The sequence below is a fragment of the Streptomyces sp. NPDC051907 genome, assembly GCF_040681075.1.
In the GTDB taxonomy this organism is placed as follows: Bacteria; Actinomycetota; Actinomycetes; order Streptomycetales; family Streptomycetaceae; genus Streptomyces.
Map to the genome: position 1 here is coordinate 1 of NZ_JBFAYB010000039.1, position 57671 is coordinate 57671.

At 72.0% G+C, this 57671-nt stretch carries 44 protein-coding genes, 1 tRNA gene and 3 pseudogenes (1 of these 48 running past the window's edge); 33 read left to right on the forward strand and 15 right to left on the reverse strand.

All coding sequences use genetic code 11. The features are described 5' to 3' along the window. Positions 1-208: 208 nt before the first annotated feature. Entirely contained in the window at positions 209-472 is a 264-nt protein-coding gene (locus AB0M39_RS20965) for a GntR family transcriptional regulator (protein ID WP_365366444.1), read from the reverse strand. 790 nt (positions 473-1262) lie between these two features. On the opposite strand from AB0M39_RS20965, the pseudogene AB0M39_RS20970 reads away from it, so the two are divergent. From AB0M39_RS20970 to AB0M39_RS20995, 6 genes and pseudogenes are all read left to right on the forward strand, one after another. After that, positions 1263-1589: pseudogene (locus AB0M39_RS20970) on the forward strand (ATPase, T2SS/T4P/T4SS family); the annotation flags it as partial. Continuing rightward, the gene (locus tag AB0M39_RS20975; protein WP_365366446.1) at positions 1586-2446 is read left to right on the forward strand and encodes a type II secretion system F family protein; all 861 of its coding nucleotides are present in this window, start codon (positions 1586-1588) and stop codon (positions 2444-2446) included. The pseudogene AB0M39_RS20970 and the gene AB0M39_RS20975, both read left to right, overlap by 4 nt. Beyond that, positions 2443-3237: a type II secretion system F family protein gene (locus AB0M39_RS20980; protein ID WP_365366448.1), complete on the forward strand. Its 795-nt coding sequence runs from the start codon at positions 2443-2445 to the stop codon at positions 3235-3237. Before AB0M39_RS20975 ends, AB0M39_RS20980 begins: the two co-directional genes overlap by 4 nt. 106 nt (positions 3238-3343) lie before the next feature. After that, positions 3344-3544, forward strand: a complete 201-nt coding sequence (locus tag AB0M39_RS20985) for a DUF4244 domain-containing protein (protein WP_365366451.1) — start codon at positions 3344-3346, stop codon at positions 3542-3544. Further along, a complete protein-coding gene (locus tag AB0M39_RS20990; RefSeq protein ID WP_365366453.1) occupies positions 3531-3905 on the forward strand; it encodes a TadE family type IV pilus minor pilin in 375 nt (124 codons plus the stop codon). The genes AB0M39_RS20985 and AB0M39_RS20990 overlap by 14 nt, the downstream gene beginning before the upstream one ends. Positions 3906-3925: 20 nt before the next feature. Then, a pseudogene (locus tag AB0M39_RS20995) lies at positions 3926-4258 on the forward strand (Rv3654c family TadE-like protein); the annotation flags it as partial. Here the strand turns inward: AB0M39_RS20995 and AB0M39_RS21000 are convergent. Next, positions 4258-6984, reverse strand: a complete 2727-nt coding sequence (locus AB0M39_RS21000; RefSeq protein WP_365366455.1) for a DEAD/DEAH box helicase — start codon at positions 6982-6984, stop codon at positions 4258-4260. The pseudogene AB0M39_RS20995 and the gene AB0M39_RS21000 sit on opposite strands and share 1 nt — an antisense overlap. A gap of 79 nt (positions 6985-7063) precedes the next feature. Between AB0M39_RS21000 and AB0M39_RS21005 the strand changes: the two genes are divergently transcribed. From AB0M39_RS21005 to AB0M39_RS21055, 11 genes are all read left to right on the forward strand, one after another. Beyond that, complete coding sequence (locus AB0M39_RS21005) at positions 7064-7417, forward strand: STAS domain-containing protein (protein WP_126885862.1); 354 nt, start codon at positions 7064-7066, stop codon at positions 7415-7417. A 91-nt stretch (positions 7418-7508) separates the two neighbouring features. Continuing rightward, a complete protein-coding gene (locus tag AB0M39_RS21010; protein WP_365366458.1) occupies positions 7509-7955 on the forward strand; it encodes an ATP-binding protein in 447 nt (148 codons plus the stop codon). 865 nt (positions 7956-8820) lie between these two features. Continuing rightward, positions 8821-11226 carry a sodium-translocating pyrophosphatase gene (locus tag AB0M39_RS21015; RefSeq protein WP_365366460.1) on the forward strand — a complete coding sequence of 802 codons (2406 nt, stop codon included), beginning with the start codon at positions 8821-8823 and terminating at the stop codon, positions 11224-11226. A gap of 438 nt (positions 11227-11664) precedes the next feature. Further along, positions 11665-12381: a small secreted protein gene (locus AB0M39_RS21020; RefSeq protein WP_365366462.1), complete on the forward strand. Its 717-nt coding sequence runs from the start codon at positions 11665-11667 to the stop codon at positions 12379-12381. Positions 12382-12505: 124 nt separating this feature from the next. Then, positions 12506-14020 (forward strand): methyltransferase, encoded by a 1515-nt coding sequence (locus tag AB0M39_RS21025; RefSeq protein ID WP_365366464.1) that lies wholly within the window; start codon positions 12506-12508, stop codon positions 14018-14020. 397 nt (positions 14021-14417) lie between these two features. Next, on the forward strand, positions 14418-14615 hold the full coding sequence (locus tag AB0M39_RS21030; protein ID WP_365366466.1) for a hypothetical protein: 198 nt from the start codon (positions 14418-14420) through the stop codon (positions 14613-14615). Between the two features lie 213 nt (positions 14616-14828). Then, positions 14829-17678, forward strand: coding sequence for a type I DNA topoisomerase (gene topA, locus AB0M39_RS21035; protein ID WP_365366468.1), 2850 nt, complete (start codon positions 14829-14831; stop codon positions 17676-17678). A gap of 205 nt (positions 17679-17883) precedes the next feature. Continuing rightward, positions 17884-21009 carry a dTMP kinase gene (gene tmk / locus AB0M39_RS21040; protein ID WP_365366470.1) on the forward strand — a complete coding sequence of 1042 codons (3126 nt, stop codon included), beginning with the start codon at positions 17884-17886 and terminating at the stop codon, positions 21007-21009. 178 nt (positions 21010-21187) lie between these two features. Then, the gene (locus AB0M39_RS21045; RefSeq protein WP_365366472.1) at positions 21188-22393 is read left to right on the forward strand and encodes a DNA polymerase III subunit delta'; all 1206 of its coding nucleotides are present in this window, start codon (positions 21188-21190) and stop codon (positions 22391-22393) included. A gap of 136 nt (positions 22394-22529) precedes the next feature. Next, positions 22530-24077, forward strand: a complete 1548-nt coding sequence (locus AB0M39_RS21050; RefSeq protein ID WP_365366474.1) for an alpha/beta hydrolase — start codon at positions 22530-22532, stop codon at positions 24075-24077. A gap of 250 nt (positions 24078-24327) precedes the next feature. After that, positions 24328-24401: transfer RNA gene (locus tag AB0M39_RS21055), tRNA-Thr, on the forward strand. A 245-nt stretch (positions 24402-24646) separates the two neighbouring features. On the opposite strand, the gene AB0M39_RS21060 is transcribed toward AB0M39_RS21055, so the two are convergent. Beyond that, a complete protein-coding gene (locus tag AB0M39_RS21060) occupies positions 24647-26086 on the reverse strand; it encodes a cellulose binding domain-containing protein (RefSeq protein WP_365366476.1) in 1440 nt (479 codons plus the stop codon). Positions 26087-26623: 537 nt separating this feature from the next. Between AB0M39_RS21060 and AB0M39_RS21065 the strand changes: the two genes are divergently transcribed. Further along, positions 26624-27718: a glycosyltransferase family 2 protein gene (locus AB0M39_RS21065; RefSeq protein ID WP_365366478.1), complete on the forward strand. Its 1095-nt coding sequence runs from the start codon at positions 26624-26626 to the stop codon at positions 27716-27718. Positions 27719-27731: 13 nt separating this feature from the next. Then, positions 27732-27923, forward strand: coding sequence for a hypothetical protein (locus tag AB0M39_RS21070; RefSeq protein ID WP_365366481.1), 192 nt, complete (start codon positions 27732-27734; stop codon positions 27921-27923). A gap of 260 nt (positions 27924-28183) precedes the next feature. On the opposite strand, the gene AB0M39_RS21075 is transcribed toward AB0M39_RS21070, so the two are convergent. From AB0M39_RS21075 to AB0M39_RS21085, 3 genes are all read right to left on the reverse strand, one after another. Beyond that, on the reverse strand, positions 28184-28600 hold the full coding sequence (locus AB0M39_RS21075) for a cupin domain-containing protein (RefSeq protein WP_365366483.1): 417 nt from the start codon (positions 28598-28600) through the stop codon (positions 28184-28186). Between the two features lie 167 nt (positions 28601-28767). After that, positions 28768-29901, reverse strand: coding sequence for a hypothetical protein (locus AB0M39_RS21080; RefSeq protein ID WP_365366486.1), 1134 nt, complete (start codon positions 29899-29901; stop codon positions 28768-28770). Next, on the reverse strand, positions 29889-31178 hold the full coding sequence (locus AB0M39_RS21085; protein ID WP_365366488.1) for a hypothetical protein: 1290 nt from the start codon (positions 31176-31178) through the stop codon (positions 29889-29891). Before AB0M39_RS21085 ends, AB0M39_RS21080 begins: the two co-directional genes overlap by 13 nt. Before the next feature lie 569 nt (positions 31179-31747). Here AB0M39_RS21085 and AB0M39_RS21090 point away from each other — a divergent pair. The 3 genes from AB0M39_RS21090 to AB0M39_RS21100 all read left to right on the forward strand — a co-directional run bounded on the left by AB0M39_RS21090 (position 31748) and on the right by AB0M39_RS21100 (position 36655). Continuing rightward, positions 31748-34705 (forward strand): BTAD domain-containing putative transcriptional regulator, encoded by a 2958-nt coding sequence (locus AB0M39_RS21090; RefSeq protein ID WP_365366490.1) that lies wholly within the window; start codon positions 31748-31750, stop codon positions 34703-34705. A 63-nt stretch (positions 34706-34768) separates the two neighbouring features. Next, the gene (locus AB0M39_RS21095) at positions 34769-35278 is read left to right on the forward strand and encodes a SigE family RNA polymerase sigma factor (protein WP_365366492.1); all 510 of its coding nucleotides are present in this window, start codon (positions 34769-34771) and stop codon (positions 35276-35278) included. 42 nt (positions 35279-35320) lie between these two features. After that, positions 35321-36655 carry a hypothetical protein gene (locus AB0M39_RS21100; protein ID WP_365366494.1) on the forward strand — a complete coding sequence of 445 codons (1335 nt, stop codon included), beginning with the start codon at positions 35321-35323 and terminating at the stop codon, positions 36653-36655. 158 nt (positions 36656-36813) lie between these two features. Here AB0M39_RS21100 and AB0M39_RS21105 read toward each other — a convergent pair whose 3' ends face one another. Further along, complete coding sequence (locus tag AB0M39_RS21105) at positions 36814-38502, reverse strand: bifunctional 3'-5' exonuclease/DNA polymerase (RefSeq protein ID WP_365366496.1); 1689 nt, start codon at positions 38500-38502, stop codon at positions 36814-36816. Positions 38503-38687: 185 nt separating this feature from the next. On the opposite strand from AB0M39_RS21105, the gene AB0M39_RS21110 reads away from it, so the two are divergent. Next, positions 38688-39344, forward strand: coding sequence for a lipoprotein (locus AB0M39_RS21110; protein WP_365366498.1), 657 nt, complete (start codon positions 38688-38690; stop codon positions 39342-39344). A 99-nt stretch (positions 39345-39443) separates the two neighbouring features. Here the strand turns inward: AB0M39_RS21110 and AB0M39_RS21115 are convergent, their stop codons facing one another. Both AB0M39_RS21115 and AB0M39_RS21120 read right to left on the reverse strand, forming a co-directional pair. Continuing rightward, positions 39444-41633 (reverse strand): FtsX-like permease family protein, encoded by a 2190-nt coding sequence (locus AB0M39_RS21115; RefSeq protein ID WP_365366500.1) that lies wholly within the window; start codon positions 41631-41633, stop codon positions 39444-39446. A gap of 431 nt (positions 41634-42064) precedes the next feature. Next, a pseudogene (locus AB0M39_RS21120) lies at positions 42065-42775 on the reverse strand (ABC transporter ATP-binding protein); the annotation flags it as partial. 95 nt (positions 42776-42870) lie between these two features. On the opposite strand from AB0M39_RS21120, the gene AB0M39_RS21125 reads away from it, so the two are divergent. After that, positions 42871-44046, forward strand: a complete 1176-nt coding sequence (locus AB0M39_RS21125) for a DUF2786 domain-containing protein (RefSeq protein ID WP_365366502.1) — start codon at positions 42871-42873, stop codon at positions 44044-44046. Here AB0M39_RS21125 and AB0M39_RS21130 read toward each other — a convergent pair. Then, complete coding sequence (locus AB0M39_RS21130) at positions 44036-44209, reverse strand: hypothetical protein (RefSeq protein ID WP_365366504.1); 174 nt, start codon at positions 44207-44209, stop codon at positions 44036-44038. The two genes, AB0M39_RS21125 and AB0M39_RS21130, sit on opposite strands and share 11 nt — an antisense overlap. 374 nt (positions 44210-44583) lie before the next feature. On the opposite strand from AB0M39_RS21130, the gene AB0M39_RS21135 reads away from it, so the two are divergent. Continuing rightward, complete coding sequence (locus tag AB0M39_RS21135) at positions 44584-44823, forward strand: DUF397 domain-containing protein (protein ID WP_031077420.1); 240 nt, start codon at positions 44584-44586, stop codon at positions 44821-44823. A 78-nt stretch (positions 44824-44901) separates the two neighbouring features. On the opposite strand, the gene AB0M39_RS21140 is transcribed toward AB0M39_RS21135, so the two are convergent. Further along, positions 44902-45405, reverse strand: coding sequence for an ATP-binding protein (locus AB0M39_RS21140; RefSeq protein ID WP_365366506.1), 504 nt, complete (start codon positions 45403-45405; stop codon positions 44902-44904). Positions 45406-45802: 397 nt separating this feature from the next. Between AB0M39_RS21140 and AB0M39_RS21145 the strand changes: the two genes are divergently transcribed. The 3 genes from AB0M39_RS21145 (at position 45803) to AB0M39_RS21155 (ending at position 48884) form a co-directional block, all read left to right on the forward strand. Continuing rightward, positions 45803-46666 (forward strand): helix-turn-helix transcriptional regulator, encoded by an 864-nt coding sequence (locus tag AB0M39_RS21145; protein WP_365366508.1) that lies wholly within the window; start codon positions 45803-45805, stop codon positions 46664-46666. A gap of 105 nt (positions 46667-46771) precedes the next feature. Next, positions 46772-48229 (forward strand): aldehyde dehydrogenase family protein, encoded by a 1458-nt coding sequence (locus tag AB0M39_RS21150; RefSeq protein ID WP_365366510.1) that lies wholly within the window; start codon positions 46772-46774, stop codon positions 48227-48229. 106 nt (positions 48230-48335) lie between these two features. Beyond that, entirely contained in the window at positions 48336-48884 is a 549-nt protein-coding gene (locus tag AB0M39_RS21155) for a DinB family protein (RefSeq protein ID WP_365366512.1), read from the forward strand. A gap of 102 nt (positions 48885-48986) precedes the next feature. On the opposite strand, the gene AB0M39_RS21160 is transcribed toward AB0M39_RS21155, so the two are convergent. Then, positions 48987-49640, reverse strand: coding sequence for a VOC family protein (locus AB0M39_RS21160; RefSeq protein WP_365366514.1), 654 nt, complete (start codon positions 49638-49640; stop codon positions 48987-48989). A 109-nt stretch (positions 49641-49749) separates the two neighbouring features. Here AB0M39_RS21160 and AB0M39_RS21165 point away from each other — a divergent pair, with 109 nt between their 5' ends. The 3 genes from AB0M39_RS21165 to AB0M39_RS21175 all read left to right on the forward strand — a co-directional run bounded on the left by AB0M39_RS21165 (position 49750) and on the right by AB0M39_RS21175 (position 52282). Beyond that, positions 49750-50391: a PadR family transcriptional regulator gene (locus tag AB0M39_RS21165; protein ID WP_365366516.1), complete on the forward strand. Its 642-nt coding sequence runs from the start codon at positions 49750-49752 to the stop codon at positions 50389-50391. Positions 50392-50540: 149 nt separating this feature from the next. Next, on the forward strand, positions 50541-51512 hold the full coding sequence (locus tag AB0M39_RS21170; protein WP_365366518.1) for an ATP-binding cassette domain-containing protein: 972 nt from the start codon (positions 50541-50543) through the stop codon (positions 51510-51512). Next, positions 51509-52282 carry an ABC transporter permease gene (locus AB0M39_RS21175; protein WP_365366520.1) on the forward strand — a complete coding sequence of 258 codons (774 nt, stop codon included), beginning with the start codon at positions 51509-51511 and terminating at the stop codon, positions 52280-52282. Before AB0M39_RS21170 ends, AB0M39_RS21175 begins: the two co-directional genes overlap by 4 nt. A 46-nt stretch (positions 52283-52328) precedes the next feature. Here the strand turns inward: AB0M39_RS21175 and AB0M39_RS21180 are convergent, their stop codons facing one another. After that, on the reverse strand, positions 52329-53753 hold the full coding sequence (locus tag AB0M39_RS21180; protein ID WP_365366522.1) for a glutamate decarboxylase: 1425 nt from the start codon (positions 53751-53753) through the stop codon (positions 52329-52331). Between the two features lie 183 nt (positions 53754-53936). On the opposite strand from AB0M39_RS21180, the gene AB0M39_RS21185 reads away from it, so the two are divergent. Continuing rightward, complete coding sequence (locus AB0M39_RS21185; RefSeq protein ID WP_365366524.1) at positions 53937-54695, forward strand: MerR family transcriptional regulator; 759 nt, start codon at positions 53937-53939, stop codon at positions 54693-54695. 189 nt (positions 54696-54884) lie between these two features. Here AB0M39_RS21185 and AB0M39_RS21190 read toward each other — a convergent pair whose 3' ends face one another. After that, a complete protein-coding gene (locus AB0M39_RS21190) occupies positions 54885-55256 on the reverse strand; it encodes a YbjQ family protein (RefSeq protein WP_365366526.1) in 372 nt (123 codons plus the stop codon). Between the two features lie 209 nt (positions 55257-55465). Between AB0M39_RS21190 and AB0M39_RS21195 the strand changes: the two genes are divergently transcribed. Further along, positions 55466-56161, forward strand: coding sequence for a DedA family protein (locus AB0M39_RS21195; RefSeq protein ID WP_365366528.1), 696 nt, complete (start codon positions 55466-55468; stop codon positions 56159-56161). A 360-nt stretch (positions 56162-56521) separates the two neighbouring features. Here AB0M39_RS21195 and AB0M39_RS21200 read toward each other — a convergent pair whose 3' ends face one another. After that, positions 56522-57671 carry the 3' portion of a threonine/serine exporter family protein gene (locus tag AB0M39_RS21200; protein WP_365366530.1) on the reverse strand. It continues 497 nt past the right edge of the window, so 1150 of the gene's 1647 nt are visible here — the last part of the coding sequence; its start codon lies beyond the right edge, outside the window — the gene reads right to left on this strand; it ends in the stop codon at positions 56522-56524.

The window sequence follows — 57671 nt, forward strand, 5'->3', positions numbered from 1 at the left end:
CCCCGCCGGCTCTGGGACGACCTAGAGCGCGTGCGGCGGAAGTGGGAAGAGGGCAACCGATTCTCGCTGCACTCCCTGAGCGTGGCGTTGAGCCCCGAAGGCAGCACGCTCACGGCCCCGGACGGTGAGTGGTCGTTCTCCGTCTGATCCCCGAAGACCGCCCCGTCTGTCTGCTCCCCCCGTGGCGGATGGGCGGGGCTCTTCCGTCTTAGCTGTTCGTCTCGCCCGGCTTCCGCTCAGATACGTACGTCCCGCGCTGGGGGACCGTGAACACGTAGCCCTCTTCCCGCAAGAAGCGAACAGCGTTGCGGGCGGTTTCCCGCGCGACCCCGAAGCGCTGGGTCAATGCCGACTCAGATGGAATCTTGCGGTTGACCACCAAAGCGCCACGCTCAATGTCGGCAATGATCAGCGCCGCAATCTGCCGGTACACCGGGGTGGGCGACCCGTGGTCAATCTCGCTTTCGGACATGCGGCCAGAGTAGACAACCGGCCACGTCCGGGCCCACCTCTGTACGTCCACAGACTGACATAGACGAAGGTAGACAAGTTTCGTTAGGCTGCACAGCAGACCCCGGCGACGGAGACGGCTGGTACCCGTCTTGATCCGCCCCGGGGCGTGGCCAACAGCTATGAAGGAGCTGTGACATGCGTGACCTTATCGCCTCTTTCTTCGAATGCCTTCGGGCGCTTCTCGCTCCGCGCCGACCCGGACGGCACTCCGCGCGCTACCTCTGCCCACCGGCCTTTCAGCCTGCCCCTGCCCGCACTACGGACCCGTGGTCTCGTCCGTGGAGGGGGCCCAGTAGTGCCCAGGTCCGCGCAATCTTCCGCCCCGAAGAGGAGGAGGAAACAACCCTCCCCCTGTCACCAATCCAGCGTGAACGCCGGTACGCCGCTGCCTTCGCCGCAATCGGTGTGGACTACGACTACCCCGGAGCACCGTTTCCGGCACGGGCGTTTCCGACCATGGCGGTCTCGGCATGACCAGTGACACGCTCACTCTTCGGCCCACGTTCGGACGCGTCGCCCTGTGCGTGAAGTGCCACACGGTCGGGAAGGACCCCGTCCCCGTCCGGTGGATACAGAGCACCAGCGGCCCAGGAACTACCCTCTACGCCTGCCCTGAGCACGCGAAGGCGCTGCCCCCCGGCCCGATGTCGGGAGAGCCTGAGAAGCCCCTCTAGCGGCTCCCCGCTGGGTCCAGCCCCGTTCGGCTACTGGCCGGACGGGGCTCTTCGCGTCTTGACGTGCGGGTTTGCGTGCACGGTTTGACAAGACACCCGGGCGGGTGCGGGACCGTTCACGCCAACACCGCCGCGGACGTTCCGGCCCGTCTCGAGGCGCTGGGCATGACGGCTGGCCTCGACCGGGCGGCGCTGCACAGCCAGTTGGCGGCGGCCCTGTCGGTGGTGATCCATCTCGTACGGGACCGGGGCGGACGGCGGCGCGTCGCCGAGGTGCACGTGCTGGAGCGGGACGCGGCGGGACTGGTGGTGACCGTGCCGGCGCTGCGGTGGGGCGCCGAGGGGTTCGTGCACGAGCGGGGCTGGGCGCGGCTGCGGACGTTGATCGGGGGTGCGCTGTGACGGGGGCTGAGCCGCTGTACGCGGCCGCGGTGTGCGCGGGGGCGCTCGCATGGCTGGCGGCGGACCAGGAACGGGGGCTGCGGCGGGGGCGGCTGCTGCTGGCGGGCGGCGGTGCGGTGCAGACGCCCGCGGGGGGCTCATGGCGGTCGTCCCGCCTGTGGGAGCGGGTGCGACGGCTCGGGAGGGAGTGGCTGTGCCTGCCGGCGGCGCTGGTCCTCGCCGTGCTGGGGCAGTCCGTGCTCCCGCTGCTCGCGGGGGCGGCGGCAGTGCCGTTGGTCAGACGGCGGCTGCGGGCCCGAGAGCGCAGGCGGGAGGAGGACCGGCGGGCCGAGGGGGTCATCGCGCTGTGCGGCGAGGTCGCCGGCGAGCTGAGGGCGGGGCTCCAGCCGGGGCAGGCGCTGCTGTTCGCCGCGCGGTCCACAGGAGTGCTGGGCGGCGCGGAGGTCGCGGTGCTGGCGGCTGCGCGGTTCGGGGGCGATGTGCCGCGGGCGCTGCGGGAGGCGGCGCGGGCGCCGGGGGCGGACGGGCTCGCCGGAGTCGCGGCCTGCTGGCGGGTGTCGGTGGACAGCGGGGCGGGGCTGGCCGCCGGGCTGGACCGGCTGGAGGCGGCTCTGCGGGCCGAGCGGGACCAACGAGAGGAGTTGCGCGCTCAGTTGGCGGGTGCCTGGTCGACGGTGGTCTTGCTGGCGCTGCTCCCGGTGGTCGGCCTGGCGATGGGCTGGGCGCTGGGGGCCGATCCGCTGCACGTGCTCCTGCACACCCCGGCGGGCGCGGTCTGTCTGACAGTCGGCGGGCTGCTGGAGGCAGCCGGGCTCTGGTGGGCCGCGCGGATCGTTCGGAGAGGGGAGAAGGGGTGAACGGGGAAGTTGTCCACAGGCTGGGGGCAGCGGCGGCGATTCTCGGCGTCGTCTCCTGCGCTGGCTTCACCGTCGCGGCGCGACGGCAGGAACGCAGGGTGCGCCAGCGGATCGCGGCACTGCTGGCTGTGGAGCGCGGACGGCGGCGGCTGTGGCGGCCGGAGTACGGGCGGCGGGCGAAGCCCTGGGCGGCGCCGCTGGGCGCGCTGATCGCCGCGTGTGTCCTGATCGGCGGGGCGACCGGGACAGTCGTCGGGCTGGCCGCGGCGTTCGGAGCACGGCGCTGGCAGCGCGGTCGCGAGCGCGCCGTGAGCGGCGACCAGGACCCGGGTCTGCTGACGGACCCGGCCGTCGAACGCCAACTGCCGCTCGCAGCAGACCTTCTGGCTGCGTGCATCTCGGCCGGGGCGGGCCCGCGCGAGGCGGCGCAGGCGGTCGGGGAGTCCCTGGGCGGACCCGTCGGCGAGCGGCTCGCCAGGGCGGCGGCCGAACTGCGACTCGGCGGCGAACCAGCCCGGGCGTGGGGGTGGTTCGGCCGGATACCGGGCGCGGCGGCGCTCGCCCGGTGCCTGGAGCGGGCCGACTCCACCGGCGCTCCGGCTGCCCAGGCGGTGTCCCGGCTCGCCGAGCGCTGCCGCGCCGACCGGGCCAGGGCGGCCGCGGCCCGCGGGCGCCGGGCGCAGGTCCTGATCACCGCCCCGGTGGGGCTGTGCTTCCTGCCGGCGTTCCTCGCGGTCGGGGTGGCCCCCGTGGTGATCGGCCTGGCAGGCGGACTGCTGAAAGGCAGCTGAGGAGTTGCGCCGACCAGTCGGCTGCGGCGATCGAGAAGCGAGGCGGCCGAAGAAGCGAGGCCGCCGACGAGCTACGGCAACTGAACTATTTCTTGCGGGGGTTGAGATGTGGAAGTCGATGCGGCAATGGCTGTGCGGCCTGTCGCGCAGGGTCCGTGCGGACGAGGGGATGACGACGTCCGAGTACGCGATGGGAACGATCGCGGCCTGTGCTTTCGCGGCCGTTCTGTACAAGGTCGTCACCAGCGGCGCGGTGTCGGGAGCGCTGGAGTCGGTCATCGGGAAGGCGCTCGATGCGCAGTTCTGAGGCCTGGGCGCGCGACAGGGGGTCGGTGACGGCGGAGGCGGCTGTCGCGGTGCCGGCGCTGGTCGTGTTCGCCATGGCGCTGGTCTGGGCGCTTATGGCGGCCTCGGCGCAGATCCAGTGTGTGGACGCGGCTAGAGCCGGGGCGAGGGCGGCCGCGAGATCGGAGCCGAGGGACGCCGCGCTGGCCGCGGCCCGCTCAGCGGCTCCAGGCGGCGCACGCATCACGCTCGGGCGTGCGGGTGAGCTCTGGCGGGTGCGGGTCGAGGCGGACGCCCCGGGGCCGGGTGCGCTGGCGCTGACCCTGAGCGCGGACGCGGTGGCTCTCGCGGAGGACGCCGTGGGACAGGAGGCGGCTCGGTGAGCGGCCCGCTGGGAGGCTCGGTGAGCGGCTCGGCGAACCGGGAGCGCGGGTCGGCCACCGTGTGGGTCGCCATGGCCGCGACGGTGCTGTGCGCGGTCTTCGCGGCGGTCCTCGCCCTGGGGCAGGCAGTGGTCGCCCGGCACCGGGCGGGCGCGGCAGCCGACCTCGCCGCGCTGGCCGCCGCCGACCATGCGCTCTCCGGGACGGCGGCGGCCTGCGCCAAGGCGGGCGAGGTGGCCGGGGCGCAGGGCGCGGCGGTGGTGCGGTGCGCCGTGCGCGGCGAGATCGCCGATGTGACGGCACAGGCGAGCTTCGGCCCGTACGCCCCGACGGTCAGATCCCGCGCGGGCCCTCAGACGCCTGTGGAGCAGCCCCCTGAGCCCCCGCCACGCCCGGACCGGGGAGACGACCGGCCGAGCGGGGTCCCCGGCCCTGAGGGAGCCTCCTCAGGCCCGGGTGGGGGCGCCTGGCTGGCGGGAGCCTCCCCAGGCCCTGGTGCGGGCGTCTGGCCGGCGGGAGCCTCCCCAGGCCCGGATGCGGGCCCCCGCCCGGCGGAAGTCTCCTCATCGTCCGCAGCGGTCGCCTGGTCCGCGGGTGCCTGTGCTCCGTTCGGAGCAGCCGTTGGGCTCGCCTGGGGGGCTTCCCGGAGCAGTTCCGTGAGGAGGCGGACCGCGCCGCGCTTGTGGAGAGGGTCGTTCCCGTTGCCGCATTTGGGGGATTGGATGCACGACGGGCAGCCCGCCTCGCACTCGCACGACGCGATGGCCTCACGCGTCGCGGTCAGCCACTCGCGGGCCGTGTGGAAGGCCCGCTCGGCGAAGCCCGCGCCACCCGGATGGCCGTCGTACACGAAGACCGTCGGCAGCAGCGTGTCCGGGTGGAGGGGGACCGAGACCCCGCCGATGTCCCAGCGGTCGCAGGTGGCGAAGAGCGGCAGCATGCCGATGGAGGCGTGCTCGGCGGCGTGCAGAGCCCCGCCCAGCTGCTCCGGATTCACCCGGGCGGCGTCCAGCTGGTCCTCGGTGACCGTCCACCACACGGCCCGCGTCCGCAGGGTGCGCGGCGGCAGATCGAGCTTGCTCTCGCCGAGCACCTCGCCGGTGATCAGCTTGCGGCGCAGGAAGGAGACGACCTGGTTGGTGACCTCGACGGACCCGTAGCAGAGCCGCCCCGAACCCCAGGGAATCTCGGTGTCGGTCTCCAGGACGGCGATGGAGGTGGTGTCGCGGGCGGTGGTGGAGTACGGCGGGTTGGCCTCCTCGACCAGGGCCGCCGAGTCCTCCAGGTCCAGGTGCTTCACCAGGTACGTACGGCCCTGGTGGAGGTGGACGGCGCCGTCGTGGACGGCGGTGTGGGCTGCCGAGGCGTCGACCGTGCCCAGCAGCCGGCCGGTGGCGGCCTCGACGATCTGGACCGGCCGGCCGCCCTCGCCCCGGATGTCGGTGAGGTCGGCGGCGCGCTCACGCCGGGTCCAGTGCCAGCCCGAGGTCCGGCGGCGGAGCAGCCTGGCGGTCTCCAGCTGGGGCATGAGGTCGGCGGTGGCCGGGCCGAAGAGGTCGAGGTCGGCTTCCGTCAGGGGCATCTCGGCGGCCGCGGCGCACAGATGGGGGGCGAGGACGTACGGGTTGTCGGGGTCCAGGACCGTGGACTCCACGGGCTGCTGGAACAGGGCCTCGGGGTGGTGGACGAGGAAGGTGTCCAGCGGGTCGTCGCGGGCGACCAGGACGGCCAGGGCGCCCTGGCCGGAGCGGCCCGCCCGGCCGGCCTGCTGCCACAGGGACGCCCGGGTCCCGGGGTAGCCGGCGATCACGACGGCGTCGAGGCCCGAGACGTCGACGCCGAGCTCCAGGGCGGTGGTGGCGGCCAGGCCGAGGAGTTCTCCGGAGTGCAGGGCTCGCTCCAGCGCGCGGCGCTCCTCGGGCAGGTAGCCGCCCCGGTAGGCCGCGACACGCGCGGGCAGTGAGCGGTCTACCTCGGCCAGTCGCTCCTTGGCGATCACGGAGATGAGCTCCGCGCCGCGCCGGGAGCGCACGAAGGCGACTGTCCGCACCCCCTGCACGGTCAGATCCGTCAGGAGGTCGGCTGTCTCGGCGGTGGCGGTGCGGCGCACCGGAGCGCCCTTCTCGCCGTGGAGCTCGGTGAGCGGGGGCTCCCAGAGGGCGAAGACCAGCTCGCCGCGGGGCGAGGCGTCGTCGGAGACCTCCTGGACGGGCAGGCCGGTGAGGCGGCCGGCGGCCACGGAGGGTTCCGCGGCGGTGGCGGAGGCGAGGAGGAAGACGGGGTTCGCTCCGTAGCGGGCGCACAGCCGGCGGAGGCGGCGCAGCACCTGGGCGACGTGGGAGCCGAATACTCCCCGGTAGGTGTGGCACTCGTCGATCACGACATAGCGCAGGCTGCGCAGGAAGGAGGACCAGCGGGGGTGGGACGGGAGTATCCCGCGGTGGAGCATGTCGGGATTGGTGAGGACGTAGTTCGCGTACTGGCGGACCCACTCGCGTTCCTCGACCGGGGTGTCGCCGTCGTAGACGGCGGGCCGGATCCGGTTGCCCAGCGGGGCGGCGAGTTCCTTGACGGCGCGCCGCTGGTCGGCGGCAAGGGCCTTGGTGGGGGCCAGGTACAGGGCCGTGGCGCCGCGTCCGTTGGGGGCCTCCGCGCCGTCCAGGAGGGCGGTGAGCACGGGCGCGAGGTAGGCCAGGGACTTGCCCGACGCGGTGCCGGTGGCGATGACGACGGATTCGCCGTCCAGGGCGTGCTCGGCGGCCGCTGCCTGGTGGGCCCAGGGGTGCTCGATGCCCGCCTGCTGAATGGCTTTGATCACTTCTGATCGAATGCGGTCGGGCCAGACTGCATGCCGACCGGGCTTGGGGGGCAAGTGCTCCGTATGAGTGATGCGCGCAGCCCGACTCGCCCCTGCGGTGAGCCGGTCGAGGACCGTACCGGGGGAGGGGCGGGTTTCCCCGCTCTCGGGAGGTCGACTGGGACGGTGATTCTTGGCCATCGGCACCGAGTGTGTCACCGGCGTGACGGACAATGGTCCCAAGGCGTCGTGCATGGCTGCTGGTAAGTGATTGAATGCCATCGCGGCTGGCGACCGTCCCCCGGCTCCGCCGGGGAGACCTCAGGGGGCGGCCGCTCGATAGCAAGGTGCTGGAGGATCCGTGGACCTGTCCCTGTCGACTCGCAATGTGTCCGGCCCGAGTGGCGACCGTACGGTCGTCGAGGTCGGTGGCGAGATTGATGTGTATACCGCGCCCAAGCTGCGCGAGCAGTTGGTCGAGTTGGTGAACGACGGCAGCTACCACCTGGTTGTCGACATGGAAGGCGTGGACTTCCTGGACTCCACCGGCCTCGGCGTGCTCGTCGGCGGTCTGAAGCGTGTGCGTGCGCATGAAGGCTCGCTGCGCCTCGTCTGCAACCAGGAGCGCATTCTCAAGATCTTCCGGATCACTGGTCTGACCAAGGTGTTCCCCATCCACACCACGGTCGACGAAGCCGTCGCGGCCACTGACTGACGGTCGGCTTCAGACTGCCGGAGGAAAGAGGGGCACCGGGCATCCAGCCCGGGCCCCTGAGATGCACGCCCGTACGTCCGAGGGGGATCGCATGGCCACCGTTGAACTCCGCTTCAGCGCCCAGCCCGAACACGTCAGGACGGCCCGTCTGGTGGCGGCTGCCGTGGCGCGCCGGGCCGGGGTCGACGAGGCGGTGCTTGACGAGGTCCGCCTAGCGGTCGGCGAGGCATGCAGCCGTGCGGTCGGGCTGCATCGCGTCAATGGCATCACCGCCCCCGTGCGCGTCGTCCTGACCGACGAGGAGAAGGCTTTCTCCATCGAGGTCGGGGACGAAGTACCGAGCGCGGGCGGCACAGACTCCTCCTCCGCTCGGGGCGCGCGCAACGGCGCAGACCAGGACGGCGACTCCGAGGGCGAGGACGAGATGGGGCTGGCGGTCATCAGCGGCCTCGTCGACGACGTGGAGGTCTCCTCGACCGACGACGGCGGCGTGATCCGCATGAGCTGGCCCACGACGCCAGTCACCCTCGAGCCCTGACCCCTCGAAGCCCTGCCCGTCTCGAGCCCTGACCCCGTCCGGGCTCGGAGATCCCGTGTGTCGGAGCCCCCGACCACTCCAACGGAGCAGTCGACGGTTATTCATTGTCATGGGTTGATCGCTCGACGTGGTGCCTCATCGCCCCTGCCGTCCGCCGCCACCCACTGTCACCCGTGATAGGCGTCCCGCGACGCGGTCGACGTCTTCCGTGTCTTCCGTCAGGCCGCCTGACCGGGCTTGAAGGCTGACCGGCCTGACCGTCTGGCGAGCAGCCGGCCTCGTCGCTCCCGCTCGGTTCCGTCGCCACGCGACGCGGACCGCATGGCGCGGGCCGTATCCGTACGTCCCCCGCCTCCACGGACCTGCCCCGGCCCCATGGCCCACCACTGCCGCCACCGGCCCCTGACAGAGCCCAGCCCTGCCCAGCCCACCCCCGCGGTGCTCGTCGCACGCCGGGCCGTGATCGGTGGCCCGCGAAGCCTCCCGCCGTGTCCTCAGCGGCCCCTCGGCAGCCCCCGTGGCCCCTTCGGCGCCGTCGGAGTCCAGCCGACTCCAGCCGACTCCAGTCCTGCGCCTCGGCCGGTTCTGCGCCGGCCGCACGGACAATGCATTGATCTTTTTTCTGATCGTCCAGTAATGGTTTGAACTTAAAAGCCATGCCTGATCAGGGGCTTTTTCCATTTCCAAGGTCAATGATCAAGCGTCAATGCCTTTGCCCCATTACCTCTTTCGGGGGTCTTTTCTGGAGGCGATCATTTGCTGAGTAGCAAGCGAAGGTCAATTCCATTTGTCGCGCACTGTTTTGATCAGGTTCCGCTCCCTACAATCCGTCCACATCTTGAGCTCTGAGCGTCAAGGAGGACGAATGGCGGGGCTCGTCAACTCAGAACTGTCCGACCAACCTACTTCTCTCGCAGCCGCGGTACTCACCGCCGACAACCGGCTGATCGTGATCGTCATCGCCGTCGTGGCCGTGGCGGCACTGTTCGTCGCCCAGCTGCTGGTGCGCCAGGTGCTGGCCGCCGGCGAGGGCACCGATTCCATGAAGAAGATCGCGGGCGCGGTGCAGGAAGGCGCGAATGCCTATCTGGCACGGCAGTTGCGCACTCTCGGCGTCTTCGCCGTCGTGGTGTTCTTCCTACTTCTGCTGCTGCCGGCCGACGACTGGTCGCAACGGGCCGGACGCTCGGTGTTCTTCCTGGTGGGCGCGGTCTTCTCGGCGGCCACCGGATACATCGGCATGCGTCTTGCCGTACGAGCGAATGTGCGCGTGGCCGCGGCCGCGCGTGAAGCCACTCCGGCCGAAGGCGAGCCGGAAAAGGATCTGACGGCTGTCTCGCACAAGGCCATGAAGATCGCTTTCCGTACGGGAGGCGTGGTCGGCATGTTCACGGTGGGCCTCGGCCTGCTCGGCGCCTCCTGCGTGGTTCTCGTCTACGCGGCCGACGCCCCCAAGGTGCTCGAGGGCTTCGGTCTCGGCGCCGCGCTGATCGCGATGTTCATGCGTGTCGGCGGAGGCATCTTCACCAAGGCCGCCGACGTCGGCGCCGACCTCGTGGGCAAGGTCGAGCAGGGCATCCCCGAGGACGACCCGCGCAACGCCGCCACCATCGCCGACAACGTGGGCGACAACGTCGGCGACTGCGCGGGCATGGCGGCCGACCTCTTCGAGTCGTACGCCGTCACGCTCGTCGCGGCGCTCATCCTCGGCAAGGCCGCGTTCGGCGACGCCGGACTGGCCTTTCCGCTGATCGTCCCGGCGATCGGCGTGGTCACCGCGATGATCGGCATCTTCGCGGTCGCCCCGCGGCGCGCCGACCGCAGCGGGATGACCGCCATCAACCGCGGATTCTTCATCTCCGCGGCCATCTCGCTCGTCCTGGTGGCGGTAGCCGTCTACGTCTACCTGCCGTCCTCCTACGCCAAGTTGGAAGGCGTCTCCGAGGCGGCCATCCTCGCGCACGAGGGCGACCCGCGGGTCCTCGCGGTCGTCGCGGTCGCCATCGGCATCGTGCTGGCCGCCCTGATCCAGCAGCTGACCGGCTACTTCACCGAGACGAACCGGCGCCCCGTGCGCGACATCGGCAAGTCGTCGCTGACCGGTCCCGCCACCGTCGTGCTCGCCGGCATCTCCATCGGCCTGGAATCCGCCGTCTACACCGCGCTGTTGATCGGCCTCGGCGTGTACGGAGCGTTCCTGCTCGGCGGTACGTCGATCATGCTGGCGCTCTTCGCCGTGGCGCTCGCCGGCACCGGCCTGCTCACCACCGTCGGCGTCATCGTCGCCATGGACACCTTCGGTCCCGTCTCCGACAACGCCCAGGGCATCGCCGAGATGTCCGGCGACGTGCAGGGCGCGGGCGCGCAGGTGCTCACCGACCTGGACGCCGTCGGCAACACCACCAAGGCCATCACCAAGGGAATCGCGATCGCCACGGCCGTGCTCGCCGCGGCGGCGCTCTTCGGCTCGTACCGCGACGCCATCGCGACCGCGGCCCAGGACGTCGGCGAGAAGCTCGGCGACGGCGCCCCGATGAACCTCGTCATGGACATCTCCCAGCCCAACAACCTGGTGGGCCTGATCCTCGGCGCGGCGGTCGTCTTCCTGTTCTCGGGGCTGGCGATCAACGCGGTGTCCCGTTCGGCCGGCGCCGTGGTCTACGAGGTGCGGCGGCAGTTCCGCGAGCACCCCGGGATCATGGACTACACGGAGAAGCCGGAGTACGGGCGCGTCGTCGACATCTGCACCAAGGACGCCCTGCGCGAGCTGGCCACTCCCGGTCTGCTCGCCGTGCTCACCCCCATCGCCGTCGGCTTCTCGCTCGGCGTGGGCGCCCTCGGCGCCTTCCTCGCCGGCGCGATCGGCACCGGCACCCTGATGGCCGTCTTCCTCGCCAACTCCGGTGGCGCGTGGGACAACGCCAAGAAGCTCGTCGAGGACGGCCACCACGGCGGCAAGGGCAGCGAGGCCCACTCCGCGACCGTCATCGGCGACACGGTCGGCGACCCGTTCAAGGACACGGCGGGCCCCGCGATCAACCCGTTGCTGAAGGTGATGAACCTGGTGGCGCTGCTGATCGCGCCCGCGGTCGTCCAGTTCAGCTATGGAGACGACGCGAACGCCGGGGTACGGGCGGTGGTCGCCGTCCTCGCCATTCTGATCATCGTCGGCGCCGTGTACATCTCCAAGCGCCGCGGCATCGCCGTGGGCGACGAAGGCAACTCCGCCGAGCGCAGTGCGAAGTCACCCGACCCAGCGGTGGTCTCGTAGCACCCGCTCACACAACGGCTCCACCGAGCACCTGCTCCAGCACGGGCTCAAAGGACGGGCGGACGGCGCGCATTGACGCGTCGTCCGCCCGTTGTGCGTACGCCCGTCGTGCGTACGCCGCCTCTGCGTCCGCCCGTCGTGCGTCCGGTCGTCGTTCAGTCGCCAGCCCGTCCTCAGCCCGTCCCCGGCCTGTCTCCACTCGACCTTCCCTCGGGCCCCTCGGGCCTTCACTCGGCCGTCCGTCCCACCGGAGTCCCCCCTGTACGTCCCCTGCTCGCCCCGCTGCTCGTCCCTCTGCCCGTTCGTCGGTCACGGGTGAGGCTTGTCTCTCGGGGTGTAAATGGTTCTAATAAGTGATGAACCGGGCGCACGCCACACGGCTGTCGCCCACTTGGCGTGTATGTTCCGGGGCCGAGAGCCTTGGAAGGGACCAATCCGGTGAACAAGAAGATTGCGGCCGCCCTGTCCGGCGGTGCGGTACTGGTACTCGCGCTGTCGGCCTGCAGCAGTGACGACGGCGAGGACAAGGTCAACGACTGGGCGAAGAAGTACTGCGACCAGGCGCAGTCTCAGATCAAGAAGCAGGCCGAGGCCGAGCGCCTCATCCGCTCGACCGCCTCGGACGGCGACCCGGCCGACATCCAGGCCGCAGACTCGAAGGCGTTCAAGGACCTCGCCGAGGTGAACACGGCGCTCGCGGCCGCGTTCCGCGGCGCCGGTGCGCCGCCCGTGGACAACGGCGACAAGCTGGTGGAGGCCGCGGCCGTCGAACTCGAGGCCAACGCCAAGGCGTACCTCGATCTGAAGAAGCAGATCGACGGACTCGACACCAAGGTCCAGCAGAAGTTCGCGGACGGGCTGGAGCCCGTCGCGGAGGGCCTGAAGAAGATCGAGAAGAACCAGGCCGCGCGGAATGAGCTGCGCGAGGGCGACACCGGCCCGGCGATGGCGAAGCAGCCGGGCTGCAAGGCGTCGACGACGTCGAACCCCGCGGCCGGCTCGGCCCCGTCCGACAAGCCCTCCGACAAGCCGTCCGAGAAGTCCTCCGAGAAGCCGGCGGACAAGCCCGCGGAGAAGGAGTCGGACAAGGAGTCGGACAAGGCTTCCGCCAAGGCCGCTCCGGCCGCGGTCAACAGGCCGTACGCCGGCCTCTGAGCACCGGCGGCCTCTGAGCCACCCGACGCACGGCGTCGCTCCCGTCTCGTATCCGCACGGCCCGGTCCCGCTTCAGGGGCCGGGCCGTGCGGCGTTTGTCAGTGGCGGCGGCCACAATGGGCGAGTGAGTACGACGAGCCCTGCCGAAGGCCTTCCCGCGCCCGACCGTTCGCCCCGGCTCCGCGAGGCGCTCCTCGCCGCAGCCTTCACCGCCGACGGGCTGCTCGACCTGCTCGGAGCGCCCGCGTACGCCGCCCTCGCCCGCAGCGAGACCGTGCCCGCCCTGCGCGCCACCCGCGGGGACGGCGTCCTGGAGACGCTGGTGCGGCTCTTCCTCCTCCAGCGCCCCGTCGCCTACGAGCGGGCGGAGGCCGCGCTGCCGCTCGAGGACTGCCTGGCCGACGGCTGGGTCGTGCGCGACGGCGACGACGTGCGCGCCACCGTGGACGTGCGGCCGTACGGCGGACCGGAGGGCCAGGACTGGTTCATCGTCTCCGACCTCGGCTGCGCGGTCGGCGGCGCGGGCGGCGCCGGCGGCCAGGGCGAGGGAGTCGTGCTCGGCGTCGGCGGAGCGTCCACCACGCTCGCCGGGATCACCGTGCGCACGCCCGTCTCCTCCGCGCTCGACCTCGGCACGGGCTCCGGCATCCAGGCCCTGCACGCCGCGCAGCACGCCACCCAGGTCACGGCCACCGATCTGAACCCGCGCGCCCTGCACTTCACCCGGCTCACCCTCGCGCTCTCCGGCGCGGCCGGAGCCGATCTGCGCGAGGGCTCGCTCTTCGAGCCCGTCGGCGAGCAGACGTACGACCTGATCGTGTCGAACCCGCCGTTCGTCATCTCTCCCGGCGCCCGGCTGACCTACCGGGACGGCGGGATGGGCGGCGACGACCTGTGCCGCACGCTGGTGCAGCAGGCGGGCGAGCGGCTGAACGACGGGGGGTACGCCCAGTTCCTCGCCAACTGGCAGCATGTGGAGGGGGAGGAGTGGCAGGAGCGGCTGCGCTCCTGGGTGCCGCGCGGCTGCGACGCCTGGATCGTGCAGCGCGAGGTCCAGGACGTGACGCAGTACGCGGAGTTGTGGCTCCGCGACAGCGGCGACCACCGCGGCGACGAAGCCGCGTACGCCGAGCGGTACGACGCGTGGCTCGACGAGTTCGAGGCGCGCAAGACCAAGGCCGTCGGATTCGGCTGGATCACGCTGCGGAAGTCCGGGGCCGAGCGTCCGTCGATCGTCGTAGAGGAATGGCCGCACCCCGTCGAGCAGCCGCTCGGCGACAGCGTCCTGGCGCACTTCGCACGACAGGACTATCTGCGTACGCGGGACGACGCGGCCCTGCTGGCCGACCGGTTCACCCTGGCCGCCGAGGTCGTGCAGGAGCAGGTCGGGATGCCGGGCGCGGAGGACCCCGAGCATGTGGTGCTCCGGCAGAACCGGGGCATGCGGCGCGCCACCAAGGTCGACACCGTCGGCGCGGGCTTCGCGGGCGTGTGCGACGGGTCGCTGAGCGCGGGGCGGATTCTGGACGCCATCGCGCAGCTCATCGACGAGGACCCGGTGCTGCTGCGGGACCGCACGCCGCAGGCGATCCGGCTGCTGGTCGGGGAGGGTTTCCTGGACCCGGTCGCGGCGCCCTGATCCGGACCGGCGCCCCCGGCGGGAGCGAAGGCCCGCACGCCGGCGGGAGCGAGGGCCGGGTTCCAGCCCGGATCAAGGGCCGGATCCCCGCTCGGGAGCGAGGGCTGGGTCCTTGACGGGAGCGCCAGGGAGCGAAGGCCGGCTCCCCCCTCCGGAGTCCCCGCTCCTGCTCAGGAGGGAAAATCGGCCAATGTTCGGTTTGTGTGCTGCATCCCTCCGCGAGAAGTGCAGAGAGAAGGGGAAGGCGAGCCTCCGGTGATCCGGCTCGCGCGACCGGCCGGGTGAACCGCGCCGGGGCTCCCGCCGCGTTCACCCGGAATTCGCACCCCTGACGCCCAGGGGCGCCAGCCTCGGCCTCCGGGAATCCTCGGTGTGAGGAAAAGGACGGGGTGCAGGCATGGAGAGCGGGCCAGCGATCTTCGCCGGAACGGCATTCGCGCTGTTCGGGGCCGGGCTGCTGCTGTGGACGGGGGTCCGCGTGGCGCACCGGGCGCCCGTCGCGCACGGAGTGAGCCCCGCCACGGCCGTCGCCCTGGCGACGCTCAGCGGAGCGGGCTTCCTGGCCCTCGGGGTGTGGTGCTTCGGCCGGGTCTGAATCCGCGCCCGGAGAGACGACGTGCCGGTCCGGGCGGCAGGAATGGCTGGAGTCGGGTTACCGTTCGAGTGGCCGTTGCGGGCTTTTGCCGTTTGACACGGGGGCGGGTTGTACCGTCACACTCCGCAGCGGGCAGCAGCGTCACAGCAGTGCGTACGCCGTACGGCACCGCCGTGATCGCCCACCGAGCGTCGACCGGAGAGAAGAGCGAAGTTGTCCCCGACCAGCGAGACCGCACACGGCGGCCGCCGACTCGTGATCGTCGAGTCGCCTGCCAAGGCGAAGACGATCAAGGGCTACCTCGGCCCCGGCTATGTCGTCGAGGCGAGCGTCGGGCACATCCGCGACCTGCCGAACGGCGCCGCCGAGGTGCCGGAGAAGTACACCGGCGAGGTGCGCCGCCTCGGTGTCGACGTCGAGAACGACTTCCAGCCGATCTATGTCGTCAACGCCGACAAGAAGGCGCAGGTCAGGAAGCTCAAGGAGCAGCTCGCCGAATCCGACGAGCTCTTCCTCGCCACCGATGAGGACCGCGAGGGCGAGGCCATCGCCTGGCACCTGCTCGAGGTCCTCAAGCCCAAGGTCCCCGTCCACCGGATGGTCTTCCACGAGATCACCAAGGACGCGATCCGCGACGCCGTCGCCAACCCGCGCGAGCTCAACAAGCGCATGGTCGACGCCCAGGAGACCCGCCGTATCCTCGACCGCCTCTACGGCTACGAGGTCTCGCCGGTCCTGTGGAAGAAGGTCATGCCGCGGCTGTCCGCGGGCCGCGTCCAGTCCGTCGCCACCCGTCTCGTCGTCGAGCGCGAACGCGAGCGCATCGCCTTCCGCTCCGCCGAGTACTGGGACCTGACCGGCACGTTCTCCACCGGCCGGGCCGGCGACGCCTCCGACCCCTCGTCCTTCTCCGCCCGTCTGAACACGGTCGACGGACAGCGCGTCGCCCAGGGCCGCGACTTCGGCTCCGACGGAAAGCTCAAGTCCGGCCAGGTGCTGCACCTGGACGAGGCGAACGCCCGCTCGCTGGCCGCCGCGCTCGCCGACGCCTCGTTCGCCGTGCGCTCGGTCGAGTCGAAGCCGTACCGCCGCTCTCCGTACGCCCCCTTCCGTACGACGACGATGCAGCAGGAGGCCTCCCGCAAGCTGGGCTTCGGGGCGAAGGCCACCATGCAGGTCGCGCAGAAGCTGTATGAGAACGGCTTCATCACCTATATGCGTACGGACTCCACCACGCTCTCGGACACCGCCGTCGCGGCGGCCCGGGCGCAGGTCACGCAGCTGTACGGCAGCGACTACCTGCCGGAGAAGCCGCGTGTCTACGCGGGCAAGGTCAAGAACGCGCAGGAGGCGCACGAGGCGATCCGTCCCTCGGGCGACCGTTTCCGCACGCCTGCCGAGACCGGCCTGTCCGGCGACCAGTTCCGGCTCTACGAGCTCATCTGGAAGCGGACCGTCGCCTCCCAGATGAAGGACGCGGTCGGCAACAGCGTCACCGTCCGCATCGGCGGACGCGCCTCGGACGGCCGGGACGCCGAGTTCACCGCCTCCGGCAAGACGATCACCTTCCACGGCTTCATGAAGGCCTACGTGGAAGGGGCGGACGACCCGAACGCCGAGCTCGACGACCGCGAGCGCCGTCTGCCGCAGGTCGCCGAGGGCGACGCGCTGGCCGGCGAGGACATCACCGCGGACGGCCACGCGACCAAGCCGCCGGCCCGCTACACCGAGGCCTCGCTGGTCAAGGAGCTGGAAGAGCGCGAGATCGGCCGCCCGTCGACGTACGCGTCGATCATCGGCACGATCCTGGACCGCGGCTATGTGTTCAAGAAGGGCACGGCCCTCGTGCCGTCCTTCCTGAGCTTCGCCGTGGTCAACCTGCTGGAGAAGCACTTCGGCCGGCTTGTCGACTACGACTTCACCGCGCGGATGGAGGACGACCTCGACCGCATCGCGCGGGGCGAGGCGCAGGCCGTGCCGTGGCTGAAGCGCTTCTACTTCGGCGAGGGCGACGCCGCCGGCGCGGCCTCCGAGGCGGGCAACGGCGACGGCGACCACCTCGGCGGGCTGAAGGAACTGGTCACCGACCTCGGCGCGATCGACGCCCGGGAGATCTCCAGCTTCCCCGTCGGCGAGGGGATCGTGCTCCGCGTCGGCCGGTACGGCCCGTACGTCGAGCGCGGCGAGAAGGACGCGGAAGGCCACCAGCGCGCCGACGTCCCGGACGACCTCGCGCCGGACGAGCTGACCGTGGAGTACGCGGAGGAGCTGCTGGCCAAGCCGAGCGGCGACTTCGCGCTGGGCACGGACCCGGCGTCGGGCAACGAGATCATCGCGAGGGACGGGCGCTACGGCCCGTATGTGACCGAGGTGCTGCCCGAGGGCACGCCGAAGACCGGCAAGAACGCGGTGAAGCCGCGCACGGCCTCGCTCTTCAAGTCGATGTCGCTCGACACGGTCACGCTCCAGGACGCGCTGAAGCTGATGTCCCTGCCGCGTGTGGTGGGCAAGGACGCGGAAGGCGTCGAGATCACCGCGCAGAACGGCCGCTACGGCCCGTACCTGAAGAAGGGCACCGACTCGCGCTCCCTGGAGACCGAGGACCAGCTCTTCAGCATCACGCAGGACGAGGCCCTGGCGATCTACGCCCAGCCGAAGGCCCGCGGCCGCGCCGCCGCCAAGCCGCCACTGAAGGAGCTGGGCACCGACCCGGTCAGCGAGCGTCCCGTGGTGGTCAAGGACGGCCGCTTCGGTCCGTACGTCACCGACGGCGAGACGAACGCGACGCTGCGCACCGGCGACAGCGTCGAGGACATCACGCCGGAGCGGGGCTACGAGCTGCTGGCGGAGAAGCGCGCCAAGGGACCCGCCAAGAAGAAGACGGCGAAGAAGGCTCCGGCCAAGAAGGCCCCGGCGAAGAAGGCCCCGGCGAAGAAGGCGGCCGCGAAGAAGACCGCGGCCAAGAAGACGACGGCTGCGAAGAAGACGACCGCCGCGAAGAAGACGACGGCCGCGGCCGCCAAGAAGACGGCTGCGTCGGCGAAGGCGTCGACGGAGGAGTAGCGGGTCCGGCGCGAGGGCCGGCCGGGCACGGCGGGCTGGGCTCTCTGGGTCAGGCCCTCCGGGACCGGCTTGCGCCGGCCCCCGGCGCTCCGCGCGAGCTGTTCTTGGGCGCTTTGGGCGGGGGAGCTTCTGCACCCTCCGCGCAAAGCGCCCATGTGTTCGGGCAGCCCAACGGGGAGCAAGTCGCTCCGGATAGGCTGGGCGAATGACGCGAGCCGAGCAGCCAGCCGAGCAGCAGGCGGTCAACAGCACCGTCACAGAGACTGCCTCAGACTCCGACGCCCTTGCCGCGGACTCCCGTGAGCGCGCCGTGCGCGCTCTGCTGCGCAATCCTTCGCTGAGGCGATTGTGGAGCGCGCAGGTCGTCGGCGGCATCGGGGACGCTCTGAGCGTTCTCGTCCTCCTGCTGCTGGCGCTTCAAGCGGCGGTCTCTGCGGGCTCGTTCGGCGACGGCTACCGAGGGGCGGCCTTCGCCGTCGCCGCGGTGCTCGGCGCGCGAGTCCTCGCGACGCTGCTCTTCGGCGCCGTACTGCTCGGCCCGATGACGACGCTCACCGCGCCGAACGGACCGCTCGACCGCCGCTGGACCATGATCGGCGCGGATGGCGTGCGGGTCGCCCTTCTGGTCATCGCGCCGCTATGGATCGACTGGACGCCGGACTCGGCGCTCGCGATGCTCCTCGTCACCGCCTTCGTGACCGGCGTCGCCGAGCGCTTCTGGACCGTCGCCCGCGAAGGCGCCGCGCCCGCCCTGCTGCCGGCGCCGCCTCTGGAGGGCGCGGCCGTACGGCCCCTGCCGGACCACCTCGACGCGCTGCGGCGCCTATGGCTGCGCACAGGCTTCGTGGTCATCCCCGTCGCCGCCGCGGGCCTGCTCGCCGCCACACTGGTCGGCAACCTGCTCGGCGCCGGCATCGACTGGTTCTCGCTCCACCAGGCGGCCCTCGGGTCGTATCTCGCGGCCGGGCTCTTCGCCGCGTCGGTCTCCACGCTCTACTTCGTCGAGCTGCCCGGCTCGCAGACGCCCCGCCCGCGCTCGCCGCTGGAGGGGCTGCGCCGGCCGTCGAGCGGCGGCGCCCTGGAGAAGGGGCGCACCGGCGGAATACCTCTCTTCGTCCTCGCCTGTGCCGCCGTTGCCGGAGCGATCGCGTCCGCGGCCGCCGTCTCCGTGCTGCACGCATTCGACCTGGGCGGCGGGCCCGCTGCCTTCGCGCTGCTGGTGCTCGCCCTGACCGGTGGAACCGGGGCCGGCATCCAGGCCGCCCACGCGGTCCTGCCCACGCTCTCCCGCCGTCGGCTGCTGGCCCTCGCGCTGGCCGTCACCGGCGTCGCGCTGCTCGCCATGGGGCTCGTGCCCGACACGGCGACCGTCCTGTTCATCGCGCTGCTCGCCGGCTTCGCGGCCGGCGTCGCCGCCAGGATCGGGCACACGCTGATCGACCAGGAGACCGAGGAGTTCCGGCGCGCCCGGATCACCGAGCACCTCCAGGCGGTCGTCCGCGTCGCCATAGCGCTCGGCGCCATCGCCGCGCCCCTGCTCTCCGCCGCGATCGGGCCGCACCGCCTGGCGAACGGCGACTTCGTCTTCGCGCACGGCGGCGCCGGGTTCACGCTGATGCTGGTGGGCGCGCTGCTGCTGCCCGTCGCGGTGATCGTGCTCGCCAAGACCGACGACCGCTCGGGCGTGCCACTGCGCCGCGACCTCGGCGACGCGCTGCGCGGCGGTGCCGACCCGGCGACCGCGATGGCCGCGAACGGTTTCTTCATCGTCATAGAGGGCGGCGACGGCGCCGGGAAGTCCACGCAGGTCGACGCGCTCGCGGAGTGGATCCGGGCCAAGGGCCACGAGGTCGTGGTCACGCGCGAGCCCGGCGCGACGCCGATCGGCAAGCGGCTGCGGACGATCCTGCTCGACGTCTCCTCGGCCGGGCTCTCCAACCGCGCCGAGGCGCTGCTGTACGCCGCCGATCGCGCCGAGCACGTCGACTCCGTCGTACGGCCCGCTCTGGAGCGGGGCGCGATCGTCGTCTCCGACCGCTACATCGACTCCTCGGTCGCCTACCAGGGCGCGGGCCGCGATCTGTCGCCGACCGAGATCGCCCGTATCTCCCGGTGGGCCACGGACGGGCTCGTCCCGCATCTGACGGTGCTGCTGGACGTCTCCCCGGAGACGGCGCGGGAGCGCTTCACGGAGGCGCCGGACCGGCTGGAGTCGGAGCCGGCGGAGTTCCACCAGCGGGTGCGGGCCGGTTTCCTCACGCTGGCGGCGGCCGACCCCGGCCGGTATCTGGTGGTGGACGCCGGCCAGGAGGCCGACGCCGTCACCACGGTCGTACGTCACCGCCTCGACCAGCTGCTCCCGCTCTCCGAAGCCGAGGTGAAGGCGCAGGAGGAGGCCCGCAAGGCGGCCGAGGAGGAGGCCCGGCGGCGCGCCGAGGAAGAGGCGGCGCGCAAGGCCGAGGAGGAGCGGATCGAGCGCGAGCGCCAGGAGCAGCTCGCCAGGCTTCGCGCCGAGGAGGAAGAGCGCAAGCGCCAGGAGCTGGAGGAGGCGCGCCGCCGCGAGGCGGAGCGCCAGGCGGCGGAGGCCCGTCAGCGCGCCGAGGAGGCGCGGCGGCTGGCCGAGGAGGAGCGCCGCCGGCGCGAGGCGGAGGAGAAGGCCCGCCGCGAGGAAGAGGAGCGCCGACGCCGTCAGGCGGAGGAGGAGGCCCGGCTGCGGGCCGAGGCGGAGGAGCGCCGCCTGGAGAAGCAGCGCAAGGCCGAGGAGGCGCTGCTGCGGGCCGAGGAGGCGCGCAGGCTCGCGGAGGAGGCCGCCTCGGCGGCTCAGGCCACGTCTTCTGCCGGCTCTGGCGTCGCGCACGATGTGACCGTCCCGACGCCTGTCGTCAGGCCGGACGAGGTCACCAAGGAGGTGCCCGTTCCGGCGGTGGACGAGACGGCGGTCCTGCCGCCGGTCCGCGACGCCGACGAGACGGCCGTGCTTCCGCCCGTGCGGGATGCGGACGAGACGGCGGTGCTTCCGCCCGTGCGGGATGCGGACGAGACGGCGGTGCTGCCGCCGGTCCGCGAGGACGGCGGGAGCGCCGGCAGGGCTCGGAACGCCGGAGAGTCCGGGAACGCCACAAGGTCTGGGAGCGCCGGAAACGCCGGAAACGCCGGCAACGCTGGGGACGACCGCACCCGCGAGATCCCGCAGGCGTCCGACCGCCCCCGCCGTCGGTCGGACTGGGCGGAGGAGACCCCGCTGGACGACCTCCCGACCCTGGCGGACGAGCTCCTGGGCCCGCGCGAGGGCGACGAGGACGCCGAGGACGACCGGCGCCGACGGCGCTAGAGCGCGCTACAGGGCGCTCCAGAGAAGGCGCCAGGCGGGCGCGGCCCCGGAGAGGGACCGCGCCCGCGGGCGTACGGCGGCGGGCGCGGAAGCCCGCTGCCGGGCCGGCGGTTGGAGTCCGCTGTCAGTCCCCTCCCTCACAATGGGAGACCCACGCACGAAAGGCGGGTGACGGCGCATGGCCGTATGGGACGACATGGTCGGTCAGGAGCGCGTCCACGCGCAGCTGTCCGCCGCCGCCCGCGACGCCGACACCCGTGTCACCGTCCAGGCCCGTGGCGAACAGCCGCCCGACGCCTCCAAGATGACGCACGCCTGGCTGTTCACCGGCCCGCCCGGGTCGGGGCGGGCGACCGCGGCGCGCGCCTTCGCCGCCGCGCTGCAGTGCACCAGCCCCGACCGCGCTCTCGGCGGCGAGCCCGGGTGCGGGTTCTGCGACGGCTGCCACACCACCCTCGTCGGCACGCACGCCGACGTCGAGGTGATCCGTACGGACCTGCTCTCCATCGGCGTCAAGGAGACCCGCGACCTCGTCCGGCGCGCCCAGCTGTCGCCTGCGGGCGGCCGCTGGCAGGTGATCATCCTCGAGGACGCCGACCGCCTCACCGAGGGAGCAGGCAACGTCCTCCTCAAGGCCGTCGAGGAGCCCGCCTCGCGCACGGTCTGGCTGCTGTGCGCGCCCTCGATCGAGGACGTCCTGCCCACGATCCGCTCGCGCTGCCGCCATCTCACCCTCCGTACGCCCCCCGTCGCCGCCGTGGCCGACGTCCTGATCCGCCGGGACGGCATCGAGCCCGCGGTCGCGGAGGCCGCCGCCCGCGCCACCCAGGGCCACATCGGGCGCGCCCGCCGCCTCGCCACGGACGAGCGGACCCGGGCCCGCCGGGCGACCGTGCTGAAGATGCCGCTGCGGGTGGAGGACGTCGGGGGCTGCCTCAAGGCCGCGCAGGAGCTGATCGACGCCGCCGCCGACGACGCGCAGCAGGTCGCCGACGAGACGGACGCGAAGGAGACCGAGGACCTCAAGGCGGCTCTCGGCGCGTCGGCGGGCGGCCGGATGCCGCGCGGCACGGCCGGCGCCATGAAAGAGCTGGAGGACAAGCAGAAGCGCCGCAAGACGCGTACGCAGCGCGACAGCCTCGACCTCGCGCTCACCGACCTGACCGGTTTCTACCGCGATGTCCTCGCCCTCCAGATGGGCTCCGAGATCGCCCTGGCCAACGGCGACGTCCGGGACGCGCTCGACCGGATCGCCCGCGCGTCCACCCCGGCGGCCACCCTGCGCCGGATAGAGGCGGTGGTCGCCTGCCGCGACGCGCTGGACCGCAATGTGGCGCCGCTGCTGGCGGTGGAGGCGATGGCGCTGGCGCTGAGAGCGGGCTGAGGGGCCTCCGCCGAGAGCGGGCTGACGTGCCTCCGCCCGCCCTTGAATCGGGCGCCGAGTCGGCCGACCGGTTGACCGCCTCACCCATATGAGCGCGGAACAGCGCCGATCACAGGGCTGCCGTTACGCTCCCAGGATGGACACCAGGCGACTGTTCCGTACGTCCTCGCTCGCGCTGGCCACCGCCGGCCTGCTGATCTCAGGCTGCACCGGCGGGAGCACGTCGCCCAGCGCCTCCGCCACCGGCGGCCAGCCGGCCTCCGGGGGCAGCGGACCCGTCGCCGCCCTCAAGCCGTACTACTCCCAGAACCTGAAGTGGCGCGCATGCGGAGTGCCCGACTTCGAGTGCGCCACCATGAAGGCCCCGCTGGACTACGCGAAGCCCACGGGGGACTCGATCAAGCTCGCCGTCGCCCGGAAGAAGGCCACAGGCCCCGGCAAGCGCCTCGGCTCCCTGCTGGTCAACCCCGGCGGCCCGGGCGGCTCGGCGGTCGGCTACCTCCAGGCGTACGCGGGCATCGGATACCCCGCCCCGGTCCGCGCCCGCTACGACATGGTGGCCGTCGACCCGCGCGGCGTCGCCCGCAGCGAACCCGTCGAATGCCTCAGCGGCAAGGAGATGGACGCCTACACCCAGATCGACCAGACCCCCGACGACGCGGCCGAGACGAGGCTTCTCGCCGCGTCGTTCAAGAAGTTCGCCGCGGGCTGCGAGAGGCGCTCGGGCGAGATCCTGCCGCATGTCTCCACGGTCGAGGCGGCCCGTGACATGGACATTCTGCGGGCGGTGCTGGGCGACGAGAAGCTGACGTACGTCGGCGCCTCGTACGGCACGTTCCTCGGCGCGACGTACGCCGAGCTGTTCCCCGACCGGACCGGCCGGCTCGTGCTCGACGGCGCGATGGACCCCTCCCTGCCCTCCCGGGAGATGAACCGCGACCAGACGGCCGGCTTCGAGACCGCCTTCCAGTCCTTCGCCGCGGACTGCGTCAAGCAGCAGGACTGCCCGCTGGGCGCCACGTCGACCGCGGACGCCTCCCGCCGCCTCAAGGCGTTCTTTAAGGAGCTGGACGCCAAGCCGGTGCCGACCGGCGAGAGCCGCAAGCTCGGGGAGTCGCTGGCCACGACGGGCGTGATCGCCGCGATGTACGACGAGGGCGCGTGGCCCCAGCTGCGCGAGGCGCTCGCGTCGGCCATGGCGGGCGACGGCGCGCCGCTGCTCGTGCTGGCGGACACGTACTACGAGCGCGACAGCGACGGCTCGTACGCGAACCTGATGTATGCCAACGCCGCGGTGAACTGCCTCGACCTGCCGCCCGCCTTCACCGGCCCGGAGGCAGTCAAGGAGGCGCTCCCCGAGTTCGAGAAGGCGTCCCCGGTCTTCGGCAGGGGCTTCGCGGGGGCGTCGCTGAACTGCGCGTACTGGCCCACCCCGGCCACCGGCGAGCCCCACCGCATCGAGGCGAAGGGCGCGGCCCCGATCGTGGTCGTCGGCACCACCCGGGACCCGGCGACCCCGTACAAGTGGGCGCAGGGGCTGGCCGGGCAGCTGTCGTCGGGGCGGCTGCTGACGTACGACGGCGACGGCCACACGGCGTACGGCCGGGGCAGCGACTGCGTCGACACGGCGATCAACAAGTACCTCCTGGAGGGCACGCCTCCGCAGGACGGCAAGCGCTGCTGATCACCGGCGGTGCGCCCGCCGGCGGCGAGGCGGGCGATGGCGGGGCAGGCGCTGTGGAGCAGGTGCTGTGGGGCGAGCACCTGCCCGATAAGGCATGTATAGACCCCTATGAGTGATCTCGCCCCACGACCTGCGCCACGACGGGGGCCGTGGCCCCGGACCTGGTACGGAGCACCCGAAAGAACCCTGTAGACTTGGCGCCGCTGCTGATGCGAACGTGTCCTTGCGGGGATGGTTATATCCGCAGCTTGCCGCCTTAGCTCAGTTGGCCAGAGCAACGCACTCGTAATGCGTAGGTCTCGGGTTCGAATCCCGAAGGCGGCTCGGATTAACCCCAGGACTCACTCGCCGTGACCTGGGGTTTTTTCATGCCCCGAGCAGGCGGGGGCGGAGCGCGGTGATCTTCGCGCCCTCCTGCGTGCCCATGGTGTGGCCATCCTGCGGGGCGGCCGCTTCGGCGGCCCTCTCCTCAAGGCGATACTAAGGAAGCCCAGCTCGGACTCAGTCTGAGCTGGGCTTCCTCGTTCAGTGACGGTGACGGCGGTGGCGGCGCGCGCTGTCCCGCTGCGTCAGGACTTGGGCAGGGTGTTGATGTGGCGGGTGCCGTTCGCGTAGAAGCCGTCCACCGCCTGCTGGACGTCCTTCAGGGGCACCGCCTTGGCGTCCTGGTAGTAGAGCCAGTTGACCCGCATGTCCCAGGTGCGTGCGCCGGCGAAGGGGAGGTCGACCAGCCAGGCGCTGAAGTGGATGCCCATCCGCTCGCGCGGGAAGTACTTCTTGCCGCTCGTGAACAGCTCGCGGCCGTCCAGGGAGTACGTGACCTTGTCGTCCACCGCCGTGATCATCAAGGTGTGCCAGCCCTCCAGGGGCTTCTCCTTGAGCGCGCGGGTGACCCGGTCGCCGTCCTTGCTGCTCTGCCAGCTCGTGGTGTCGAGCCGGGGGCCCACCGCGCCCCAGCCGCCGTTCGGCATGTACTCGTAGTCGAGTTCGCTGTACTTGCGCGACTTCTCGTTGGGGGAGATGGCGAAGAAGGACTCGTTGATGTGGTCGCCGTCGCGGCCGCTCGTGGGCGCGTCGGCGAAGTAGACGCGGGCGGCCAGCGTGCCGGTGAAGAAGTCGGCCTTGGCGCTCTTCAGCTCGGACTGGCGCGTGCCGCCCTTCGTTCCGTCGGTGGTGACCCGGAGTTGGAGTGCCTGGCCGCCTTGCGCCTTCTCCGTCGACGGGAAGCTGACGTTGTCGCTCGACCAGGTGCCGCGGATGCCCGGACCGCCTCCGCCGGTGCGGGCCTGCCAGCCGTTCGTGGCGAGCGCGGGGTCGTCCGGGCCGCTGTAGTGGAAGTTGTCGAAGAGGATTCCGCGCGGCGGTGCGGCCGGTGCGGCGACCGTGGAGGGCGAGTCCGGCGCGGAGGCGCTGCCGTTCGGCGCGTCTCCCCAGACGAGCGTGCCCCGCAGATGCGCGGTCAGCAGCTTCGACGGTCCGTAGTGGGTGGCCTTCGCGTCGAACGAGTGGTCGTCCGTCTGCTTCAGCGGCTTGCGGTCGAGGCGGTAGAGCTGAAGACCGATCGCCTGGCTCGTCTCGCCGGGCCCCAGGTCGCCCGCTCCCTCGCCGAAGCCGATCTGGAGGTACTGGCCGGCCTCGGCGGCCGGATCGGACGGCTCCTCGACCTTGGTGGTGACGTTCGAGCAACCGACCTTCGTCTGGACGCAGTTGGCGCCGTGCGGGGCGTCGTCGTCCGCCGAGAAGTAATACCGGACGGTCACATCGCTCAGCGACACGGTCTTCTTGGAGCTGTTGATGACCTCCACCCACGGCTTGGCGACGGCGTCCGTCGACGACGAGCCATTGCGATAGCGAACCGTGAGCTCAGTGGATTCCGAATCGGCGGAACGCCACTGGGGATAGAACTTGACGGCGCCGACGGTCGCGCCAGCGAGTACGGCCACGGCGAGCAGGAGTTTGAGCACGGTCCACGCGCGACGAGGAGAATTGCTGCGACGGCGGCGGCTCACGGAAGCTCCTTGGCACAACTATGGACGGTCTTTTTGCGACGGTCATCGTAACCATGGTTCGCAGGAGTCGGGGAGCCCCGGTGGGAACCTTCCGTTTTCCCGAATGTCCGTCCTCGCAGACCGCCGCTCCTGGGTGCCAGGACTTCATGGCGGAAGGGCCTCGGCTGACCCCATATCGGTGTGGTCTTGGTCACTTTTCGGGGTTGCGTTGAGTCATTGAGGGCGTCCGGTTTGGCCGTTTTCGCCGGATGTATAGTTGCTGTATTCAACGACGTTCAACCGGACGAATGCCGGAATTCTCAACTCCATTTCTCGCCGCACCGAGCGCCCGCTTATGCGTGGGGTACCTTCTCGATGTGTTTTCACAGGATCAACACAGCCATGTCGATCCTGTGCATGGGGCTGAGGGTGGGGGAGAAGGTTTTGTCTGGCACTACCGCGCGCCGTGCGCGCCGCTCGCGTGGTGCGCGCGTCGAAGCGCCGCGCGCATCGGGCAGCCGGCACCGAAGAGGCCGCGGCAGCCCTGTCCTTCCCGAGGTGGACGCCACCACCCTCTACGACACCGTCGTGCTCGTCCCCGCGCGGAACGAGGAGGTCGGAGTCTTCACGTCGCTGGAGTCCCTGGCCGGGCAGACCCGGCGCCCCGACCTCATCATCGTGGTGGTCAACAACTCGACCGACCGGACCGATGAGTTCGCCCGCCAGTTCGCGGACGACGAGAGCACGCCGCAGACGGTGGTCCTGACCCTCGACGACAACCCGCACAAGAAGGCAGGCGCCCTCAACTACGGCCTCCAGTGGCTCAGGCAGGCCGTCGGCGGCCGGCTGACCAACGCCGTGCGGCACGTCCTCGTCATGGACGCCGACACCGAGCTGCACCCGAGGTTCGTCGAACGCGCCCGCAACGTCATCGCGTCCGACCCGGAGCTCGGCGGAGTCAGCGCCGCCTGCCTCGGCCGCACCGGGCTGTGGCGCAACCCATGGCAGCGGTACCTGCTCGGCATGCAGATCATCGAGTACGGCAGGGCCGGCAACACCCGGTTCCGCAGGGACGTCCACACCATGTCGGGGGCCGGCTCGTTCTACCGGAGCGAGGCCCTCCAGGGCCTGCTCGACTGGCGGGGGCAGGTCTTCTGGGAGGACCACCGGAACCTGGTCGAGGACTACGAGACCACGCTGGCCCTCAAGGAGTCCGGCTGGAAGGTCACGGCCAACCAGTTCTGCATCGCGTACACCGACCTCATGCCCACGCTGCGCGAGCTGATCCAGCAGCGCGAGCGGTGGAGCCGCGGCACCGTGGACGCCCTGCGCGCCCGCGGGTGGACGAAGTTCACCTGGCACACCATCATCACACTCATCCTGGGGCTCATCGGCGCCGCCTACATCCTCGGATACGGCGGAACACAGCTCGTGATGGCCGCGAAACACGGCTTCTCGGAGCAGCCGATCTTCTTCGCGCTCTTCGCCTTCTGGATCATCTATCCGGCACTACGGGTCCGGAGCCTCGGCTGGAAGGCGATGCTCGTCGAGGCCCTGCTCATTCCGGAGCTGGTATTCACCGTCGTACGGACCTACTGGCTCGTCTCGTCGATCGTGAAGTCCTATGTCACTCGCGTATCCGCCTGGAAATGAAAAAAGGAGAGAGATGAATTCCCTCAAGGGCTTGGGGGTCTGCGCGGTGCTCGCAGCCATCGCCTATGCGCTGACGCAGGCGCCGGACATCGAATTGGTGATTCTCTACGTCAGTATCGGCCTCATCACCTTGACGCTGCTCGGGTACATGGCCTCCCTCCGGCGTCGCCGCAGGGACCATCGCGTCGCCGCCGGCCGCCACTAAGCAGCCTCGATTCCTCGGCAGGGTCCCGGCCGGATTTCGGGGTGCCCGGAGTGCTTCTGGAATTTGCGGATCCGGTTTTCCGTCGGCCGTCGGAAGCCGTCCGTAGGCCCTCCGTAGGCCTTCCGCAGGCCCTCCGGAAGCCGCCGGAGGTCGTCGAAAGCCCCGATCGTCCTCGATCGGGGCCTTCTCGTGCGCTCGGTCCGTGTCCCTGCCCGCGCCCGCGCCTGTGCCCGCGCCCGGGGACGGGCCGGCGGCGGGCGTCAGTCCAGGGTCACCGCGGCCCTGGTCATCGGTCCGCCCGCGTCGCCCGTGTTGACCACTCCCGTCGGCTCGACCAGCAGGATCGCCGTCTCCTCCTCGGCCAGCGGGCAGTGCTCGACGCCCCGGGGCACGACGAACAGCTCGCCCGGCCCAAGGACGACGTCCCGGTCCCGCAGTTGGACGGTGAGGCGGCCGCTGATCACGAGGAACAGCTCGTCGGTGTCCTCGTGCGTGTGCCAGACGAACTCCCCTTTCACCTTGGCGACTTTGACCTCGTAGTCGTTGAGGTCGGCGATCTTTCGCTGGGCCCAGAGGTCGCTGAACTGCGCGAGCGCGTCAGCGAGGTTGACGGCCTGGGAGGGCTGGGAGGGCTGACGGGTCTGGGAGGGCTGGGAGGGCTGGGCGGGCTGGGACATGCGGTGGCTCCCGAGGTGCGCGAAGGCCCGGACGGCTCGGTCCGGCTGGTGCTGTGAGCGTGCCGGAGCCCCTCACCGCGCGTCTTGTACGTTCCTGGCGTGGCAGGCGTGGCAGGCGTTGCGGCACGCCCGCCACGCCCGCCACGCCAGGCGCCGACCGTGCGAGCTCAGGGCGCCGCGGGCGTCGAGCAGCCGTGGGCCTTGGCCGAGCGTTCGGCGAAGGACTTCAGGGCCGAGCGTTCGTACGCGTCGTCGGCCGCCGACGTCTTCTTGTCCCTGTCCGTGCCGTACGGGACGACCGAGAAGAAGGCCGGCTCGTCGCCTCCGGCGCACGCGGCGCTGGTCCAGCGGCCGGGGCGGAGCTCTCCCGACCGCGCGTCGGCCCGGGCGCGGTCCAGGTGGCCGCGTTCGAGGTTCTGGTACCTCTCGCCTTCCGCGTACGGGCCGAAGCTCGCCTTGAGGACGTACGTCAGCTGGCCTTGGTCGTCGCCCAGCGCGCACTCTTCGAGCGGCGCGGCGCCCCTGCGGCTCTCCCACGCCCGGGCGGTGCTCTGCCCGTGGCCGGGGACGCCGGCGCATGTGCCCTTCGCCTCGGCCAGCGGGAGGTGTTCGTCCTTGTTGACGGAGAGCGGCGCGGTGGTCAGAGGGCGGCCCAGGTCGGCGTCGCAGCCGAAGTGGCGGGAGGCGTTCGCCGCCGTCACGGTGGCGATGCGGGCGAAGTCCGCGCGGATCTCCGGGTCGTCGAGGGTGCTGTCCTCGGCCTCGACCGCCGCGGTGACCAGCAGATCGCTGCGGCCCCGTGCGCAGGCGAGCAGCACGGCGGCGGTGGACTCGGCGTCGCCGTCGCCGCCGTCGGAGGCGGCGAAGGCGCCGTTCCATCCCTCGCCCAGGGGAGAGGGCGGCAGCTCCGACCGCAGGCTCGGGTAGACCTCGGGGTGCCTGTCCCTCGGGTTCACCGTCGGGACGCCGCTGACGGTGACCGTCACCGACGCGTCGCGGGCCGGCTTGCCCGCGTTGCGCTCGACCTGGCGGCTGATCGTGCACTCGACGCGCAGCGACGTCTTCTCGTCGTTCAGGGCGCCTTCGCTGTGGTCGCCCATCCGTCCCTCCTCCAGATTCCGGTCGCCGAGCACGGCGCGTACCTCGTCGACCGGGAGCACGCCGTCGCACGCGTCCTTCAGCAGCCGCTCGGTCGACCAGCGGTCGTAGCCGCCGCTGATCCAGAAGGCGCCGGCGGCGAGCAGCAGCAGTGCGCAGGCCGCCGCCGCGAGCTTCCCCGCGTGCCGCTTCAGCCGGTCCATTCCTCAACCTCTCCGACGACCTTGACCTTCCGGCAGTTCGAGCGCTGCGCCCAGCCGTCCTCAGCCGCCAGATAGCGGTCGAGCACGGCGCGGGCGTCGGTCGACAGCCGCTCGCGCTCGGCCTTGTCCAGCACGAGTGCGGGCGCCTTGCCGTCAGAACCGAACTGGAGATACGGCGTGACGGCGACCCGGTGGTAGCTCCGGCCGCCGTCGCACGTCGCCTCGGCCCACAGGGCCAGCGCGACCGGCTGCTCGGTGTTCTTGATCTTCGCCGTGCCGTCGGGGGCGGTCCGCGAGGGCTTGCGCCCGGGAGCCTTGCCGGCGTCCTCGTACCGCTGGTACGCGCCGACGGCGAAGTCGCCCGACCAGCTCTCCGCCCGTACGGCCACGATCGGCTTGTCGCTCGAGAAGGAGGGCAGGCCGTTCAACGCGCCCTCGCAGGAACCGGCGTTCCGGTTGTACGCGGTGTCGCCGGAGAAGTCCCAGTTGTACCGGGAGTCGGACTCCTCCCAGCCGCCCTCGGCGAACTCCAGCGCCTCCGGGTCGAGCCACGCGCACTGCTTCGTCGGCGCGGCGGCCTGCCGCTTCGCGGGGGAGGCGCCTTCGGCGGAGATCGGGGCGAGGCCGCATTTCTGCTGCTCGGCGACCCAGTTGGCGACGTGTACCGCCGTCTGCGCGGCGAGGAAGCGGTCGCTCTCGGGAACGTCGTACTCGCTGTCCGCCCTCGACGGCAGCGCCACCGTCACCCGCAGGTCCTTGGACGGACGGAGCCTGCCGCGCAGGCCGTTCGGGCACGTCACCTGGAGCGAGGCCGTCGCCTCGCTGCCCTTGACCCGCTCGTCCGCACTCGTGCTGCCCTTCGCGCCCGCCGGCAGCGGCAGCGAGAAGTCCTGGGAGGGGTCCGAGGCCGAGGTCTCCTCGGAGTCCGCGGCCTGGCCGCCGACCAGGGCCTCGGCCCGCACGCGCACCTCCGCCTCGGGCTCCCAGCGGCCCTCGCCCCAGGCGAGCCTGCAGTCCAGCAGGGCCCGGCTCTCCTGGCGCGGGTCGAGCATCGTGCCGTACTCGTCCAGGACGCCGTCGTCGTCGGAGGAGACGAACTCCTCGAGCTGCTGATGGGGGAGCAGTCCCTTGCACGCCCGTCTCAACTGGTCCGCGTTGTCCGAGCGCTGGGCGTCTTCGCTGATCGACATCGACACGACGACGGCGATGACCGTCACCGCGACCACCGCGCATGCCAGCATGCCGATCACCCACTTGGGTGGACGTGCCCTGGGCATCTCAACCACCTTCCCCCGTGATTCGACCATGGACGCTATCAGCCCCTCGAACACCCGTCCGGGGCGGTGGGTGGGGTGGTGCGCGGGGTGGAGAACTGGTGGAGAACTGGGTGGTGCGTGGGGTGGAGAACTGGGTGGTGCGCGGGTGTTGGCCGGGGGTGCGCGGGGTGTTGGCCGGGGTGGTGCGCACGGTCGTGGCCGGGGGAGTGCCGGGTGCGGCGCGAGTGCGGCTTCCCCTACCTGCTCATCGCCGCCCACCGGATCTGAGACCGGCCGCCGCGCACCTCCTGCTCACCCCGGGTCGGGCTGCCCGGCCCGGGGCCCCTCCGTCTGCAAGTGCGCCGCCGGCGGCCGGGAACGGACAAGAGCCCCGGCACGCTGCGGTGGCCGGAGCTCTCTCTGTCCCACGGATCCGACCGCGACAGCGTCACTCCCCCGAGTGTGGCTCTCCACGCCGCGCGCCGACGGGCCGGATCCATGCACGTATGCAAACAGTTCTCGCCAACAGATCGCTAACATGTGGCCAACGCTTACGGGGGACGCAGAGGACGTAGAGGAGGAGGACGCGGATGCGCTTCGGTCTGCTCGGTCCTCCGGCCGTGCACGACGCAGCGGGCGAACCGCACCCTCTGGGCAGCGCAAAGGTCCGCGCGCTGTTCGCCGCGCTGCTGCTGCGGCCCAACCGGGTCGTGTCCGTGGACGAGTTGAAAGCGGCGCTCTGGGGCGACGATCCGCCCGCCTCCGCCCATGCCTCCCTGCACAACCATGTGACCCGATTGCGCCGTCTGCTCGCCGAGCGGGACCGGCTGCGGGCCGTGCCGCCCGGCTATCTCATGCGAGTCGAACCGGGCGAACTGGACACCGAGGTCTTCGAGGACCACGTCCGCGCCGCACGAGCCGCCCACGCCCACGGCGACTGGCCCGCCGTCGTGGAGGCGGCGACCGCCGCGCTCGCCCTGTGGCGGGGCAGCCCGCTGTCCGGGCTGTACGACCCCGACGACGGCGCCTCCGCCCTGGTGCAGCGGCTGCGGGAGTCGAAGCTGCTGCTCCTGGAGCTGAGGTACGACGCCGAGCTGCACCTGGGCCGCCTCGACGGCCTCGGCCCCGAACTGGCCGCGCTCATCGCCGAGTTCCCGTTGCGCGAGACCTTCCACCGGCAGCTGATGCTGGTGCTGCACCGCACCGGGAGGCAGGCCGAGGCGCTCGCCGCGTACCAGGCGCTGCGCGGCACGCTGGTGGAGGAGCTGGGCGTCGACCCGGGGCCGGCGGTTCAGCAGGCGTACCAGGAGGTGCTGCGCGACCCCAGCCCGGCAGCCGGCGCGCCGAACCCGCCGCCGCCACCCGCCGTACGCCCGCCCCGGCCCGCCCAGCTCCCGCCCGCGCCCGCCCACTTCACCGGCCGCGCCTCCCTCGTCGAAGAGCTGCGGACCGTGCTGACGGGCGGCGACGGCCTCTCGGTCGCCGTCGTCAGCGGGATGGCCGGAGTCGGCAAGTCCGCCCTGGCGCTGCGGGTCTCCCACGCGCTGCGCGAGGAGTTCCCCGACGGCCAGGTGTACGTCAACCTGCACGGCGCCACCCCCGGAATGTCCCCCCGCGACCCCGGCTCCGCCCTCTCCGCGCTGCTGCGGGACCTGGGAGTCGACCCCTGCCAGATCCCGGACGACCCGGACGCGGCGACCGCCCTGCTCCGCTCCACCCTCGCGCCCACCCGCACCCTCCTCGTGCTCGACGACGCCGAGTCCGCCGCGCAGGTGCGGCCGCTGCTGCCCGCGGGGCCCGGCTGCGCGGTCGTCGTCACCAGCCGCTCCCCGCTGACCGCGCTCGACGGCGCCGCCCGCTTCCCGCTCGCGCCCCTGACCGCCGCGGAGAGCGGAACGCTGCTGCGGGCCGTCTCCGGCCGCGGCGCCGAGGAGGGGCTGGACCGGCTCGTCGAACGGTGCGGCCGTCTCCCGCTCGCCCTGCGCGTGGTCGCCGCCCGCCTCGCGGCCCGCCGCGCGCTGACGCCCGACGCGCTGGCCGGGCTGCTCGACGCGGAGGCCGGGCGCCTCGACCACCTGGAGTACGACGATCTGAGCGTGCGCGGGTCCCTCGCCGTCGCGCACGACGGCCTGGACGCGGACGCCGCGCTGGCGCTGCGCCGGCTGGGCGCGGTGGACCTGCCGGAGTACGGCGCGCCCGCCATGGCCCGGCTGATGGAGACCGACGAGCGGCGGGCCGCCGCGGCCCTGGACCGGCTCGTCGACGTGGCGCTGCTGGAGGAGGTCTCGTACGGCAGGTTCGCACCGCACGACCTCGTACGGGACTTCGCCCGCGAACTGGCCGCGCCTGACGGTGGGTTGGACGGGTCGGGGGATGCGGGCGGGTCGGGCGGGTCGGGGGATGGGGGCGCGTCGGACGGGTCGAAGGGTGGGGGTACCGGGTCGGGGGGCGCCGGGCTGTCGGAGATCGCCGAGCGCGCCCTGCGCTGGTACGGCGAGTCCGCGCGCCAGGCCGGCCTCGCCCTGCTCCCCGCCGGCCACGACCCCGGGCTGCGGCTCCCCCCGCCCATCGGCGACGCGGCGCCCTTCGCCTCCGCCGAGGCCGCCCTGGCCTGGGGCGACCGCGAGCTGCCCAACCTGGTCGCGCTGACCGAGCGGTACGCCCGCCAGTCCCGCACGGTCCTGCTCCTCGTCCGCGCCTGCTTCCCCTATCTCCAGCGACGCGGCAGGTTCCAGGAGCTCGCCGTCATGGGCGAACTGGCCCTGGGCGCCGCCCGCGCGGCCGGCGACGCCGAGGCCGAGGCGCACGCGCTCACCGACCTCGCCGGCATGAACTTCCTCAGCGGCCGGGCCGAGCACGCCCTCCCGCTCAACGACGAGGCCGTCGCCGTCTGGCGCGCCCTCGGCGACGACCGCCGTATCCAACGCGGCCTCGGCAACCGGGGCATGCTCCTCGAAGGGCTCGGCCGCTACGAGGAGGCGGCCGAGGCGCTGGAGGCGGCGATCGGGTACGCCCACCGCCTCGACGACGCGCACGGCGAGGCGATCATCCTCAGCCATCTGGGCAATCTGTACGAGCACAGCGACGCCCGCGCCGCCATCGGCTACCACGAGCGCAGCCTCGCCGCCGGGGTCCGGCTGGGCAGCGACCTGCTGCGGCACACCGCGCACTGCAACATCGGCTACGCCCACCTCACCCTCGGCGAACCCGCCGCGGCGGTCGGACACTTCGACGAGAGCCTGGCCATCCTCGGCGACGACGGGGACTGGCACGCGCAGTCGCAGTCCCGCGTCGGCCGGGTCCGCGCGCTGCGGGGCGTGGGCCGCGCACAGGACGCCCGCCGGGAGTGCGCGCTGCTCCTTGAGCGCGCCGAGTTCCGCGCCGACAGCCATATGCAGGCCCGCGCCCGGCATCAGAGCGGTCTGCTCCTCCAGGCGGAGGGCAGGGGCGAGGAGGCGCGCGAGCAGTGGCGGCAGGCGCTGGCCACGCTCCAGGGGCTGGACGGCCAGCATGCGCGGCTGGTGGAGGAACTGCGAGATCTCCTCTGAAACATTTCGCACGCCTCGCCGCGTCAGAGAGATGAAGGGGCGGACGAGCGGGGACGGGGAGACATGAGAAGGCCCGGTACAGAGGACTTCAGACAGTTCGCGGCTGGCCGGACGAGCCATCTCTACCGCTCCGCCTGCCTTCTCACCAGCGGCGACACCCATCTCGCCGAGGACCTGGTGCAGGACACGCTGGGGCGGATGTACGCGTTGTGGGGGCGGGTGCACCGGATCGACAACCCGGCGGGCTACGCCCAGACCGTGCTGGTCCGCGCCTTCCTCAGCCACGCGCGACGACGCTCCGCCGGGGAGCGCCCCACCGGCGAGCTCCCCGACTCCGCCGCGCCGACCGGCGGCGACCCGGCGCTGCGGGTGGCGCTGCTCGACGCGCTCAGCCAGCTCGCGCCCAAGGACCGGGCGGTCGTGGTGCTGCGGTACTGGGAGGACCGCAGCGTCGAGGAGACCGCCGACGTCATGAACGTCAGCTCAGCGGCCGTACGCACCAGAACCGTGCGGGCGCTCGCGAGACTCCGGCAGCAACTCGGGAGCAGCGGTGCCGAGTTGGCTGCCCGATAAGACCTGTTCTTCCCTCTTTCATAGCCTGGAGTGTGGTCTGCCATGCCTTTCGAAGACGAGCTCGGCGACGCGATGCGCCGCACCGGTGACTCCTTCCAGCCCTCGGACCGGCCCGCGCTGGTGGACGGCGGAGTACGGCGTGGGCGGCGCCGGGTGGCGCTGAGGCGTTCGGCCGCGGTGTCCGGGAGCGTGCTCGCGCTGGCCGCGGTGGCGGTGGGAGGGGCGTACGGAGGCGGTCTGATCGGCGGCTCGTCCGACACCTCCTCCGTCGCGGCGCCGTCCGAGCCGTCCGAGCCGTCCGAGCCCGGCGAGGCGAAGGAGGGGAAGGGGAAGGGGACGAGTGCGAAGGGCGGCGAGGCGAAAGGCGGGGAGGGCGGGGAGGGCGGGAAGGGCGGGAAGGGCGGGATCACCAAGGAGCAGATGATCAGCACGCTCAAGGGCCTGCTGCCCAAGGGCGAGGTCTCCCAGGAGGACGGCCGGGGGATCGAAGGCGACGACCCCCTGCCGTACGCCTCCCTCGTGCACGACGACGGCGAGGGAGCCGCGGCGGTCAGCCTCAGCCTGAGCGTCGTCGAGCCGGGCGGCATCACGGCTCGGCAGAGCGTCGCCTGCCCGTCGGCGGCGGTGGCCCAGGAGGACACCACCTGCAGCGTCCAGACGCTGGCGGACGGCTCGACGTTCATGATGTACCAGGGGTACGAGTACCCCGACCGCCGCGAGGACACCAAGCTCTGGCGGGCTGTCCTGGTCACGCCCCAGGGGGCCTTGGTCGACGCGAGCGAGCACAACGCGCCCGCCCAGAAGGGGGCGAAGGTCTCCCGCGAGAACCCGCCGCTCACCCCGGAGCAGATGAAGTCCCTGGTCACCGACGCGCAGTGGAAGACGCTCGCGGTCGCGCTCGGCAAGCCGGCCAAGGAGCCGCGCCAGCCGGCCGGGATCGCCGGCGACGGCGTCCAGCAGACGCTGCTGGGCCTGCTGCCCAAGGGCCTGACGAAGGTCGCCCAGGGCGGCGAGGGCGACTACGGCTTCGTGGTCGTGAACGACGGCAAGGGCAAGAGCCTCGTACAGATCAACGTCCAGTCCGACATGCGGGACGTCGCCGGCGAACTGATCAGCAACGGCGGCGAGGTCACGACCCTGCCGGACGGCACGAAGGTGATGGAGAAGAAGCAGAGCGACCCGGACCAGAAGGGCGGCGCGAACGCGGTCGGCTGGACCGTGGACACGCTCCGCCCGGACGGCTTCCGCGTGGTGATCATGGCCTTCAACTCGGGCGCGCAGGGCCAGGACGCGACGCGGTCGGAGCCGGCGCTGACGATGGCACAGCTGAGGTCGATCGCCCTCGCCGACAAGTGGCGCGTGGCCGGCGGCGCGTGAGGGGGCTTGGGCGGCGTTGTCTGCGGGGTGCGGGCGGCGGCTGAGCGGGGGTCGGTGCCTGGTGGCCCGGCGTCGCGGTGGCTGAGCAGGCGTCAGCTTCTGCGGTAGGGAGGGGCGGGGGAGGGGCGTGGCTTTGGGCCTCGCGCCGCTCCCCCCGGCTACTTCGCGTCGGAGTAGCGCTCGACCGACGCCGTCGTGAACGGGAACCTCACCGGCGTCTCGCCGAACGCGATCCGTCCGGCCCGCTCGCCCGCCGTGCGGATCGCCTTCGCCACGTCGTCCGCTTCCTCGGCCGGGCAGTGCACGATCACCTCGTCGTGCTGGAAGAAGACCAGTTCCGCCCGCATGTCCGCGGTCGCCTGCCGCAGCCCCGCCAGCATCAGCAGCGCCCAGTCCGCCGCGCTGCCCTGCACCACGAAGTTGCGCGTGAAGCGGCCCCGGGCGCGGGCGTTCGTCGAGGCGTAGCCGGGTGTGAACTCGGCTTCGCCGACCGGCAGTTCGTCGCTCTCCTGGGGTAGGCCCGCCTCCTCCGCGTCCGCCGCCCCCGCCGCCCGCGGGCTGGTGCGGCCCAGCCAGGTCCGTACGAGACGGCCCTCCTCGCCCGCCCGCGCCGCATCGTCGACGTACGCCACGGCCCGGGGGAATCGGCGTCTGAGCATCGCCAGGTTCTTCAGCCCGTCGCCGGACGTCTGGCCGTAGATCGCGCCCAGCAGCGCGATCTTCGCGTGGTCGCGGTCGCCGGAGAACGCCCGGTCGGACAGGGCGGTGTACAGGTCGCCGTCGTGGCCCGCGACCTCCATCAGCCCGGGGTCGCGGGAGATCGCGGCCAGCACCCGGGGCTCCATCTGGTCCGCGTCGGCGACCACCAGCCGCCAGCCGTCGTCCGCGACGACCGCGCGCCGGATCACCTTCGGGATCTGAAGCGCCCCGCCGCCGTTGGTCGTCCAGCGGCCCGAGACCGTGCCGCCGGGCAGATACTCGGGCCGGAACCGCCCCTCCCGCACCCAGTCCTGGAGCCAGCTCCAGCCGTGGGCCGTCCAGATGCGGTACAGCTTCTTGTACTCGACCAGCGGCTTCACGGCCGGGTGGTCCAGCTCCTCCAGCTCCCACCGGCGGGTCGACTTCACCCTGATCCCGGCCTGCGCGAACGCCTTGATCACGTCGGCCGGCAGATCGGGCCGCACCCGTCGCCCGAACGCCGCCGACACCTCGTCCGTCAGCTCCGCGAGCCGGCGCGGCTCGCCGCCGCCCGCGTAACGCCCGCCCAGCAGCTCGTGCAGCAGCCCCCGGTGGACGTCCGCCCGCCACGGCAGCCCCGCCCTGTTCATCTCCGCGGCCACCAGCATCCCCGCCGACTCGGCGGCCGTCAGCAGCCGCATCCGCCCGGGGTGCTCGGCGGCGTCGTGTCTTCGCTGCTGGTCGGCGTAGACCTCCAGGAGCGCCTCGAGCGGCATGGACACCGGCTGCGGCTCGAAGAGCGAGGACTGCGAGCCCGGCTCGGCCGCCCGCTGCGGCGGATCGGGCGGCACGGGAGCGCGCCGCAGCCGCGCCCACGCGGCCGCCGCCGACCGCGGCTCGCCCAGCCGCCCCTCGTGGCCGAGCAGCAGAAGCTCCGCGTCCTCGATGTCGTAGCACCGCTCGACGCGGACGCCGGCGGCCAGCAGCCGGGGGTAGACCTCGGCGGTCGCCCGCCACACCCACCGCCCCACCTGCGGCAGTCGCGAGCGGACGGCCTCGACCAGGTCCGGCTCCTCGACGACGGGCCCTGCGGGCAGGCCGTCGGGGCCGAGGGGGACGAGCCGTGCCCCGCCGCCCTCCGCCGCCGCCAGAGCCCACCGTTCGCTCATGGGTGCGAGTGTGGCAGCACGCACTGACAACGGCTCCTCACGCGCCGCGGCGTCCCCCGGCCGGGCGGATGTGCGCCCAGGTCGGAGCGGGGTCATCGCACCCCGTCCGTCCCTCTAGGATCAGCACGTTTTCCGAACTGAACCATGGGTGGGGATCTGCAGTGCGAAATGCGGTGCGAAGTGCAATGCGTGGTGTGAGCGTCGGGCTGCTGCCGGCGGCGCTGGTGACGGGGCTGCTGACGGGCTGCTCCTCCGACTCGGACGGGGACTCGGCGAAGAAGCCGTCGAAGAGCGCCGCCAAGGACGCGAAGGGCGGCAAGGACGCCAAGGGCGGGGGCGTCGCGAAGGCGGCGAAGAAGGGCGCCACGCTCGGCGGCGCCGGCACACCGTGCAAGCTGCCCGTCTCCTTCGACCTCGCGGACAAGTGGGAGGCCGAGGCCGTCAAGACGGACGACAAGTTCGGGGCGGTCACCCAGGGCACGGTCACCCTCGTCTGCGAGGTCGACGCCAAGCCGGCCGGGAACATCGGCTTCCTGCGGGTCTGGACGGGCAAGGAGAAGGGCGAGGACGCCCGCAAGGCGCTGGAGGCGTTCCTCGCCGACGAGGCGAAGGACCGGGAGAAGGTCGAGTTCAGCGAGGTCAAGGCGGGCGAGTTCGACGCCGCCGAGGTCACCTTCGTCAACAAGAACGAGTTCCTGGACGCCCCGAAGAAGGAGCGCGCGCTCGCCGTCACGTCGGAGAGCGGGGTGGTCGTCGTGCACCTGGGGGGCCTGGACACGGAGGAGCACGAGCAGATGCTGCCGGCGTACGAGCTGGCGAAGACGAGCATGAAGGGCGTGTGACGGCCGTACGCGCTTGCCCGTGGGTCCGGCCGTCGTGCTGACGGCCGGGCCCGCGGCCGCACCGCCTCTCCCCGTCGCTCAGGCGCGGGCCGCCGTCCCTCAGACGCGGGTCGCCCGCCAGGCCGGGGGCAGCGTCGCCAGGACCGCCACCAGCGCGCACGCCCCCGCCGCCGCGCCCGCCGTGCCCCACGGGACCGCCAGCGCGACCGGCGCGGACAGCGAGGCCAGCGCCGCCCCCAGGACCGCCAGGTTGACCGCCGTGACCGCGGCGCCGAGCAGCGCGCCGACAGCCGTCGCCAGCAGCGACTCTCCCGCCACGACCCCCAGGATCTGCGTCCGCGTCGCGCCCGAGAGCCGCAGCGTGCGCAGCTCGCCCGACCTGGCGGAGGTCGCCATCATGAGCGTGCCGGCGAGCGCGATCCCCGTGTAGAGGAGGGCGATCCCGAGGACGACGAGCAGCCCGAGGCGGGTCTGCGGGCTGGTGCGGGGGTGCTCGGCCGCGGCCCACTCGTCCGCCGTGCGGACCGTGCCGCCCGTGCTCCCCTTCAACGCGGCCTCGGCGGCGGTCAGGTCAGCGGCGGCCGGTTCAGCGGCGGTCAGGCCGTCGGCGGCCAGGTCAGCGGCGCCTGGCGGCCCCGCGAGCGCACCGAGGCGGACGTCGATCCGGTCGACCGCCGCCCCGGCGCCGTTCGCAGCGGTGACGTACGGGCCGTTGCTGCCCGTCCCCTCGGCCAGCACCGCCGCGATGCGCAGCGAGGTCGGCCGGCCGTCGCCCAGCCACACCTCGACCGTCTCGCCGACGGTGTGCTTCTCCCACTCCTCGTTGACGACGATCGACCGGTCGTCCAGGTCGCGCAGATCGCCCGCGACGACGGGCAGCCGCGCGATCTCCGCGAACGCCGCCGGGTCCGCCACCGCGCGCGCCTCTGCCCGTACGAGAGCCGTGCCCTCCTCCCGTACGAACACGGACGTGGCGCCGGTCGCGGACACCGCCGCGCCCCGCAGCCCGTCCGGCCTCCCGCCCCGCCGCTCGTCCGGCGCGGTCAGCTCGTCGCCGGCGACCACCAGATGCGCGGCCGTCTGCTCGCGCGCCTCGGCCGCCTTCGCCTCCGTCACCGTCGTCGCGGATCCGAGCAGCGAGCCGGCGAGCGCGACCGTGACCAGGACGGGCGCGGCCACGGCGGCCGTACGGCGCAGGGCGGCCGCCGTGTTCTCCCGTACGAGCATCCCCACCGCCCCCGGCAGCGGCAGCAGCCGCGCGGCCCGCCGGGCGAGCAGCGGCGTGAGGAGGGCCGCCGCCGTGATCAGGACCATGGGCAGGGTCGTGTACGTCTTGCGCTTCAGCAGGTCGGACGGGTCCGTCAGCAGCGTCCAGAGCAGCAGCCCCGCGCCCGTCGCCAGCAGCGCGAACCCGGTCAGCCGGCGGCCGAGCGGCAGCGCGCCCGAGTCCACGTCCGCCTCGCGCAGCGCCTCGACGGGACCGATGCGCCCGGCCCGCCGCGACGCCGCCCACACCCCCGCGAGCGCCACCGAGATCCCGGTCCAGAAGGCGACGTGCAGCGGCCAGGCGGCCTCGCGGATCACGAACCACTCCGGCGCGACCCCGCCATCGACCAGCAGCCGGGCGAGCCGCGGCGCGCCCCACTCGCCCAGCGCGCACCCGGCCGCCGAGGCGAGTACGCCGACGACGAGCGCCTCCGTCAGCAGCAGCCGCCGGATCTGCCCCGGCGTCGCGCCCGCCGTCCGCAGCAGTCCGAACTCCCGTCTGCGCAGCGCCACCGCGAACGCGAACGTCGACGCGACGACGAAGACCGAGACGAACGCGGAGACCCCGCCGGCGGTGCCGAGCAGCGAGTTCACGGTGACCAGCGCCTCCGCGTCCCGCTCGGGGCCGGGGTCGGCGCGCCGCCGGTCGTCGCCGACGAGCACCTGGGCGCGGTCGCCCACGACCGCGCGTACGTCGGCGGGGTCGGCGTCCACGCCCACCGCGTCGGGCCCGCCCGCGCGGAGCACCGGGCCGAGGGCGCGCAGCTCGCGCAGGAGTTCGGCGTCCACAGGGTGTGGACGGTCGAGCTTCTGGGTGACCCGGCCGACCGTGAGGGAGTCCTGGCCCATGACGACGACGGGCGAGGCCGCGAAACGCTCGGGGGCGGGCTTCGGCGCGTCGAGGGTGGAGGCGAGGCCGAGGCCCATGGCGGCGACGAGCCCGACGCCGAGCGCGAGGGCGACGAAGCTGCCGAGGAAGGCGGCCCAGCGGGCGCGCAACGCGGCGAAGGCGACGGTCAGCACGAGAGCGCCACCCTTCCGGCGCCGCCGAGGGCATCGCTGGCGCTGGTGTTGTGCCCGGTGCCGCCGACCGTACCGCTGGTGCCGGTGCTGTACCCGGTGTCGCCGGGGGCACCGGTTGTGCCCGTGCCGCTGGCCGTACCGCTCGCGTCGGCGCTGTACCCGGCTCCGCTGACCGCACCGCTTGTGCCCGCACCGCCGGCCGCGCCGCTTGGGTCGGCGCTGTACGCGGCTCCGCCGGGGGCACCGGTTGTGCCCGCACCGCCGGCCGCGCCGCTTGGGCCGGAGCTGTACCCGGCTCCGCCGACCGGGCCACTCGCGTCGGTGCCGCCGCGCGGACCACTCGCGCCAGCGCCATACCCCGCACCGCCGCGCAGGCCACTCGCGCCGACCCCGCCCTCCCCTCCGCCCCTGCCCCCTCCGCCCGCCGAGCCCTCCAGGCCCGCCATGCGCGCCGCGACCTGTTCCGCCGTCGGGGCCGGCATCTCCCCGGCCACGCGGCCGTCCACCAGGAAGACGACCCGGTCCGCGTACGACGCCGCCACCGGGTCATGCGTCACCATCACGATCGTCTGCCCGCCGGCGTCGACGGACTCCCGCAGCATCGCCAGGACCTCACGGCTGGTCCCGGTGTCCAGCGCCCCCGTCGGCTCGTCCCCGAACAGCACGGCGGGCCGCGTGATCAGCGCCCGCGCGATGGCGACCCGCTGCTGCTGCCCGCCGGACAGCTCCCCGGGCCGGCGACCCTCCCGCCCGGCGAGCCCGACCCGGGCGAGCGCGGCGCGAATCTCCGCGCGGGACGGGCGGCGCCCGGCCAGCCGCAGCGGGAGCGCCACGTTCTGCGCGGCGGTCAGCGACGGGACGAGGTTGAAGGACTGGAAGACGAACCCGATCCGGTCCCGCCGCAGCAGGGTGAGCCGCCGCTCGCTCAGCCCGGCGAGCCCGATCCCGTCGATCTCCACGCTCCCCGAGGTCGGCCGGTCGAGCCCCGCCGCACACTGGAGCAGCGTGGACTTGCCGGACCCGGAGGGACCCATCACGGCGGTGAAGGACCCGGAGGCGAAGGCGAGGTCGACGCCGTCGAGGGCGACGACGTCGCGATGGACGCGGCGGAGGGCGGTGAGCCGTACGGCGGTTGGGTTCATGTCTCCAGGCTTCCGTCGCCGACGCGCGCGATCACGACCACTGGAGGGCGTCCTGGAGGTAGGGCCAGCCCTACCACCGTGCGATCATCCGACGTATGGGCAGGCGTATGGGCAGGGAGGACGGCGCAGCCGGCACGGTCGAGAAGGCGCTCGCCGTCGCGCTGTACGCGGACGGGGACGACGGCCTCGACACCGGTGCGTCCCTGCTCGCCGCCGACCCGGCCGCGGACGCGGAGCTGCGGCGGCGCGGCGAGGAGTTCGTACGCCGTGCCTGGGAGCGCGGCTGGCAGCCGGCCGACGTCGTACGGCTGGTCCGGCGCGACCTGGACGAGCCGCACGAACGGCTGGCGGCGGAGCTGATCGCCGGGGAGAGCGGGCGCTACGAGCACCTCGCCCCGCGCTGGCGGGCGCAGCTCGCCGAGCTGGAGAGCGCGGACGGCTACCGCGCCGACCGCTTCTCGTACGCCACCGCGCTGCTGGAGCTGTACCGCCTGCTGGTCCGCCTCCCCGCGATCGAACCCGTCGGCCCTGTCCCCGGCGCCCCGCTGACGGCGGCCCCCTCCGCGCACGAGCCGCGGATGCTCACCCGGATCCGCGCCCTGCTCGCCAAGGCCGAGGCGACGGGCTTCCCCGACGAGGCGGAGGCGCTGACCGCGAAGGCACAGGAGCTGATGGCGCGCCACAGCGTCGACGAGGCGCTGCTCGCTGCCCGGACCCACCGCCCCGACGCGCCCGGGGCCTGCCGGATCGGCGTGGACGCGCCGTATGAGACGGCGAAGGCGATCCTGCTCGACGCGGTGTCCTCGGCGAACCGCTGCCGCGCGGTGTGGAACAGCGGCTTCGGCTTCTCGACGGTCGTCGGCTTCGAGGGCGACCTGGAGTCGGTGGAGCTCCTCTACACCTCCCTGCTGGTCCAGGGCGCGTCGGCGATGACCCGGGCGGAGGCCGGCCAGCGGGCCGGCGGGCGCAAGCGCACCAAGACGTTCCGCCAGTCCTTCCTGATGGCGTACGCGAGCCGGCTCGGCGAGCGCCTGTCCCAGACGACGGAGCAGGTCGCCTCCGAGGGGTCGGACGCCCTGCTGCCGGTGCTCGCGGCGCGGGAGTTGGCGGTGACGAGCCGTACGGAGGAGATGTTCCCGCAGACCACGACCACGCGGGTGCGGGGCGCGACCGACGAGGCGGGCTGGCGCGACGGCCGTGCGGCGGCGGACAGCGCGCACGTCGCGCCACAGCAGAAGCCGCAGCCGAACCGGGGCAGGCTCAGCCGCTGAGCAGGCAGAGCAGCCCGTCTCGCCTATAGAGGCTCCCTGCGGGCCGCTCGCCTATAGAGGCGCCCTGCGGACCCGCTCGCCTATAGCGGCTCCTCGCGGACCGCTCGCCCATAGAGCTCTCCGCGGACCGCTCGCCTAAAGCGGCTCCCAGCGGACCACTCACCCATAGAGGCTCCCGGCGTACCGCTCCCCTATAGCCGCTCCCCTATAGCCGCTCCCCTCCGACCGCTGCCGAGCGACGCCCCCTCCAGCCGCCCTGCCCCTCGCCCCCGCCCCCGCTGACACACGTGCCGACACGCCCGCCCCGGCCGCGCCGGACGGATTTCGGCGACAGGGGATCCTGGAGAGCGCCTCACACGTCTTTCCTCATGAACCGGGGCGTTGAGCCGGGCCCGCAGAGGCGTCACAGCAGCTGTAATCGGGACGCCACCCCCCGTGCACGTGCATCTGCCCATGCAGCCGCTCATGCATCGACATATGAACACAGCTATGATCCGGGACAGTTGACACCTGCACCTTGTACCCCGGGAGCTATCTGTGCACCACGTGTACAACGGCATGGCGGCCACAGAGCTTCATGGGGTCGTCTGGCAGAAGAGCAGACACAGCAACTCGCAGGGATCCTGTGTGGAGTTCGCCAAACTGCCTGGTGGGGACGTGGCGATGCGCAATTCGCGGCACCCCGACGGGCCCGCGCTCGTCTATACGCCGGCCGAGATCGAGGCGCTGCTGCTCGGCGTCAAGGACGGCGAGTTCGACCATCTGGTCGGCGGCTGAGGCCGGGCGCCCGACAGGCGGCCCGGACACGGCGAGGGCCCCGGCCGAAGCGGCTCGGGGCCCGATTGGCCGAGCGTCCTAGGACGGCTCGTGGCTCAGTCGGAACAGCGCCCAGACGACCTTGCCCTGCAGCGACCCGGCCAGCGGGTGCCACCCCCAGCTGTCGCTGAAGGAGTCCACCAGGAAGAGCCCGCGGCCCGACTCGGCGGAGAAGTCCTCCTCGGACTCCCGTGCCGCGGGGCTGTCCTTGCTGGGGTCGCGCACCGCGCACACCAGCCGGCTCGTCCAGCGCATCAAGTGCAGTCGTACGCCGGGACACTCCTGCGTCTCGCGGGGCGCGTCGTCGGGCAGCGCGTGGCGCAGTGCGTTGGTGACGAGTTCGGAGACGACCAGCGCGACGTCGTCGAAGCGGTCGTCGAGATCCCACTGGCCGAGGGTCGACTTGGTGAAGTGCCGTGCCCCGCGCACCGCTTCATAGCGGGCGGGCAGAGCGCACGAGGCCGAGCTGGAGACGGCGGTGGGATCGATGGGGGGAAGCCCCTGCCGTAACGGCTCGAGCATGGTCGATCCATTCGTCCCCATGCGAGGCACTCCCAGGAATCGCGGCTGTGACGCTACAACACGAACGAGCACGCAGGTGCGCGAGGACCATGGTTCCGAATGCGTACAGCAGATGCAAGGGCAGATGCACGTGCACGCGCCCGTACTGTCCCTCCCCGTGCCGGTTCTTGCTCATTTCTTCCACGAACCTCTTTCGCTCCCTTCCCAAGGGCTTCTCATTTCTGTAATCGAATGAGTACGGGCTGAAGCGTTTTGGTGGCAGAATCCGGCTCTCGGGGTTCGGGGGGACGCCGTGAGCCGCACACAATGTGCATCAGCATCAGCGACAGCGGGCAGTGACACAGGCGCAGTGACACAGGCAGCGACAGAAGAAGCGAACGATGAAGCGATGGCGATGGCGATGGGGAGGGCTGGAGTCGTGACCGCAGGCGAGTCAAGCGGTTCCGTGGTGCGGCGCATCCTGCTGGGCTCGCAGCTGCGGCGGCTGCGGGAGTCACGTGGCATCACCCGTGAAGCGGCCGGGTACTCGATCCGGGCTTCCGAATCCAAGATCAGCCGCATGGAGTTGGGACGGGTGAGCTTCAAGGCACGGGACGTCGAGGATCTGCTCACTCTCTACGGCGTCTCCGACGACGCCGAGCGCGCCTCGCTGCTGGGCCTCGCCAAGGAGGCCAACGTCGCAGGGTGGTGGCACAGCTTCGGCGACGTGCTGCCCGGCTGGTTCCAGACATATATCGGTCTGGAGGGAGCGGCCTCCCTCATCCGCATCTACGAAGTGCAGTTCGTGCACGGCCTGTTGCAGACCGAGTCGTACGCCCACGCCGTCGTCACCCGCGGCATGCCCGACGCCCCCCGCGCCGAGATCGACCGCCGCGTCGCCCTGCGTCTGGAGCGCCAGAAGGCGCTGGTCTCCGAGCGCGCCCCGCAGTTCCACGCCGTGCTCGACGAGGCCGCGCTGCGCCGCCCGTACGGCGACCGGGCCGTGATGCAGGGTCAGCTCCGGCATCTGATCGAGGTCTCCGAGCAGTCGAACATCACGCTCCAGGTGATGCCCTTCAGCTTCGGCGGGCACGCGGGCGAGAGCGGCGCGTTCACCATGCTGCGGTTCCCCGAGTCCGACCTCTCCGACATCGTCTATCTGGAGCAGCTCACCAGCGCGCTCTACCTGGACAAGCGCGAGGAGGTCGCCCAGTACGAGCGGGTGATGGAGCGCCTCCAGCAGGACAGCCCCGACCCGGCCGAGAGCCGTGACGTCCTGCGCGGTCTCCTTCAACTCATTTGAAACGCCAGTACGATGACGCTGCATCAGGCAGCATCTGTGGTGACCTCTGCAGTCTGACCGTCTGCAGATCAGTACTCAGTCTTCTGCGGTAAGGAATCGGATCACATGTCCTTCTTCACCGAGCTGGCACACCAGTACATCGATGGCGAGTGGAGGCCCGGCAGCGGCTCCTGGGACATCATCGATTTCAACCCGTACGACGGGGAGAAGCTGGCGTCCATACCCGTGGCCACGGCCGCCGAGGTAGACCAGGCGTACCGCGCCGCCGAGCGCGCGCAGGCGGCATGGGGGGCCACCAACCCGTACACCCGTCGACTCGTCTTCGAGCGCGCCCTCAGGGTCATCGAGGACCGCGAGGAGGAGATCGCCGAGGCGATCGTCGCGGAGCTCGGCGGCACCCGTCTCAAGGCGGCCTTCGAGCTGCACCTCGCCAAGGAGTTCATGCGCGAGGCCGTGCAGCTGGCGCTGCGGCCCGAGGGCCGCATCCTGCCCTCGCCGACCGACGGCAAGGAGAACCGGGTCTACCGGCTTCCCGTCGGCGTCGTCGGCGTCATCAGCCCCTTCAACTTCCCCTTCCTGCTGTCGATCAAGTCGGTCGCGCCGGCGCTCGCCCTCGGCAACGCCGTCGTCCTCAAGCCGCACCAGAACACGCCGATCTGCGGCGGCTCCCTGGTGGCCAAGGTCTTCGAGGAGGCGGGCCTGCCCGCCGGCCTGCTGAACGTCGTCATCACCGACATCGCCGAGATAGGCGACGCGCTGATCGAGCACCCGGTGCCCAAGGCGATCTCGTTCACCGGCTCCGACAAGGTCGGCAAGCACGTCGCCACCGTCTGCGCGGCGAACTTCAAGCGGGCGATCCTCGAACTGGGTGGCAACAGCGCGCTGATCGTGCTGGACGACGCGGACGTCGACTACGCGGTCGACGCGGCGGTCTTCTCCCGGTACGTGCACCAGGGCCAGGTCTGCATGGCCGCCAACCGCATCCTGGTGGACCGGTCGGTGGAGAAGGAGTTCACCGAGAAGTTCGTCGCCAAGGTGAAGACCCTGCGAGTCGGCGACCCGGCGGACCCGGCGACCCATATCGGCCCGCTGATCAACTCCCAGCAGGCGGACGCCGTCTCGACGCTGGTCGACCAGACCGTCGAGGCGGGCGCCACGGCCCTGCTGCACGGAAGCGCCGACGGAAACCTGGTGACCCCCTCGGTGCTGACCGGCCTGCCGGCCGACTCGCCGGTCCTCCAGCAGGAGGTCTTCGGCCCGGTCGCGCTCATCGTCCCCTTCGACGGGGAGGAGGAGGCGGTGCGGATCGCCAACGACACTCCGTACGGCCTGAGCGGCGCGGTGCACACCGGGGACGTGGAGCGCGGTGTGCGGCTCGCGCAGCGGATCCACACCGGGATGATCCACATCAACGACAGCACGGTCCACGACGAGCCGATCGTCCCCTTCGGCGGCGAGAAGCACTCCGGCAGCGGGCGGCTGAACGGCGAGTCGATGATCGAGGCGTTCACCACCCTGAAGTGGATCTCGGTGCAGCACGGCCGCTCCCAGTTCCCCTTCTGACGCCCCTGAGGCATCTCTCGCGTGAGCCGGGCCCTTGCGGACAGAATCTGACCGCAAGGGCCCGTAGCTTTTGAGGTGTCACAACGGCTCCCGAAAGGCGGACCCCATGGTCACCCACGTTCCCGCAGAGGCCCAGGGCGACGAGCGCGGCGCGCTGCTCTCCTTCGTCGAGGCCCAGCGCGGCGCGATCCGCCGGTCCGTCCTCGGTCTGACCGAGGAGCAGGCGGCCAGCCGCCCCAGCGCCAGCGAGCTCACGCTCTCCGGGCTCCTCAAGCACGTCGCCGAGATGGAGCTCAACTGGCTGCGGATGGCCCAGCAGCGGCCGAACGAGCGCCAGCGTACCGAGGCCACCTGGGCGGACGGCTTCCGGCTCGTCGAGGGCGAGACGATCCCGCAGACGCTGGAGTTCTGGCAGTCGGTGGCCGAGGAGACCGAGGCGTTCATCGCCTCGGTCCCCAGCCTCGACGACACCTTCCCGCTGCCCGAGGCGCCCTGGTTCCCCAAGGACGGCGCGGTGTCGATGCGGTGGCTGCTGCTGCACCTGGTGGAGGAGATCGGCCGGCACGCGGGCCACGCCGACGTCATCCGGGAGTCGCTGGACGGCAAGGGCGCGTTCGACCTGGTCGCCGAGGAGCAGGGCGGAAACTGGGGCTGAGCCGTCGGGCCTAGGCGGCAGCTGGGGCTGAGCCGTTGGGCTTACGCGGCAAGTGGGGCTGAGCCGTCGGGCCTCGCGGCCGCTGGGGCTGGGCCGTCGGGTCTACGGCTCCTCGGCGCGTTCGACCTCGGCGGCCCGGGTGCGCATCCGGGCCGCCGTCTCGTCGTCGTAGAGCCGCTCGGCGACGTCCGCCCGCAGTTCCAGGAGCCGTACGAGCTGCTCGGCGGTCGGCTTCTCGTCCTGCACGGCGAGCGCCCGGTCCAGGACCTTCACGGCCCCCGGCAGATCGTCCTTGGAGTCGGCGAAGAGCGTCGCCATGTGCAGCGCGCGGGCGAAGGTCTCCTTGGGCGCCGGCTGGTGGCGCTGGTCCTCGCTGATCTTCTGGCCGACGCGGACGCAGTTGCCGCCGGGGTCGGTCATCAGGAACTGCCGCACGCCATAGCTCATGTCCTTGAGCGGCCCGATCCGCGGCAGCCCGCGGGAGGGGATCTTTCCGTACGCTGCCTTCAGACCGGCGCGGAAGGACTCGTACAGGGTGTCGACGTCGTCCGTGATGACGTAGCAGGTGGAGAGCGACGCCTCGGGCTCGTACTTCTTCAGTCCGAAGAACTGGAGCTCTATGGCGCCGCGCTCGACGACGGCGTAGGGATTGGGGCTCTTCTGCTGGAAGGTCACCTCGAAGCCGAGCGCGCTATAGAAGTCGAGCACCGGCTGGAGGGTCTGGCACGGCAGGATCGGAATCGTCTTCTCGGCCATGCCAGTACCCTAGTCAAAGTTGAATAGATGCAACAGTGACTGCCATGGAGCACGAGATGCGCAGGAGTGCGGGCAGGCGCCCCTGCGCGTGGGAGAACGAGGTACGCGGATGTCTGCGATCCGGCTGCTGGTCCTCGGCGCCGTACGCCAGCACGGGCGCGCGCACGGCTATCAGGTCCGCAACGACCTGGAGTACTGGGGCGCGCACGAATGGTCCAACGCCAAGCCGGGCTCGATCTACCACGCGCTCAAGCAGATGGCGAAGCAAGGTCTGCTGCACGCCCATGAGATCGCGCCGTCCACGGCCGGCGGCCCGCCGCGCACGGAGTACGAGCTGACCGAGAAGGGCACGGAGGAGTACTTCGCGCTGCTGCGGGACTCCCTGACGACGTACGACCAGAAGGTCGACGTGCTCTCGGCGGGGGTCGGCTTCATCGTCGACCTCCAGCGGGAGGAGGCCGTCGCGCTGCTGCGGGAGCGGGTCCGCCGGCTGGACGAGTGGCGCACCGGGGTCATGGAGTACTACACGCCCGAGGAGGGGCCCGCCTCGCTTGGCCACATCGGCGAGATCATGCATATGTGGCTGCACTCCGCCGACGCCGGCAAGGAGTGGACGCTCGGCCTGATCGAGCGGATCGAGGGCGGGGCGTACACCTTCTCCGGGGAGGGGGAGGCGTTCTTCGGCGTGCTCGCGGAGGGCGAGGAGAACCCGTACGCGACGGGCGAGGCGCACGAGGGGGACCAGCTCTAGATCGCCGGGTTCTGCGGTCGTCGGGTTCTGCGGTCGTCGGGTTCTGCGGTCGCCGGTGGCTAATCAAGTTTGACCAATCGCCGATCCGGGGTTACCTTCGCAGGCGTAGTCAAGTTTGACTACCAGCTCGAGGGTGCTGGAGGAGACGTATGACCGACGCGATCGTCGTCGAGGGCGCACGGAAGCGGTACGGGGAGAAGCAGGCGCTGGACGGACTGGATCTGACGGTGGCCCGGGGCACCGTCCACGGAGTGCTCGGGCCCAACGGGGCGGGCAAGACCACCGCCGTACGCGTCATGGCGACGCTGCTGCGGCACGACGAGGGGACCGTGCGCGTCGCGGGGCACGATGTGCGGAACGAGGCGGACGAGGTGCGCCGGCGGATCGGGCTGCTGGGGCAGCACGCGGCCGTCGACGAGGAGCTGAGCGGCAGGCAGAACCTGGAGATGTTCGGGCGGCTGTACCACCTGGGCGCGCGGCGGGCCGGCGCCCGCGCCGACGAGCTGCTCGAACGCTTCGGGCTCGCGGACACCGGCCGCAAGGCGGTCAAGCAGTACAGCGGCGGCATGCGCAGGCGGCTCGACCTCGCGGCCTCGCTGATCACCGAGCCCGAGGTGCTCTTCCTGGACGAGCCGACCACCGGGCTCGACCCGCGCGGGCGGGCGGAGGTGTGGAGCGCGGTGCGCTCCCTGGTCGGCGGCGGCACCACCGTCCTGCTGACCACGCAGTATCTGGAGGAGGCCGACCAGCTGGCCGACCGGATCTCGGTCGTCGACTCGGGGCGGGTCGTCGCGGAGGGCACGGCGGACCAGCTGAAGGCGAAGGTCGGCCGGGACCGGATCGACATCGTCGTCGACGACCCGGCGGGCCTCGCGTACGCGGCGTCCCTCTTCCCGGGCGAGGCGACCGTGGACGAGGACCGGCGGCTGGTCAGCGCGCCCGTCGGCGACCGGATGGCCGCGCTCACCGGGGCCGTGCGGGCGCTGGAGAGCGCCGGGATCGAGGCGGCGGACATCGCCCTGCGCAGGCCCACGCTCGACGAGGTCTTCCTTCATCTGACGGAGGAGAAGGACCTGACGGAGGAGAAGGGTCTGACGAAGGAGAAGGAGGGGGCGGCATGAGCGCCTATGTGCTGACCGATTCGTGGACCATGACCCGGCGCGAGCTCGCCCACTGGGCGCGGCAGCCCGTGCAGGTCGTCATCGGGCTGCTGTTCCCGGTGATGCTGCTGCTGATGTTCGGCTACCTCATCGGCGGCGGGCGGGGCGTCGAGGGGGCGTACGTCGGCTTCCTCGTCCCCGGCATGCTCGCGCTGACCATGGCCTTCGGGCTGGAGGCCACGATGCTCGCCGTCACCCAGGACCTGCAGAAAGGGGTCATCGACCGGTTCCGCTCCATGCCGATGGCGTCCTCCGCGGTGCTGGTCGGGCGGTGCACGGCGGACATGCTCCAGTCGGCGCTCGGCCTGGTCGTGATGATCGGCGTCGGGCACGCGATCGGCTGGCGCTGGGGCGGCGGCTTCGGCGCGCTGCTCGGGGCGGTGGGGCTGCTGCTCCTGCTGCGGTTCGCGATGCTGTGGATGGGGATCTTCCTGGCGATGGTCGCGGGCAAGCCGGAGCTGGTGCAGGCCGTGCAGATCCTGGTCTGGCCGATCGGCTTCCTCTCCAACGCCTTCGCGACGCCGGAGGCGATGCCGGACTGGCTGGGCGCGGCCGTCGAGTGGAACCCGATCTCGGCGACGGCCGGGGCGGTGCGGGAGCTGTCCGGCATCCCGGTGGGTGGCTCGTGGGCCGCCGACCACACGGCGGCGATGGCGGCGGTGTGGCCGGCGGTGCTGGTCTCGGTGTTCTTCCCGCTGGCGGTGGGGCGGTTCAGGCGGCTCAGCCGCTGAGGCCTCTCAGATGAGGCCTCTCAGGCCAGGTCTCTGAGACCAGGTCTCAATGGTGGAAGGCTGTCGCCGCCGGCGTGTCCTGGCTCAGCGGATACGACTGGCGGCGCAGTTCCGGCAGCAGATCGTTCAGGTCCTCCACCAGCATCTCGCCCAGGTCGGCCGAGAAGCCGTTGCGGCAGACCACGCGCAGTACGGACAGGTCCTCGCGGTTGGCCGGGAAGGTGTACGCGGGCACCAGCCAGCCGCGCTCGCGCAGCCGCCGGGAGACGTCGAAGACGTCGAAGTTCTTCACCTCGGGCGCGGTGGTGAGGACGAAGACGGGCAGCTGGTCGCCGTGGGTGAGCAGTTGGAACTCGTCCATCTCGGCGATCCGGCTCGCGAGGTCGCAGGCCACGTCCCGGGCGGTCTGCTGGACGGCCCGGTAGCCCTCCCGTCCCAGCCGGACGAACGTGTAGTACTGCGCGACGACCTGGGCGCCGGGCCGGGAGAAGTTGAGGGCGAAGGTGGGCATGTCGCCGCCGAGGTAGTTGACCCGGAAGACCAGCTCCTCGGGGAGCTCGGCGGGGGAGCGCCACAGGGCCCAGCCGACGCCGGGGTAGACCAGGCCGTACTTGTGCCCCGAGGTGTTGATCGACGACACCCGCGGCAGGCGGAAGTCCCAGACGAGGTCCTCGTCGACGAAGGGCGCGACCATCGCGCCCGAGGCGCCGTCGACGTGGACGGGGACGTCGACGCCCGTGCGCGTCTGGAGGGCGTCGAGCGCGGCGCAGACCTCGGCGACCGGCTCGTAGGACCCGTCGAAGGTCGAGCCGAGCACGGCGACCACGCCGATCGTGTTCTCGTCGCAGAGGTCGGCGGCGGCCTGCGGGTCGAGGTGGAAGCGGTCGCCCTCCATCGGCACCAGGCGCGCCTCGACCTCCCAGAAGTTGCAGAACTTCTCCCAGCAGACCTGGACGTTGACGCCCATGACGAGATTGGGGCGGGCGGACCCGGGATAGCGGTCGGCGTTGCGCGCGGCCCAGCGGCGCTTGAGCGCCATGCCGGCGAGCATGCAGGCCTCGCTGGAGCCGGTGGTGGAGCAGCCGACGGCGGTGGAGGGGTCGGGCGCGTTCCACAGGTCGGCGAGCATGGCCACGCAACGGCGCTCCAGCTCGGCCGTGCGGGGGTACTCGTCCTTGTCGATCATGTTCTTGTCCCGGCACTCCGACATCAGCACCGCGGCCTGGGGCTCCATCCAGGTGGTGACGAAGGTGGCGAGGTTGAGCCGGGAGTTGCCGTCGAGCATCAGCTCGTCATGGACCAGCCGGTAGGCGGTGTCGGGCGCCATGGGGCCCTCGGGCAGGTGGTGCTTGGGCGGCGCGAGGGTCATGCCGCCGACCGGGTCCGCCTGCCCGTAGAAGGGGTTGACGGAGAGTCTGCGCAGCTCCTGCTCCCGCTCGTCGGAGCTGCCCGCGCCCTTGTGGAGTGGCATGGGTATGGTCGCCCTTCCTCGTCCCGTAAATCCCGTAAACGACTGATAACGATCGATATCAACGGTGACGATACGGACAAAGCGGGCTGCTGGCGCGTCGGACCGCACGCCGGGCTTGCACCTCACGCGACGTGAGGACCCAGGCTGAGACGCGTACCGAGACAGACGAAGGAGCGGAAGGCCATGAGCTACTCCGTGGGACAGGTCGCCGGTGTCGCCGGAGTGACGGTGCGCGCGCTGCACCACTACGACGAGATCGGACTGCTCTCCCCGAGCGGCCGCAGCCACGCGGGCCACCGGCGCTACGACGACGGCGACCTGGACCGGCTGCAGCAGATCCTGTTCTACCGGGAGCTGGGCTTCCCCCTCGACGAGGTGGCCGCACTCCTCGACGACCCGGACGCGGACCCGCAGGAGCATCTGCGCAGACAGCACGACCTGCTGACCGACCGGATCGCGAGGCTGAAGGAGATGGCCGCGGCCGTCGAGCAAGCGATGGAGGCGAAGAAGATGGGCATCAACCTCACGCCCGAGGAGAAGTTCGAGGTCTTCGGGGACCACGACCCGGAGCAGTACGACCAGGAGGTGGAGCAGCGCTGGGGCGACACCGAGGCGTACGCGGAGTCGCAGCGCCGGACGGCCTCGTACACCAAGGAGGACTGGCTCCGGATCAAACGCGAACAGGAGCAGTGGGGCGAGCGCCTGAAGGCGCTGATGGACTCCGGCGCGCCGGCGGACGGCGAGGCGGCGATGGGCCTGGCGGAGGAGGCGCGGCAGCTGATCTGCGGTTCCTACTACGACTGTTCGTACGAGATGCACGCGTGTCTGGCGGAGATGTACGTCACGGACGACCGCTTCCGCCAGTTCTACGAGGACATCCACCCGGGGATGGCGGAGTACCTCCACACGGCGATCCTGGCGAACACGGCGCGGAACGCGTAGCGGGGCGGGGCGGGGCGGGGGGCTCCGGGGCGGCCAGGATCTGCGGCTGGCCGACGGGGGACGGGGCGGCGGGGGACTGGCCGGCGGGGGACCGGGCGGCCCCCCGTCCCGCCTCTGGGGGCGTGGGGGCGCCCGGCCCTCATGCGTCCCCGGCCGCCGCCCCCGGCCCGTCAGGCGCGCGCCCGACGCTCAGCTCGACGCCGGCGTGAGGACCACCGCCGTGCCGTACGCGCAGACCTCCGTGCCCACGTCCGCCGCCTCCGACACATCGAAGCGGAACATCAGCACCCCGTTCGCTCCCCGGGCCTTGGCCTGTTCCACCAGGCGCTCCATGGCCTGGTTGCGCGTCTCGACCAGCGTCTTCGTCAGGCCCTTCAGCTCGCCGCCGATCATCGACTTCAGACCCGCGCCGATCTGGCTGCCCAGATGCCGGGAGCGCACCGTGAGGCCGAAGACCTCGCCGAGCACCCGCTCCACCCGGAATCCGGGCACATCGTTCGTGGTGACGACCAGTACGTCCGCGCCGGCTCCCTGTCCGCCGCCGTAATCGTCGATGCCCATCAGCGTCCACCTTCCGTAGCGCTCGCAGAGGCTCTTGCAGAGGCTTCCTGACGCACAGCTTTGTCCCAGACCGAGCACAGTGCATCCTGGGCGGGCCGATGGAACGCGGAGCAGTCCCGATGCGTTGATAGCTTTGGGCCGCCGACCATGCCGATCTAGAAGATCGGCTGAACCATCGCCCGACCTATCGACTCAGGAGTCCGGACCTCGTGACTACCCTTGCGCTCGGACCGAGCTGGCTGGACCCGGACTATCTGATCGGAACCTTCGGGCTGATCGGCGTCCTGGCCATCGTCTTCGCCGAGTCCGGCCTGCTCATCGGCTTCTTCCTGCCGGGCGACTCGCTGCTGTTCACCACGGGTCTGCTGGTGACCACGGGCAAGCTGGACGACCTTCCGCTCTGGGCGGTGTGCACGCTGATCGTGCTCGCGGCGGTCATCGGCGACCAGGTCGGCTACCTCTTCGGCCGCAAGGTGGGGCCCGCGCTCTTCAAGCGCCCCGACTCCAAGCTCTTCAAGCAGGAGAACGTGGAGAAGGCCCACGACTTCTTCGAGAAGTACGGCCCCAAGTCGCTGGTCCTGGCCCGCTTCGTGCCCATCGTGCGCACGTTCACGCCGATCATCGCGGGCGTCAGCCGCATGAACTACCGCTCGTTCATCACGTACAACATCATCGGCGGCACGCTCTGGGGCGCGGGGGTCACACTGCTGGGCGCGGCGCTCGGCAAGGTCGATTTCGTGCACAAGCACATCGAGGCGATCCTGATCCTGATCGTGCTGATCTCGGTGCTCCCGATCGCGATCGAAATCCTGCGGGCACGTTCGAAGGGCAAGAAGGAGGCCGCAGACCCCGGCCCTTCCCCGGACGTCCCCCCGGCCCAACGCGGCCGCCACGCGAAGCGCTGAGCGCGAGCGGGGGCGTGAGGCCGATCCCGAGCCCGAGCCCTGGCGGTCGCTGAGGGCCCGGGGCGCGCCACGACCCGCCGCTGGGCTCCGCCCGCTGTCGGGGGCCGAGGAGACCGCCCGCCGGGCACGACCCGCGGCTGGGCGTCGGGAGCCGCAGAGACCGCCCATCGGGCACGGCCTGCGGCCGGGCCCTGCCCGGCGTCGGGACCCCGAGGAGGCCGCCCGCCGGGCGTGGACCCGTGGCCGGGCCCGCCCGGCGTCGGGAGGCCGAAGCGAGACCGCCCGCCGTGCGGCGGGCGCGAAGACCGCCCCCGCCGTGCCGGGCGCGAAGACCGTTCCCCCGCGCCCCCCGCCCCCTCCTCAGAAGCCCCTCGTCCGCTTCGCCGCGCGGCGGGCCGCGCCGTCGCCGGGGACGCGGAGGACCAGGCGGGAGATCTCGCCTCCCAGGTTCACGCCGATCGCGATCGCCAGTGCCAGGGCCGCCGCCTTGGAGAGCGAGGCCAGGCCCGCGTTGAGGTCGTTCCTCGCGATCTCCAGCAGGCCGAAGTAGGTCGCGCTACCCGGCAGCAGCGGACCGATCGCGGCCGTGACGTACGGCAGCGCGGACGCGAACCGGTAGCGCGAGAGCAGCTGGCCGAACAGGCCCACCAGGCCCGCCGCCGCCGCCGTCGCCGCGACCGGCGAGATGCGGGCCGTGTCGGCCATCGCCCCGTACGCCACCCACGCCACACCGCCGTTGAGCGTCACCAGCAGCACCGTGTTGCGCTCCTGTTGGAGCAGCACCGCGAAGCAGAGCGACAGGGCCATCGCCGCCAGCGTCTGGATCACCGGCCGGTCGACGCTGTGGATCGCGGTCTCCGGGTTGAGCCCCGCGCCGAGCGCCAGGCCCAGGTAGAGCACCATCAGCACGCCCATGACGATGCCGACGACCAGATAGCCGACCTCCAGGAGGCGGGCCGCCGCGGTGATGTAGAAGCCGGTCAGGCCGTCCTGCACGCCGGCCACCAGGGCGCGCCCGGGGATCAGCGCGAAGAGCCCACCGGTGATCACCGCGGAGGCCCGTACGTCCAGCGGCGTCAGCGTCAGCGCCACTCCCATCGCCGCCGACGGCATCGCCGCCGTCACGAACTGGTAGAACTCCGGCAGCCCGCGGCCCGCGCAGAGCCAGGCCAGCCGGTCGCCGAGCATCGCGCTGACCGCGGCCGCGAGGAACACCAGCAGATCGCCGCCGACGAGCGTGGAGGCCGCGCCCGCCAGCAGGCCGCTGGCCAGGGTGAGCGCCCAGCCGGGGTATGGGTGGCGGTTTCGGCGGATCTCCGCCAGCCGCCGGTAGGCCTCCTCCAGGGACACCTCGTGCTCGTCCGAGCTGATGTCGTGGACCAGCCGGTAGACGGCCGCCAGCCGGGTGTAGTCGGTGCCCCGGCGGCGTACGGTCCGGTTCGCCGTGACCGGGTCGTCGACCAGCGACGGCTGGTAGGTGATCGACAGCAGGGTGAAGGTGACCGTGGGC

Bases quoted from the DNA above. Each gene is read 5' to 3' on its own strand.
- AB0M39_RS21050 (WP_365366474.1), top strand. From the start codon at position 22,530: ATGGACACCAGGCGACTGTTCCGTACGTCCTCGCTCGCGCTGGCCACC.
- AB0M39_RS20985 (WP_365366451.1), top strand. From the start codon at position 3,344: ATGTGGAAGTCGATGCGGCAATGGCTGTGCGGCCTGTCGCGCAGGGTC.
- AB0M39_RS21010 (WP_365366458.1), top strand. From the start codon at position 7,509: ATGGCCACCGTTGAACTCCGCTTCAGCGCCCAGCCCGAACACGTCAGG.
- AB0M39_RS21075 (WP_365366483.1), bottom strand. From the start codon at position 28,600: ATGTCCCAGCCCGCCCAGCCCTCCCAGCCCTCCCAGACCCGTCAGCCC.
- AB0M39_RS21165 (WP_365366516.1), top strand. From the start codon at position 49,750: ATGTCTGCGATCCGGCTGCTGGTCCTCGGCGCCGTACGCCAGCACGGG.
- AB0M39_RS21175 (WP_365366520.1), top strand. From the start codon at position 51,509: ATGAGCGCCTATGTGCTGACCGATTCGTGGACCATGACCCGGCGCGAG.
- AB0M39_RS21000 (WP_365366455.1), bottom strand. From the start codon at position 6,984: ATGGCATTCAATCACTTACCAGCAGCCATGCACGACGCCTTGGGACCA.
- AB0M39_RS20965 (WP_365366444.1), bottom strand. From the start codon at position 472: ATGTCCGAAAGCGAGATTGACCACGGGTCGCCCACCCCGGTGTACCGG.
- AB0M39_RS21190 (WP_365366526.1), bottom strand. From the start codon at position 55,256: ATGGGCATCGACGATTACGGCGGCGGACAGGGAGCCGGCGCGGACGTA.
- AB0M39_RS21080 (WP_365366486.1), bottom strand. From the start codon at position 29,901: ATGGACCGGCTGAAGCGGCACGCGGGGAAGCTCGCGGCGGCGGCCTGC.
- AB0M39_RS21045 (WP_365366472.1), top strand. From the start codon at position 21,188: ATGGCCGTATGGGACGACATGGTCGGTCAGGAGCGCGTCCACGCGCAG.
- AB0M39_RS21140 (WP_365366506.1), bottom strand. From the start codon at position 45,405: ATGGGGACGAATGGATCGACCATGCTCGAGCCGTTACGGCAGGGGCTT.
- AB0M39_RS21070 (WP_365366481.1), top strand. From the start codon at position 27,732: ATGAATTCCCTCAAGGGCTTGGGGGTCTGCGCGGTGCTCGCAGCCATC.
- tmk (WP_365366470.1), top strand. From the start codon at position 17,884: ATGACGCGAGCCGAGCAGCCAGCCGAGCAGCAGGCGGTCAACAGCACC.
- AB0M39_RS20990 (WP_365366453.1), top strand. From the start codon at position 3,531: ATGCGCAGTTCTGAGGCCTGGGCGCGCGACAGGGGGTCGGTGACGGCG.
- AB0M39_RS21155 (WP_365366512.1), top strand. From the start codon at position 48,336: ATGGTCACCCACGTTCCCGCAGAGGCCCAGGGCGACGAGCGCGGCGCG.
- AB0M39_RS21105 (WP_365366496.1), bottom strand. From the start codon at position 38,502: ATGAGCGAACGGTGGGCTCTGGCGGCGGCGGAGGGCGGCGGGGCACGG.
- AB0M39_RS21150 (WP_365366510.1), top strand. From the start codon at position 46,772: ATGTCCTTCTTCACCGAGCTGGCACACCAGTACATCGATGGCGAGTGG.
- AB0M39_RS21160 (WP_365366514.1), bottom strand. From the start codon at position 49,640: ATGGCCGAGAAGACGATTCCGATCCTGCCGTGCCAGACCCTCCAGCCG.
- AB0M39_RS21015 (WP_365366460.1), top strand. From the start codon at position 8,821: ATGGCGGGGCTCGTCAACTCAGAACTGTCCGACCAACCTACTTCTCTC.
- AB0M39_RS21185 (WP_365366524.1), top strand. From the start codon at position 53,937: ATGAGCTACTCCGTGGGACAGGTCGCCGGTGTCGCCGGAGTGACGGTG.
- AB0M39_RS21085 (WP_365366488.1), bottom strand. From the start codon at position 31,178: ATGCCCAGGGCACGTCCACCCAAGTGGGTGATCGGCATGCTGGCATGC.
- AB0M39_RS21170 (WP_365366518.1), top strand. From the start codon at position 50,541: ATGACCGACGCGATCGTCGTCGAGGGCGCACGGAAGCGGTACGGGGAG.
- AB0M39_RS21095 (WP_365366492.1), top strand. From the start codon at position 34,769: ATGAGAAGGCCCGGTACAGAGGACTTCAGACAGTTCGCGGCTGGCCGG.
- AB0M39_RS21030 (WP_365366466.1), top strand. From the start codon at position 14,418: ATGGAGAGCGGGCCAGCGATCTTCGCCGGAACGGCATTCGCGCTGTTC.
- AB0M39_RS21125 (WP_365366502.1), top strand. From the start codon at position 42,871: ATGGGCAGGCGTATGGGCAGGGAGGACGGCGCAGCCGGCACGGTCGAG.
- AB0M39_RS21110 (WP_365366498.1), top strand. From the start codon at position 38,688: ATGCGTGGTGTGAGCGTCGGGCTGCTGCCGGCGGCGCTGGTGACGGGG.
- AB0M39_RS21090 (WP_365366490.1), top strand. From the start codon at position 31,748: ATGCGCTTCGGTCTGCTCGGTCCTCCGGCCGTGCACGACGCAGCGGGC.
- AB0M39_RS21100 (WP_365366494.1), top strand. From the start codon at position 35,321: ATGCCTTTCGAAGACGAGCTCGGCGACGCGATGCGCCGCACCGGTGAC.
- AB0M39_RS21180 (WP_365366522.1), bottom strand. From the start codon at position 53,753: ATGCCACTCCACAAGGGCGCGGGCAGCTCCGACGAGCGGGAGCAGGAG.